General features: G+C 58.8%; 52 protein-coding genes, 1 tRNA gene and 1 other RNA gene (1 of these 54 only partly in view). 36 read left to right on the top strand and 18 right to left on the bottom strand.

Going from position 1 to position 56841, the window contains the following annotated elements:
- From AC559A_RS06855 to AC559A_RS06845, 3 genes are all read right to left on the bottom strand, one after another.
- Positions 1-599: the 5' portion of a manganese-dependent inorganic pyrophosphatase gene (locus tag AC559A_RS06855; protein WP_498817017.1), read on the bottom strand. 325 nt of this gene lie to the left of the window's left edge; only the first 599 of its 924 coding nucleotides appear in the window; the start codon lies at positions 597-599; its stop codon lies off the left edge, out of view.
- A gap of 115 nt (positions 600-714) precedes the next feature.
- A complete protein-coding gene (locus AC559A_RS06850) occupies positions 715-1779 on the bottom strand; it encodes a protein-glutamate methylesterase/protein-glutamine glutaminase (protein WP_498817015.1) in 1065 nt (354 codons plus the stop codon).
- Positions 1780-1894: 115 nt separating this feature from the next.
- Positions 1895-3421, bottom strand: a complete 1527-nt coding sequence (locus tag AC559A_RS06845; protein WP_498817013.1) for an HD domain-containing phosphohydrolase — start codon at positions 3419-3421, stop codon at positions 1895-1897.
- Between the two features lie 237 nt (positions 3422-3658).
- Here AC559A_RS06845 and AC559A_RS06840 point away from each other — a divergent pair.
- The 4 genes from AC559A_RS06840 to AC559A_RS06825 all read left to right on the top strand — a co-directional run bounded on the left by AC559A_RS06840 (position 3659) and on the right by AC559A_RS06825 (position 5733).
- A tRNA-Pro gene (locus AC559A_RS06840) sits at positions 3659-3735 on the top strand.
- Positions 3736-3974: 239 nt separating this feature from the next.
- Positions 3975-4670, top strand: a complete 696-nt coding sequence (locus AC559A_RS06835) for a DUF1538 domain-containing protein (protein WP_028572242.1) — start codon at positions 3975-3977, stop codon at positions 4668-4670.
- Positions 4667-5395 (top strand): DUF1538 domain-containing protein, encoded by a 729-nt coding sequence (locus AC559A_RS06830; RefSeq protein ID WP_035261633.1) that lies wholly within the window; start codon positions 4667-4669, stop codon positions 5393-5395. Before AC559A_RS06835 ends, AC559A_RS06830 begins: the two co-directional genes overlap by 4 nt.
- Before the next feature lie 2 nt (positions 5396-5397).
- Positions 5398-5733, top strand: a complete 336-nt coding sequence (locus tag AC559A_RS06825; protein ID WP_498817010.1) for a P-II family nitrogen regulator — start codon at positions 5398-5400, stop codon at positions 5731-5733.
- 55 nt (positions 5734-5788) lie between these two features.
- Here AC559A_RS06825 and AC559A_RS06820 read toward each other — a convergent pair whose 3' ends face one another.
- Complete coding sequence (locus tag AC559A_RS06820; protein ID WP_498817008.1) at positions 5789-7219, bottom strand: sigma-54-dependent transcriptional regulator; 1431 nt, start codon at positions 7217-7219, stop codon at positions 5789-5791.
- 392 nt (positions 7220-7611) lie between these two features.
- On the opposite strand from AC559A_RS06820, the gene AC559A_RS06815 reads away from it, so the two are divergent.
- Together AC559A_RS06815 and AC559A_RS06810 are read left to right on the top strand one after the other, a co-directional pair.
- The gene (locus tag AC559A_RS06815) at positions 7612-9366 is read left to right on the top strand and encodes a YeiH family protein (protein ID WP_028572239.1); all 1755 of its coding nucleotides are present in this window, start codon (positions 7612-7614) and stop codon (positions 9364-9366) included.
- 36 nt (positions 9367-9402) lie between these two features.
- On the top strand, positions 9403-9663 hold the full coding sequence (locus tag AC559A_RS06810; protein WP_028572238.1) for a hypothetical protein: 261 nt from the start codon (positions 9403-9405) through the stop codon (positions 9661-9663).
- A gap of 122 nt (positions 9664-9785) precedes the next feature.
- On the opposite strand, the gene AC559A_RS06805 is transcribed toward AC559A_RS06810, so the two are convergent.
- Both AC559A_RS06805 and AC559A_RS06800 read right to left on the bottom strand, forming a co-directional pair.
- Positions 9786-11201 carry a sigma-54-dependent transcriptional regulator gene (locus AC559A_RS06805; protein ID WP_028572237.1) on the bottom strand — a complete coding sequence of 472 codons (1416 nt, stop codon included), beginning with the start codon at positions 11199-11201 and terminating at the stop codon, positions 9786-9788.
- A 31-nt stretch (positions 11202-11232) separates the two neighbouring features.
- Positions 11233-13815, bottom strand: a complete 2583-nt coding sequence (locus AC559A_RS06800) for a c-type heme family protein (protein WP_051434540.1) — start codon at positions 13813-13815, stop codon at positions 11233-11235.
- 387 nt (positions 13816-14202) lie between these two features.
- Between AC559A_RS06800 and AC559A_RS06795 the strand changes: the two genes are divergently transcribed.
- The 3 genes from AC559A_RS06795 (at position 14203) to AC559A_RS06785 (ending at position 17054) form a co-directional block, all read left to right on the top strand.
- Entirely contained in the window at positions 14203-15984 is a 1782-nt protein-coding gene (locus AC559A_RS06795) for a YeiH family protein (protein ID WP_028572236.1), read from the top strand.
- Between the two features lie 29 nt (positions 15985-16013).
- Positions 16014-16316 (top strand): hypothetical protein, encoded by a 303-nt coding sequence (locus AC559A_RS06790; RefSeq protein WP_028572235.1) that lies wholly within the window; start codon positions 16014-16016, stop codon positions 16314-16316.
- Between the two features lie 126 nt (positions 16317-16442).
- Positions 16443-17054 carry an NF038143 family protein gene (locus AC559A_RS06785; protein WP_028572234.1) on the top strand — a complete coding sequence of 204 codons (612 nt, stop codon included), beginning with the start codon at positions 16443-16445 and terminating at the stop codon, positions 17052-17054.
- A 119-nt stretch (positions 17055-17173) separates the two neighbouring features.
- Here the strand turns inward: AC559A_RS06785 and AC559A_RS06780 are convergent, their stop codons facing one another.
- A complete protein-coding gene (locus AC559A_RS06780) occupies positions 17174-17785 on the bottom strand; it encodes an NF038143 family protein (RefSeq protein ID WP_028572233.1) in 612 nt (203 codons plus the stop codon).
- A gap of 116 nt (positions 17786-17901) precedes the next feature.
- On the opposite strand from AC559A_RS06780, the gene AC559A_RS06775 reads away from it, so the two are divergent.
- Positions 17902-18951, top strand: coding sequence for a radical SAM protein (locus AC559A_RS06775; RefSeq protein WP_051434539.1), 1050 nt, complete (start codon positions 17902-17904; stop codon positions 18949-18951).
- 142 nt (positions 18952-19093) lie between these two features.
- Here the strand turns inward: AC559A_RS06775 and AC559A_RS06770 are convergent, their stop codons facing one another.
- From AC559A_RS06770 to AC559A_RS06745, 6 genes are all read right to left on the bottom strand, one after another.
- Positions 19094-19693, bottom strand: a complete 600-nt coding sequence (locus tag AC559A_RS06770) for an NF038143 family protein (RefSeq protein ID WP_028572232.1) — start codon at positions 19691-19693, stop codon at positions 19094-19096.
- A gap of 61 nt (positions 19694-19754) precedes the next feature.
- Positions 19755-20657 (bottom strand): translation initiation factor IF-2, encoded by a 903-nt coding sequence (locus AC559A_RS06765; RefSeq protein ID WP_498817004.1) that lies wholly within the window; start codon positions 20655-20657, stop codon positions 19755-19757.
- On the bottom strand, positions 20657-22375 hold the full coding sequence (locus AC559A_RS06760; RefSeq protein ID WP_498817002.1) for a TraB/GumN family protein: 1719 nt from the start codon (positions 22373-22375) through the stop codon (positions 20657-20659). The genes AC559A_RS06765 and AC559A_RS06760 overlap by 1 nt, the downstream gene beginning before the upstream one ends.
- On the bottom strand, positions 22362-23480 hold the full coding sequence (tgt, locus tag AC559A_RS06755; RefSeq protein WP_028572231.1) for a tRNA guanosine(34) transglycosylase Tgt: 1119 nt from the start codon (positions 23478-23480) through the stop codon (positions 22362-22364). Before tgt ends, AC559A_RS06760 begins: the two co-directional genes overlap by 14 nt.
- A gap of 48 nt (positions 23481-23528) precedes the next feature.
- Complete coding sequence (nth, locus tag AC559A_RS06750) at positions 23529-24170, bottom strand: endonuclease III (protein WP_498817000.1); 642 nt, start codon at positions 24168-24170, stop codon at positions 23529-23531.
- A 1-nt stretch (position 24171) separates the two neighbouring features.
- Entirely contained in the window at positions 24172-25053 is an 882-nt protein-coding gene (locus tag AC559A_RS06745; RefSeq protein WP_498816998.1) for a DMT family transporter, read from the bottom strand.
- A gap of 358 nt (positions 25054-25411) precedes the next feature.
- Between AC559A_RS06745 and AC559A_RS06740 the strand changes: the two genes are divergently transcribed.
- Genes AC559A_RS06740 through AC559A_RS06730 form a run of 3 tightly spaced genes read left to right on the top strand, consistent with a single transcriptional unit; the run spans position 25412 to position 28823 of the window.
- On the top strand, positions 25412-26791 hold the full coding sequence (locus AC559A_RS06740; protein WP_498816996.1) for a sensor histidine kinase: 1380 nt from the start codon (positions 25412-25414) through the stop codon (positions 26789-26791).
- Between the two features lie 11 nt (positions 26792-26802).
- Positions 26803-27252 (top strand): response regulator, encoded by a 450-nt coding sequence (locus tag AC559A_RS06735; protein ID WP_028572227.1) that lies wholly within the window; start codon positions 26803-26805, stop codon positions 27250-27252.
- A 2-nt stretch (positions 27253-27254) separates the two neighbouring features.
- Positions 27255-28823 (top strand): response regulator, encoded by a 1569-nt coding sequence (locus tag AC559A_RS06730; protein WP_051434538.1) that lies wholly within the window; start codon positions 27255-27257, stop codon positions 28821-28823.
- 124 nt (positions 28824-28947) lie between these two features.
- Here AC559A_RS06730 and AC559A_RS06725 read toward each other — a convergent pair whose 3' ends face one another.
- Genes AC559A_RS06725 through AC559A_RS06715 form a run of 3 tightly spaced genes read right to left on the bottom strand, consistent with a single transcriptional unit; the run spans position 28948 to position 31878 of the window.
- Positions 28948-29805 carry a glycine betaine ABC transporter substrate-binding protein gene (locus AC559A_RS06725; protein ID WP_498816993.1) on the bottom strand — a complete coding sequence of 286 codons (858 nt, stop codon included), beginning with the start codon at positions 29803-29805 and terminating at the stop codon, positions 28948-28950.
- 35 nt (positions 29806-29840) lie between these two features.
- A complete protein-coding gene (locus AC559A_RS06720; RefSeq protein WP_035261617.1) occupies positions 29841-30668 on the bottom strand; it encodes an ABC transporter permease in 828 nt (275 codons plus the stop codon).
- Positions 30661-31878: a quaternary amine ABC transporter ATP-binding protein gene (locus AC559A_RS06715; protein WP_028572224.1), complete on the bottom strand. Its 1218-nt coding sequence runs from the start codon at positions 31876-31878 to the stop codon at positions 30661-30663. Before AC559A_RS06715 ends, AC559A_RS06720 begins: the two co-directional genes overlap by 8 nt.
- Positions 31879-32768: 890 nt before the next feature.
- On the opposite strand from AC559A_RS06715, the gene AC559A_RS06710 reads away from it, so the two are divergent.
- The 22 genes from AC559A_RS06710 to cydB all read left to right on the top strand — a co-directional run bounded on the left by AC559A_RS06710 (position 32769) and on the right by cydB (position 53844).
- Complete coding sequence (locus tag AC559A_RS06710) at positions 32769-33434, top strand: GAK system XXXCH domain-containing protein (RefSeq protein WP_498816991.1); 666 nt, start codon at positions 32769-32771, stop codon at positions 33432-33434.
- A 29-nt stretch (positions 33435-33463) separates the two neighbouring features.
- Positions 33464-34648, top strand: coding sequence for a hypothetical protein (locus tag AC559A_RS06705; RefSeq protein WP_498816989.1), 1185 nt, complete (start codon positions 33464-33466; stop codon positions 34646-34648).
- Positions 34649-34756: 108 nt separating this feature from the next.
- Positions 34757-35038, top strand: a complete 282-nt coding sequence (locus AC559A_RS06700; protein ID WP_051434536.1) for an amphi-Trp domain-containing protein — start codon at positions 34757-34759, stop codon at positions 35036-35038.
- Positions 35039-35044: 6 nt separating this feature from the next.
- Positions 35045-36691, top strand: a complete 1647-nt coding sequence (locus AC559A_RS06695) for a PhoU domain-containing protein (protein ID WP_498816987.1) — start codon at positions 35045-35047, stop codon at positions 36689-36691.
- Positions 36692-36745: 54 nt separating this feature from the next.
- The gene (locus AC559A_RS06690) at positions 36746-37621 is read left to right on the top strand and encodes a GAK system ATP-grasp enzyme (protein WP_028572221.1); all 876 of its coding nucleotides are present in this window, start codon (positions 36746-36748) and stop codon (positions 37619-37621) included.
- Entirely contained in the window at positions 37618-38766 is a 1149-nt protein-coding gene (locus tag AC559A_RS06685; RefSeq protein WP_498816985.1) for an HprK-related kinase B, read from the top strand. The genes AC559A_RS06690 and AC559A_RS06685 overlap by 4 nt, the downstream gene beginning before the upstream one ends.
- Positions 38767-38784: 18 nt before the next feature.
- Complete coding sequence (locus tag AC559A_RS06680; RefSeq protein WP_498816983.1) at positions 38785-39990, top strand: GAK system CofD-like protein; 1206 nt, start codon at positions 38785-38787, stop codon at positions 39988-39990.
- A 158-nt stretch (positions 39991-40148) separates the two neighbouring features.
- Positions 40149-40520, top strand: coding sequence for an amphi-Trp domain-containing protein (locus AC559A_RS06675; RefSeq protein ID WP_028572219.1), 372 nt, complete (start codon positions 40149-40151; stop codon positions 40518-40520).
- A 320-nt stretch (positions 40521-40840) separates the two neighbouring features.
- On the top strand, positions 40841-42217 hold the full coding sequence (gene glmU, locus AC559A_RS06670) for a bifunctional UDP-N-acetylglucosamine diphosphorylase/glucosamine-1-phosphate N-acetyltransferase GlmU (RefSeq protein WP_498816981.1): 1377 nt from the start codon (positions 40841-40843) through the stop codon (positions 42215-42217).
- Between the two features lie 76 nt (positions 42218-42293).
- Complete coding sequence (locus AC559A_RS06665; RefSeq protein WP_498816979.1) at positions 42294-42470, top strand: hypothetical protein; 177 nt, start codon at positions 42294-42296, stop codon at positions 42468-42470.
- A gap of 7 nt (positions 42471-42477) precedes the next feature.
- Positions 42478-42774 carry a cell division protein ZapA gene (gene zapA / locus AC559A_RS06660; RefSeq protein WP_498816978.1) on the top strand — a complete coding sequence of 99 codons (297 nt, stop codon included), beginning with the start codon at positions 42478-42480 and terminating at the stop codon, positions 42772-42774.
- 3 nt (positions 42775-42777) lie between these two features.
- Positions 42778-42959, top strand: a non-coding RNA gene (ssrS, locus tag AC559A_RS06655) — 6S RNA.
- 253 nt (positions 42960-43212) lie between these two features.
- Entirely contained in the window at positions 43213-44772 is a 1560-nt protein-coding gene (rny, locus tag AC559A_RS06650; RefSeq protein WP_028572217.1) for a ribonuclease Y, read from the top strand.
- Between the two features lie 14 nt (positions 44773-44786).
- The gene (gene tyrS, locus AC559A_RS06645; protein WP_498816976.1) at positions 44787-46010 is read left to right on the top strand and encodes a tyrosine--tRNA ligase; all 1224 of its coding nucleotides are present in this window, start codon (positions 44787-44789) and stop codon (positions 46008-46010) included.
- 20 nt (positions 46011-46030) lie between these two features.
- On the top strand, positions 46031-46891 hold the full coding sequence (locus AC559A_RS06640) for a 4-hydroxybenzoate octaprenyltransferase (protein WP_498816974.1): 861 nt from the start codon (positions 46031-46033) through the stop codon (positions 46889-46891).
- Between the two features lie 60 nt (positions 46892-46951).
- On the top strand, positions 46952-47506 hold the full coding sequence (locus AC559A_RS06635; RefSeq protein WP_035261614.1) for a hypothetical protein: 555 nt from the start codon (positions 46952-46954) through the stop codon (positions 47504-47506).
- Positions 47507-47548: 42 nt separating this feature from the next.
- Positions 47549-47755 carry a type II toxin-antitoxin system HicB family antitoxin gene (locus AC559A_RS06630; protein ID WP_028572213.1) on the top strand — a complete coding sequence of 69 codons (207 nt, stop codon included), beginning with the start codon at positions 47549-47551 and terminating at the stop codon, positions 47753-47755.
- Positions 47748-47963, top strand: a complete 216-nt coding sequence (locus AC559A_RS06625) for a type II toxin-antitoxin system HicA family toxin (RefSeq protein ID WP_084031985.1) — start codon at positions 47748-47750, stop codon at positions 47961-47963. The genes AC559A_RS06630 and AC559A_RS06625 overlap by 8 nt, the downstream gene beginning before the upstream one ends.
- Before the next feature lie 69 nt (positions 47964-48032).
- Positions 48033-50792: an excinuclease ABC subunit UvrA gene (gene uvrA, locus AC559A_RS06620; RefSeq protein WP_028572212.1), complete on the top strand. Its 2760-nt coding sequence runs from the start codon at positions 48033-48035 to the stop codon at positions 50790-50792.
- A 116-nt stretch (positions 50793-50908) separates the two neighbouring features.
- Complete coding sequence (locus tag AC559A_RS06615) at positions 50909-51328, top strand: RrF2 family transcriptional regulator (RefSeq protein ID WP_028572211.1); 420 nt, start codon at positions 50909-50911, stop codon at positions 51326-51328.
- A gap of 52 nt (positions 51329-51380) precedes the next feature.
- Positions 51381-52757: a cytochrome ubiquinol oxidase subunit I gene (locus tag AC559A_RS06610; protein WP_498816971.1), complete on the top strand. Its 1377-nt coding sequence runs from the start codon at positions 51381-51383 to the stop codon at positions 52755-52757.
- 61 nt (positions 52758-52818) lie between these two features.
- Entirely contained in the window at positions 52819-53844 is a 1026-nt protein-coding gene (gene cydB, locus AC559A_RS06605) for a cytochrome d ubiquinol oxidase subunit II (protein WP_498816969.1), read from the top strand.
- 123 nt (positions 53845-53967) lie between these two features.
- Here the strand turns inward: cydB and AC559A_RS06600 are convergent, their stop codons facing one another.
- Together AC559A_RS06600 and AC559A_RS06595 are read right to left on the bottom strand one after the other, a co-directional pair.
- Positions 53968-54909, bottom strand: coding sequence for a helix-turn-helix domain-containing protein (locus tag AC559A_RS06600; protein ID WP_498816967.1), 942 nt, complete (start codon positions 54907-54909; stop codon positions 53968-53970).
- Positions 54910-55150: 241 nt separating this feature from the next.
- Complete coding sequence (locus AC559A_RS06595; RefSeq protein ID WP_028572208.1) at positions 55151-55777, bottom strand: flavodoxin family protein; 627 nt, start codon at positions 55775-55777, stop codon at positions 55151-55153.
- Between the two features lie 400 nt (positions 55778-56177).
- Between AC559A_RS06595 and AC559A_RS06590 the strand changes: the two genes are divergently transcribed.
- Positions 56178-56465: an acylphosphatase gene (locus AC559A_RS06590; protein WP_028572207.1), complete on the top strand. Its 288-nt coding sequence runs from the start codon at positions 56178-56180 to the stop codon at positions 56463-56465.
- The last annotated feature ends 376 nt before the right edge of the window (positions 56466-56841 follow it).

Here is a 56841-nt window from a genome sequence, read left to right as displayed (position 1 = left end):
CGGAAGACCAGTTCCCGGATTGGGGTGCCTTCAACGGCGGACTTGACCTTGAACATTTCCAGGCCCAGGGCCTTACTGTCGGCCACGCCGGCGATCTTGGCCAGAGCGTCCGCGGCTTCGACGTCCTTGGGTGTACAGGTGGCGGACTTGAAGATGACCGTGTCGCTGACAATGGCGCAGAGCATGATTCCGGCGATGTTTTTGGGAATTTCCACGCCGTGGAAATCGTACATGGCCTTGATCACGGTACAGGTGCAGCCCACCGGCCAGATCCAGGCTTCAATGGGATTGGGGGTGGTGACGTCGCCCAGCTTGTGGTGGTCCACGACGCCCAGAATTTCGGCCTTGCCCAGGTTGTCCAGGCTTTGGGCGAGATCGGAGTGGTCGACCAGAAAGATCTGCTTGCCTTCGGCGTCCGTGACGATTTCCGGAGCACCGACGCCGAACTTGTCCAGCACGAACTTGGTTTCCGGATTGAGTTCGCCCTGAGCTGCCGGCTTGGCTTCCACGCCGAGCTTGCTCTTCAGATCGGCCAAGGCGATCGCCGCGCAAACCGAGTCGCTATCGGGACTCTTGTGTCCTACAACATAAACAGCCATTCATGACCTCCTCTTGTTACATTTTCATGGTGATTCGGAACCGATATCATTATCCTCAAAAAAAGCTTGTGCATAATAGCACAAAGCATCGGCGCTGCCAAGAGCATTTGACGCCTTACCGATATAAGGCGTTCATGATGCCTTGGGCGATGTCGTCGATATCCAGGATTTCATCCGCCAATCCGGCATCCACGATGGCCTTGGGCATGCCGTATACCACGCAACTGGCGTCGTCCTGAGCCAGAATATAACCATTTTTTAGTTTGAGTTGTTTGATGCCTTCCAGGCCGTCGCTGCCCATGCCGGTGAGGATCACGCCGACGCCTCGTTTGCCCACGCCCTGGGCCACGGAGGCGATGAGCACGTTGGCCGAGGGTTTGTACAGGGCTTCCTTGGGCTCGGGGCTGACCAGCAGGTCGATCCGGCTGACTTTTTGATCGATGGACAGGTGCTGCCCCCCCGGCGCGACAAAGGCCACGCCGGCCTGGACCCGGTCTCCGGCTTCGGCTTCCTTGACTTTGATTTGGCAGACGGCGTCCAAGCGTTTGGCGAAAGGACCGGTGAAGGCCTGGGGCATGTGCTGGGCGATGAGAATGCAGGCCGGAAAGTTCGCCGGAAGCTTGGACAGGACTTTCTGAATGGCCGGCGGTCCGCCGGTGGACACGCCGATGGCCACGACGTCCCGGGACTGAGGTCCTTTTTTGGGTATGGCGTCCAGGGAAGGCTTGCCCATCGTCGGCACGGAGACCGTCTCGATCTTGCGTGGCGCGCGCGGGGCCCGGATTTTGCGTCTGGCTACGATTTTGACCTTGGAGCGCAGGTCGTTTTCGATTTTGACGATGTCCAGGGAGACCCGGGAGAGCTGCTTGGGAATGAAGTCCACGGCCCCGAGTTCCATGGCTTTCAGGGTTGCTTCGGCGCCTTCGGTGGTCAGGGAACTGACCATGATCACGGGCCGGGGCATTTCCATCATGATGTGCCGCAGGGCGGTCAACCCGTCCATGCGCGGCATTTCAATGTCCATGGTGATCACGTCCGGCTGGAGCTGGCGGGCCTTGTCCAGGCCTTCGGATCCGTCCCGGGCCGTGCCCACGACCTGGATTTCCGGGTCCCCGTCGAGCATGGTGCTCAGGGCCTTGCGCATGAAGGCGGAATCGTCAACAACAAGTACTTTGATCATTGGGCGTCTCTACGGAGTCAGGGGGGAAATTCACCTGACTCGTTGCAAGTTGATGGTTGCAAGTTGATGGCGGAACAATGCGTCGCGTCGAGGGCGAGGTGCAAAAGGGAATCGGTTACGCGTCGACGACGTCCTGGAACTCCACATGGCCGGTAACGTTGACCTGGCGCAGGTTCTTAAAGTCGGGTTTCTCGGCTTCTTCCAACCATATTTTGACCAGATCGTCCTGCCATTGTTGGCCGGCCCCTTCTTGCAGGATCTCCCGTACCACGTTCATGGGCAGGGCCTTGCGGTAGGCCCGGTCCGAGGTCATGGCCTCGAAGGAGTCCACGACGCTGAGGATGCGGGCCAGAAAGGGGATTTCTTCCTGTTGCAGGCCCATGGGGTATCCGGTGCCGTCCACGCGCTCATGGTGGTAGAAGATGATCGGCAGGATGTTGCCGAACGAGGTCACCTGATTCAAGATCGCCCGCCCCAGCTCGGGATGGCGCTGCATCACGGTGAATTCCTCGGTTGTGAGCTTGGAGGGTTTGTTCAGAATGACGTCCGGGATGCCGATTTTGCCGATATCGTGCAGGATGCCCCCGGTGTACAACAGGTGAAGGTCTTCCTTGGACAGCCCCAGCCGGTTGCCGAGGTGCGTCGCGTAGATGGCGACCCGCTCGGAATGGCCTCGCGTATAGACGTCCTTGGCTTCCACGGCCTGGGCAAAGGATCGGATGACCTCCAGGTTCATGTCCCAGAGTTGACCGTAGAGCCGGGCGTTTTCGAATGCCGACGCGGTATGGGCGGCAAAGACGTTCAGCAGCTGGGAATGCTCGCGGGTGAAGTCCGGCTTGTCGGTGTTGCGCAACAGCACGATGGAACCGACGCTCTTCATGCGCGTGGGCATGGCCGCGGCCATGATGGAGGTGATGGAGGCGTCCGGAGGAGGGCCTTCGGTGCTCAACTGAGGAGGTCCCTTTTTGCTCAAGAGGATCAGTTCCGGCAGTTGTTGGCGAAACACCCGCTCTCCGAGAAGCTTGACCCAGGTTCCGAGTTGCGGATTGTTGCGCAACAGGCTGCCACGCATGGCTTTGGACTGGAGCCCCTCGTTGTCCTGGAGGAAAAGCACCACTCCGTCCGGATTGAAGTTCTTTTGCACCTGGGACAGGAATTCGTTGGTCAACGACTTCATGTCCAGCTTGGTGTTCATGGCCTGGCTGAGGTTCAGGACCCGAACGAGGTTGGTCAGTTTCTTGCGGTCTTCGCGGTTGCGCCGGATTTGGAGGATACGTTCAACCTTGAGCAGGAGGTGGCTGATGTTGAACGGCTTGGGCAGATAGTCGGCCGCTCCGAGACGGATGCTCTCCACCGCCGTTTCAATGCTCCCGAAGCCGGTCATGATCAAAAAATCAGCCTCGGAGTGGCCGTCCTTGAGCTTTTTTAAAAGTTCCAAGCCGCTCATTGTCGGCATTCGCAGGTCACTGATGACGAGATCCAGCCCAGGCAAATGGCTCAGCATACGCAGGGCGGATGGTCCGTCATGAGCGACATGGACGGTAAAGCCGGCTTCGGTCAACGCTTCCTTGCAGATGTCCAGCAGGCTTTGTTCGTCGTCGACAATCAGGATGCTCGCTTTGGGTTCCTCATTCACAACCATAAAGTATCCTCAATCATGCTTGGACTGACCGCCTTCGGCGGTGATTAACGGATATATTCACTTCATTCGCGGCACTTTGCCTGATTGAAGAAGACAAGGTCAAGGGGAAAAAAACGCGTCGTGGTTTGAATGATCGCTTTAAATTCGCTGACGAGATTGAAACGGAACCACTGAAAAGATCAGACGAAAAGAGAACTCTTGCATTTCGTCTAAAAATAGGTATGAATACCTTTTTTACGGGATGTGGCTCAGCTTGGTAGAGCGCAGCGTTCGGGACGCTGAGGCCGGAGGTTCGAATCCTCTCATCCCGACCAGAAAATTCAAGGGGTTGCAGGCGAGATGCTTGCAACCCCTTTTTTCGTTCCATGGATCAACAACAAGGCTGCCGCCCTCCGCGACAGGGAGGACGGCGTCGGCAAGGTAGACGGTATCCTGGACGAAATTTTCCGGTTTCACCGAGCGTACAGCCCAGCAAGTTTGATTTGCATTTCCCCTCGTGGTAAATGCGAAACACGTAACATCTCTTTCTTCCTTCAGCCTGGAGGAGCCCTCAGTGAAATCCGACTTCAAGGAAAACCTCAAGGAAGTCGTTCTGGCCGTGCTGCCCATCTCCGTGGTGGTCATTCTGCTTCAGGTCTTTCTCGTCCACCTGCCCTGGGAGGTGTTCGCGCGGTTTCTCATCGGCGCGGCCATGGTCCTGGCCGGTTTGTTGCTGTTTCTCCAGGGAGTCAAGGTTGGGCTGTTGCCCATGGGCGAGGCCGTGGGCAGCGAGCTGCCCAAGCATGGCTCAATGATCTTCATGCTTGTATTCGCCTTTATCCTCGGGTTCGCCGTGACCGTGGCCGAGCCGGATGTAAGGGTGCTTGCCCATCAGGTGGATATCGTTTCCGACGGGATGGTCAGCAGTAACGTGTTGATCTACACCGTGGCCGCCGGAGTGGCGTTTTTCGTGGCCCTGGCCATGCTGCGCATCGTGCTGCGCGTGCCCATCGCCTGGCTCTACGGCGTCAGCTACCTTTTGATCATCGTCCTTTCCTTCATCGCGCCAGCGTCCTTCGTGCCCATTGCCTTTGACGCCGGGGGCGTGACCACCGGTCCGGTGACCGTGCCGTTCATCCTGGCTCTGGGGTTGGGCGCCGTGGCGGTTATGGGCGGACGGTCCTCCTTTTCCGACGGTTTCGGGTTGGTGGGGCTCGCTTCCATCGGGCCGGTGATCGGCGTGATGATTTTGGGGATGATTTACGGATGAATACGATTCTGGCCTTTCTGGATTTCAGCCACGTCTCGCTGGAGGTCTTGCAGGCCCTGGCCCCTTTGGTGGTATTTTTCCTGTTTTTCCAGCTTGTCTACCTCAAGCTGCCCCGAACGTTCGTGCTGAACATGATCAAGGGGGTGGTGCTGTGCGTCGTGGGATTGATTCTGTTCCTGCAAGGCGTTCAGGTGGGGTTCATGCCCGTGGGCACGGCCATGGGAGGGATTCTGGGAGCCATGGAAACGACCTGGCCGCTGATCCTCATTGGCTTTTTACTGGGCCTGGTGGCCACCATCGCCGAACCGGCGGTGCACATCCTGAGTTACGAGGTGGAAAAGGCCTCGGCGGGCAGTATCCGCGAGAAGACCATTCTCGCGACCCTGTCCCTCGGGGTGGCCCTGTTCGTGGGCTTGGGCATGGCCAAAATCATCTACGGCGTGCCCATCCATTACATTCTCGTGCCGGGGTATCTCCTGGCCCTGGTGCTGATGCGCTTTTGCGACCCGACCTTCGTCGCCATCGCCTTTGACGCCGGAGGAGTCGCCACCGGTCCCATGACCGTGACCTTCGTGCTCGCCGTGGCCCTGGGCATCGCCACGGCGATGGAAGGCCGCGATCCCGTCCTGGACGGCTTCGGCCTGATTGCCCTGGTGGCCATGGCCCCGATTCTCTCGGTCATGGTCCTTGGACTGATCGTCACTTCCGTGAAGAAAAGGAGCTGAGCGTGGATCTGAATATTCCCTTTGACCTGATCGTCACCATCGTGAACAAGGGCGGCAGCGAGACCATTATTTCGGCCACCAAGTCCGCCGGGGCCGAGGGCGGGACGATCATACCCGGTCGGGGCACCGGAATCCGGGAGCAAAAGAAGCTGTGGGGCATCCCCATCGAGCCGGAAAAGGACATCATTTTGACCATCGTCCCCCAGGAAAAGACCCGAACCGTCCTTGACGCCATTCTGGTCCAGGGCAACCTGAACACACCCGGCGCGGGCATCGCCTTCGTGGTGGACCTGAAAAAGGTCGTCGGCATCTGCCACATGTGCCAGCCGGAGACCTGACCCGGCTCATCTTCCTTGTCGCCGGGCGAGTCTCCCCCCGCGGACCTTCCGCCGGCTACTGCGGAGAATGGACGGTGGTCCGGAAGTCCGGAGAGTGCAGCCCCATGCGGCGCATGATCTTCTGGACGGCCACCCGGCTGAGTCCGGCCATTTTGGCGGCCTTGGAGATGTTGCCGTTGGTGGTGAAGAGCAGGTTTTGCACGTAGGAGCGGGTGAACTGTTCCAGCATCCGGTTGCGGGCCTCGATGTAGGGCTCCAAGGTCATGTTGGCGTATTGGAGGACCAGTGACTGTACGGGGCTCGCGCCGGGGTGCTCCACGGCGTGGATGTGCAGGGTTTCGATTTCTTCATCCTTGCAGAAAATCAGCATCCGGCGGACGAAGTTTTGCAGCTCCCGGATGTTGCCCGGCCAGCTGCGGCGCATTAATTCGTCCGTGGCCGCCGGAGAAAAGCGTTTGGCCGGGATTTCCAATTCCGCGCAGAATTTTTTGCTGAAGTGGTCCACAAGCAGGGGAATGTCCTCACGGATATCCCGCAAGGTCGGCGTACGGACCGTGACCACGTTCAGCCGGTAAAACAGATCCTCCCTGAAGGTCCGCTCGTTGATCTTCTTTTCCAGGTCCTGGTTGGTACTGGCCAGGATGCGCACGTTGATCCTCTTGCTCTTAACCCCGCCCAAAGGCCGCAGTTCCTGCTCCTGGAGCACGCGCAGCAACTTGGTTTGCAGGGTGACGGGAATATCGCCGATTTCATCCAGAAGGAGGGTCGATCCGTCGGCTTCCTCGAAAAGCCCGACATAGTCCGTATCCGCTCCGGTAAACGCCCCTTTCTTGTGTCCGAACAGTTCACTCTCCAAGAGCTGTTCCGGGATGGCCGGGCAGTTCACCGCAAGAAAGGGGCGGGATTTGCGCTTGCTCAGGTCGTGGATGGCCCGGGCGACCAACTCCTTGCCCGTGCCGCTCTGGCCGCGGATGAGCACCGTATAATTGGTGTGGGCCAAGGCCTGGATGGTGTCGTAGAGTCGGCGCATGGGCGCGGTCTGGCCGACGAAGTTCGCGAACGAGTTTTGTTCCGAAATCTTGGCCCGCAGGTTCAGGTTTTCGCGGATCAGTCGACCGCGTTCCAGACCCTTGCGCAGAACCCGCAGCAGGTCGGGGATTTCAAAAGGCTTGGTCACGAAGTCGTAGGCCCCTTGCCGGATGGCTTCCACCGCGGTCTCAATGCTGCCGTAGGCGGTCATCATGATCACGGTGACGTTGGGGTCCGTCTCTCGGATGCGGGCGAGCAGAGCCATCCCGTCCATCTCCGGCATTCGGATGTCCAGCAGAATCAGCTCAAAGGTGCGCGTGCCGATCAGTTCCAGCCCTTCCACCGGATTGGATGCGGTGACCACGGAAACACCTTCCAATTCAAGGGAGAGCACGCGGCTCAGCCCCTGGAGCATATCCACTTCGTCGTCAATGATCAGGAGTTGCTGCTGGGTCATATGGAGCTGGAACCTCGAAAAGGGTTGAAGACCTTGTGGCCGGATAGGGTGGGTGCGTTCTTCCCGTCGCGATTCCGGCCGCACAGGATTGCGCCAAGATCCTACTCGGCCTTCAACGCCTTGTAAATTTCCGCCTTTGAAATGCAAATCCAGGCTTGCAATGCCAAGCAGGGATAGCATCAACCCAGGATGGCATCTGCGCTTTTGTGTTCTTGCAATATACTGAAAAAATGGTGTTTTATTTTTGAAGCTGGTCAGGCTTGCTTTTTGCTTCCGCGAGAAGGCCGGGATGGTCCCGGAACGGGCAGGTCCTGGGAACGAGCCGCGTTTTGAGGCTCCCCGCGTCCAGGGTCTTGATCATTCACGAACACCTTTTCTCAGGAGGAAGCGAAATGGCCGAAGCTTCGAAGCAGCAATCCGATATCGTCATCGACCGTGGAAAATGGGAATGGTCCGAACTGTGGAAAAAGGAGGACTGGTGGGCGATTTGGCTGGGCTTTGCGATCCTGGTCATTGGCTTGGTCATTTTTTTACCCAGGCCGCCGGCGGACATGCACGAGAAACTGGCCAAGGCCGAGGCAACCATGGCCGTCGAGGATGCCCGCGCGCCGTTCCATACCATCGAATGGCACGGGGCCAACGACGCCATGTCCGGACTGCGGGCGCGCAATGAGCCCCACGGCAAAACTATCGCCAAGTGGCTGGAGATGCCGGGCCGGTGGACGAGCAGCCCCATGGAGTCCTTCTATCTGAGCGAGTCTGCGGCCGCGGAGCGGCGGGCCGCGGCCGAACCGGCCTACAAGGAAGCTCAAGAAGCGACCAAGGCCGCTCTGGAACGGGCCAAGGAGCTCCAGTCGCTGGCCGCTGAGGAAGGGTTCCGCAACGAAACCCTCAACGAAGAGGCCGAGGCGGGAATTCGGGAATGGCGTCAGGCCAGGGAAAAGGAGCGGGGCAGCCTGCGCTCCAGAGCCACGGTCCAGGCCTACAACAAGATCCCCTATATGGTCGGGATCATGATTCTCTTTACGCTTTTTTTCGGTGTCGGTGCCCGGTTCATGAGCATCGGTTCGACCAACCTGATGAAGGGCTTTTGGTTCGTTTTCCTGCTGGCTGTTGTCGCGGAGATGATCGGTCAACAGAATACCATGCGCGAATATGGTTTCGGCGGCCTGATCTGGGCCATTCTCGGGGGCATGCTGATCAGTAACACCGTGGGCGTGCCGAACTTCCTGAAACCGGCCCTGCAGACCGAGTATTACATCAAGACCGGCCTGGTACTTTTGGGCGCGGAAATCCTGTTCAGCAAAATCATGCTCATCGGTCAGGCCGGCGTGGTCGTGGCCTGGGTCGTCACCCCCACGGTGCTCATCCTGACCTACATCTTCGGGCAGCGGGTTCTGAAGATGGAGTCCAAGACCCTGAACATCACGATCTCCGCGGACATGTCCGTCTGCGGCGTGTCCGCGGCCATTGCCACGGCCGCGGCCTGCCGGGCCAAGAAGGAGGAGTTGACCATCGCCGTGGGCTTGTCCATGCTCTTCACCGCGATCATGATGATCGCCCTGCCAACCTTCATCGTCTCCGTGGGCATGCACCCGGTCCTAGGCGGCGCCTGGATTGGTGGGACCATCGACTCCACCGGCGCGGTGGTGGCGGCCGGAGCCTTTCTGGGCGAGGTCGGGATGTTCGTGGCCGCGACCGTGAAGATGATCCAGAACATCCTCATCGGCGTGATCGCTTTCGGCGTGGCCGTGTACTGGTGCGCCCGGGTGGATTGCGTGCCCGGTCAGCAGGTCAGCAAGATGGAAATCTGGTACCGCTTTCCCAAGTTCGTGCTGGGCTTCATCGCCGCCTCAATCATTTTTTCCTGGATGCTGATCACCATGGGCAGCGTCGGCGACGTGATGATCGACCAGGGGGTGCTGCGCGGCTTCTCCCGCCCGATCCGGGAATGGTTCTTCATTCTGGCCTTTGCCAGCATCGGCCTGTCCTCCGACTTCCGGTCAATGGCCCAACATTTCAAGGGCGGCAAGCCGGTCATCCTGTACGTCTGCGGGCAGACCCTGAACCTGATCCTGACGCTGCTCGTGGCCTACCTGATGTACTTCGTGGTATTCCCGCACGTCACCGAAAGTTTGATGGGCTAATCGTTGGTCGGGTGTAAAATCCAAGGGAGAGCGGTCATGCATGCGTCAAAAGACGATCAGGGCGGTCGGCGCGGCCACGGGAAGCTGAAAGGCTGGATCGGACTGGCCGTCGGCGTGATCCTGGTCTGGGTGATGGCCTATGTCGTGCTGCCCTGGGGCCAGACCCTGCCGCACATTCGCCCGGTGATGGAGGCCATCGCCGACTCCAACGTGGATACCGGTACCTACTGGTACTCCCAGTGCGAGAACACAGCGCTCGCCCAAATGCATATCCGCAACACCCTGCGCAACCAGTAGCCCGGTCCGCCCGGCGGACGGCCAAGGCTCCGGATAAACAAAAAAGCGGCCCTGGAAAACCGATCTCGGTTTTCCAGGGCCGCTTCATTATTGCTGTCCAGGAACCGCGGTCGATTCTCAGTTCACGACTCCGCCCGATACTCCACCGGACTAATATTCATCTTGCGGATGATCTTCTGGAGGGCCACCCGGCTCATGTCGGCCATTTTGGCGGCTTGGGAGACGTTGCCTCCGGCCTTGGAGAGGAGGTCGCCCACGTACTCCGCGGTAAAGGCGTTGACCGCCCTGGCCTTGGCTTCGGCGTAGGATTCGACCTCGCCGGTTCCCGCCGCGTTTTCCGTTGTGGGACGCGTGGAGTGCCGGCCGTCGACCATTTTCAGGACGGACAGGTTCAACTCCTCGCCGGGGCAGAAAATGATCAGTCTGCGCACGAAGTTCTTCAATTCCCGGACATTTCCCGGCCATTCCCTGTGCATCAGGACCTCCAGGAGGTCCGAGGAGACGATCTTGGGAGCGGTGTTCAGTTCGACGGCGGACAAGCGGTTGAAGTGGTGGACGAGCAGGGGGATGTCGTCGACGATCTCCCTGAGGGGCGGGGTGCGGACGCTGACCACGTTCAGGCGGTAAAACAGGTCTTCCCGAAAGCTTTTGTCCTGGATCTTATGCTCCAGATCCTGGTTGGTGGTGGACACGATCCGGACATCCACCTTTTTGTTCCCGCTGCTGCCCAGGGGGCGGATTTCCTGTTCCTGGAGGGCGCGCAGGAGTTTGGTCTGCACAGAAACCGGGATGTCCGCGATTTCGTCCAGGTGCAGGCTGGAGCCGTTGGCTTCGACGAAAAGACCCTTGTGGTCTTTCAGGGCACCGGTGAAGGCGCCTTTTTTGTGTCCGAACAGCTCGCTTTCCAGAAGGTGTTCCGGAATGGCCGGGCAGTTCACGGAGACCAGGACCTTTTCGCCCCGTCGGCTCAAGGCGTGGATGGCCTTGGCCGCCAGCTCCTTGCCCGTGCCGGACTCGCCCCGGATCAACACGGGATAGTCGGTCCCGGCCACGGAACGGATGGTCTCGTAGAGCTGGCGCATGGGTGGGCTCTGCCCCACGAACTCCTCCAGCATGGTCTTTTCGGAGATCTTTTGGCGCAGGCTCTGGTTTTCCCGAATCAAGCCGCTGCGTTCCAGGGCTTTTCTGATCAGCCTTACCAGGTCCGGGATGTCGAAGGGCTTGGTGATGAAGTCGTAGGCCCCCATTTTGATGGACTGCACCGCGATTTCGATGTTTCCGTACGCCGTCATCATGATCACGGTCACCTTGGGGTCCGCGGCTTTGACATGCTCCAGAAGCTCCATGCCGTTCATTTCCGGCATCCGGACATCCATCAGGACGAGGTCGAAGGAGGTCTCGGAGACCATCTCCAGAGCCTTCAAAGGACTGGGCGTGACCGTGATGTTCGTGTTGTCCAGTTCGTAAGGCAGTATCCGCCGCAACCCGTCAAGCATGTCCCGCTCATCGTCCACGATGAGTACGCTGAATTGATGCATGGTCGTTCCTCTTATTCGTTCGCGTGCACGCTCAATTGTTCTCTCCGTCCAACGGAAGATCGATCCGGAACTCCGTCCATTCTCCTGGTTTGCTCAGGACGCTGATTTCTCCGCCGTGTTCCCGGACAATGCCGTAGCTCACTGAAAGTCCCAGGCCGGTCCCCTCCCCGGTGTTCTTAGTACTGAAAAACGGATCGAAAATTTTATCCTGGATGTATTCCGGTATGCCGTGCCCGTTGTCCCGGATCACGAGACGAACGGTTTTGGCGGCGGGGAAGGAGTCGGTTTCCAAGGTGATGCGGCCATCTCGGCCTTCGATGGCCTGATGGGCGTTCATCAGCAGGTTCAGGACCACCTGCTTCATTTTGTTCACGTCCATGCTCTGCGAAGGCAGGTCCGGATCCAGTCTTTGCTCCACGATGACGCCTTGCTTCTTGAACTGCTCGGCGACCATGGTCAGGACGTCGTCCACGATCTGGTTGAAGGACGCCGTCTGTTTCTTGGTCTCCGGACTGCGGGCAAAGTGCAGCAGGTCGCTGACGATGCGCTTGCAGTTCAGGGTCTGCTTTTCAATGGTGCTCAGGTCCTTGAGTCCCTGGGGGTAGTCGGCGAGTTGACGCTTGAGCAGCTCCACGTAGCAGAGGATCACCCCCAAAGGATTGTTGATCTCATGGGCCACGCCGGCGGCCAACTGGCCCATGGCCACCATTTTCTCGGTCTGTTGGATCTTCTGCTCCACATGCTTTTGGTCGGTGATTTCCTTGACGTAGCGGATGACGCTTTCCACTTCCCCCTGCTCGTCCGTGACCGGATAGCAATGGACCTGAAAGATGCCTTGTTGGGCCGGACAACTGCTTTCGTAGACCACCGCCGACCTAGTGTGCATCGCCGTCTTCAGGCCGCACTCCTTGCACGGGTTTTCTCCGCTGCCGTGGATCTCGAAACACTTTCGCCCGATGACCTCTTCCGTGTCCACGTTGTAGCGTTCGGTGTAGGCCTTGTTGACCATTCGGATGCCGAAATCCCGGCCCATCAACACCACCTGGTCGGTGATTCCGTCAAACACGGATTGGAGCAGTTCCTTGCTCTGAATCAGTTTCTCCATGTTCTGCAAGCTTTCCACGGCAATGCCGATCTGGCGGCCGATGGACAGCAGCAGTTCCATCTGTTCCTGGGTGACGAACTTGCAGTCCACGCCGATAAAGGAGAGCACTCCGAGGATTTCGCCGCGACAGAGCAGGGGAATGTTCAGATTGCCGGCTGCCTCCCGGCGGTCGAAGCAGCTGGCCTGACCATTGGCTGCCTGGGCAATGGCGTCCACCAGCCGATTGGGCCGGGCTTCCAGTACTGTAGGGACGACGTGTTGCAAGGGAACGGCGGGCGGCAGGTCGGCGGCGTTTTCCTGGTATTGCAGCGTCAGTTGCTGGTGGGCCTTGTCGTAGAGGTAGATGCCGGAGCCCTGGGCCGGGAAGACCTGGAGCGTGCGTTGCTGGACCTGGGGCAGGATTTCGGACAGCGAGACCGCCGCCGTGGTCAGTTCGGCCAGGGCGTTAAGGGTCTGCAACTCCTGTTTTCTGGCCCGAACCTTCTCTTGCAGCAGCTGTTCGGACTGTTGCAAGGCCTCGGTCCTACGGGCCACTTTTCCTTCCAGGTCCTGGGCGTAGTTCTTCAACTCCTGTTTGGTACGGCGCAGATGATCGGACATGCTTACCGCGGCTTCGGTCAGCTCCTGGATTTCGTCCCGTGGATCCATGGGGTTTGGGCTGGGCAGATATTCGCGCAGGCTTTTTTCTTCGGCTTCCTCCCGGAAAATATTCAGCACTCCGTGCAGGTTGTTGACCACGGCCCGGTTGAAGATGAAGGCCATGAGCAGAAAGAAGAGGGTTGCCCCCAGAAACAGGGAGAAAAAGACCGAGGCCGCCTGATCCCGGATCTCGGCTAGGGCCTTGTGCACCGGAATGCCCACGGCCATCACTCCGGCCAGATCGCCGGGCTGGTTCCAGAATCCGCGTTCCGTGCCGTACATGTCCAGCATGTCCCGCGGGGCGTGGACCGGATCGCCATGACAGCTCATGCAGGATTCCTCGAAGTAGACGGGCTTGAAGCGCATGAACTGTTTTTCGTCCTCGACGTTCAGCGTGCCCTGCCAGTTTTGGAGTTCCGGATTGAGCTGAAACAGATTGATCATGGAGAGTTCCAGACTGTTGGCCTCGGACCTGGGATTGCGGGCGTTGCGGGCCACTCGCCGGTATTCGTAGTGGGGCAGAACCTGATTGAAATTGTCCATCACGGCCCGTCCGACGTAGGAGGTGGACATGGCCTGGACCATGAAGAACTCCTCACCGAATTCCTCGGACATTCGCGGCCGCAGTTCGTCACGAACGTACTTGCGGCTGGCCTCCACCGCGGCCATGACCATCATGGTCTTTTCGTAGGCGTGTTTTTCCATCTGCGCCGTTTCGCGCAGATAGATCAGGTAGGCTCCGGCGAAGCAGACCAGGAGCAGACTCAAACCCGTGGCCACCAGGAACCTGGATCTGAATCCCAAGGATTTGTGGAAGAGATGGCTTTTGCCTGACTGGCTGGTTTCATCGGCGGGGCTTTTGGGAGGCATGGCGGACCTCGAACAGGATTCAGGATTCAGGATTCAGAAGTCAGGAGTTGAAAGGAGCAGTGGTGCGGAGCATATGTCACACATGGTCGTATTGCAAACTTTAGTTGTCAATGTGGTGCTAATAGATGTTTCTGGTGAAAGGGCGATGATCAAAAGGCACTTATGGAAATGGTTTGAGTGCAGTTCTTAATGCTTTGATATGAAATATTAATTTTTTATTTTCTGGCAATGTGGATCGCTTGGCTCGGAGTTTGCTTTGCTTGAGAAAAGATTCACTCGTCACGGTTACGCGGTTCATGTCAAGGCGGTTTGCAGAGGGCTTTCCGGTATGGCGTGAGAGGACCGCGTTGATGGTACCAACCCGCAACATTTAAGGAGGTTTTTCACATGGCGGAAAATCAAACGGACAATGTGGTTACTGAAACCAAAATCCCCATGATCACCCAGATGCACACCACCGAGGACTGGTGGGCCATCTGGCTGGGTGGGTTGATTCTCATCCTGGCGGTACTTGCGGCCATGGCGGCCAAGCCGGACGTTGCCAGCATGGCTGAATTTCGGGCAACCATGGAACGTGAGTCGGAAATGGCCGGATTCCGGACAATTGCCTATACAGAGGCCGAGGCCAAATTGAACTCCGTTAGAGCCCGCGATCACGGTTTTCTGAAGACCATCAACAGTTATCTTGCCAAGCCAGGTCGGTGGAGTAGCAATCCTCTGGACTCCCTGTACCGCAGCGAGGCCGCGGCGGCTGAAATCCGCGCAGCCAACGCCGAGCGCCTGCAGCGGGCCACCGATCGTCTAAACGAAGCCCGGGCCAATGCCCAGGCTGCTGAGGATCTGGCCAGGGAAGCGAATTTTCAGAACACCCAGCTGAACCAGGAAGCCCGCGCCCTACTGGGTGAGTGGCGCGCAGCCCGGAGCAGCCACTCCAGCGCTCGTAGCGCGGCCAATACCCAGCCCTTCAACCGGATTCCCACATTGTTGGGGCTGATGGTCATAACGGCCTTGATTTTTGCCATTGGCGGCAAGTTCATGGGCTATAATCTAGGGCAGTATTTTGCCGGCTTCCCCATTGTTTTCGGGCTGGCGGTTCTTTCCTACGTCATTGCCGGGCAGGAAACCATCAGAGCCTACGGATTCTCCTACGTCTTGTGGGGTATCGCGCTGGGCATGCTCATCTCCAACACCATTGGAACGCCCAAGTTTCTCAAGACAGCGGCCCAAACCGAATACTTCATCAAGACCGGTCTGGTCCTTCTGGGCGCCAGCATCCTGATCAACCTGATCCTGATGGTCGGTCTGCCCGGTATCTTCGTCACCTGGGTGGTCACGCCCATCGTGCTCATCGGTACCTACTGGTTCGGTCAGAATGTGATCAAGGTGGAATCCAAGCAGTTGAACATCACGGTTTCCTCGGACATGAGCGTTTCCGGCGTGTCCGCGGCCATCGCCGCCGCCGCCGCCTCCCGGGCCAAGAAGGAAGAATTGACCCTGGCCATCGGCATGTCCATGATCTTCGTGGTGGTCATGATCTTCGCCCTGCCGACCTTTGCCAACTGGGTGGGCATGCATCCGGTCTGGGCCGGCGCCTGGTTGGGCGGCACGGTTGACAACACCGGTTCCGTGGTTGCCGCTGGTGAATTGATCGGTCCGGAAGCCATGTACGTGGCCGCGACCATCAAGATGATCCAGAACGTGATGATCGGCGTGATGGCCTTTGGCGTGGCCGCCTACTGGTGCCTGAAGGTTGAGCCTGAACGCGCCTGCGCCGCCGGATCCACCCCCATGAAGTTCACCGCCGCCGGGGCCCTGTCCGAAATCTGGTACCGGTTCCCCAAGTTCATTCTGGGTTTCATCGGCGCGTCCATCATTTTCTCCGCCTTGGGCGCGAGCATGGGGGAAGACTGGCAGCAGGCCATGATTCGTAGTGGAGCCCTGGCCTGGGCCAATGGCTTCCGTGACTGGTTCTTCGCCATCGCCTTCGTGAGCATCGGCTTGAGCATCAGCTACAAGGAACTCAAGGAGCCCCTGAAGGGCGGCAAGGCACTGATCCTGTACGTTTGCGGTCAGAGCTTCAACCTCCTGCTTACCGCCTTCGTGGCCTACATCATGTTCATGGTCCTGTTCCGCGACGTCACCGACCGGCTGATGTCCATGGGCCTGTAATCGCCTGATTCTGCATGGAGCAGGGAAAATTGTCCTCCAACAACCAACAGGCCGGGGACGGGAAACCGTCCCCGGCTTCCCCTTTGCGACGCGAAGACCACAGTCGATGGCGCGGTCTGGCGCGCTTGGCCTTGGGTATCGCCTTGATCGTCGGCTTTGTCGTCATCCTGGCCAACCTGGAGCGAGTCACGGGGAAAAGTCGGACCATCGAGGCGTTGCGCGAGCGGGATATCTACGTCGGAGCTTGGTACTGGGACAGTATCCAAGAGGTCTCCGAGGCCATGAGTTTCATGCGTGGGGCCTTGGGCAGAGGCGAGAAAAAGGACGATTGACGCCGGGTCAGCTTCTGTTTCGCAATCCACCTCGCCACGTCTTCCCGAGCGAACAAAATCCGCTTACAGAACTGCTTACAGACCACGGCAATCTTTTCGATCCCCTCCAAATGGAGCGTTTATTCCGTGCCCATTGATCCCGAATCCAAACTTCTCAAGGTCCAACTCAAGGCTATCCTGGCCGAGGAACGGGAGTTCGCCTCCAGGGTGGTCTATTTCCGCCGCGCCGATACCCAGCCGCCGTGGTGGTACAACTTCATCCCATTTAAATTTCTGGTCGAATATTTCGTTCGTAAAAAAGAAACAACGCAGTTCAGCCAAAAGCATTTGCGCTTCAAGGAAACGGCCTTGCGGGCGGCGGAGGAAGTCGTCCGGTCCGGGAACACGGAGCGCCCTCGGCAGGAAATGAAGGGGGAACTGCGGGAGTTCTGGATGCGCGAGCAGAAGCTGGAGTCCCGGGAGGTCTATGAAAACCTGTCCGCCATGATGGACCTGCTCATGGATCACTATCTGCGACTGCTGCAAACCAGGGAGCGGGAATACCTGCTGATGGTTCGCGGGGCCTATCGGGACCGACCGGCATACCAGGAATTCCTGACCCGCATGGAGCAGGTGGAACACGCCATTGACCAGGGAGTCGTGGAGGCCCTGGGAAAAACCTGGCCGGAGCCGTACATCCAGAGCAAGCAAAAGGCCATCCGAGACGTCCGCAAGCGGGCACTGGACGACGCATTTTAGCAGAGCTTTCTTCCGAAAAAACATTAAACCGCGCTCCAAACGGAAACGCGGTTCCATCACAGGCAGTTACCTTTTCTCGCCTCCTGAATTCTGAATTCTGACTCCTGAATCCTCCTCTTTCAAACCGCCTCTCCCTGAAAGAAAAACCGCAGCTCCTCCTCCCGCATCTCCGCCATCCGTTCCTCAATCCGGCTCATGACCGCCCCGGCCTCCTCGGAGGTATGGAAATTCTCCCGCAAGTGGCGGTTGATCACGTCTTCGGCCTCGGCCAGTTTGTTCAGGTAGAATCGATACGCGCCGGAAGACCCGTATGCGCCCCGGACCAAATCTTCCAGAGCGTTTCCGGATTGTTCGAGCAGGGTTCGATAGTGTTGTTTCATGAGGCTCAAAACCTTGATCTGCTTGTCGGCCAGTTCGATCTCCTGTTTGGACTCCAGCGGCACATCGGGGAAATAATCTGCTGGACCGTATTCCTGGATTGCTCCGGTTTCTACGTCCTGAAGAGCCTTGTCCAAGGCCTTTGTTTTCGTGCCCAGAATATTGCTCGCAAAGGTATGGATACCCGTCTTGTACTGGGTCATTTTCATCATGTGGTGCACGAAGAGTACCGGCAACAAGATCATCCAGACCGACACCTCGGGCTTTTTGACCACGTCCTTGGCCAGCCGGTAGGCGAACTGCCGTTCGTGGGCGAGGATGATATCGTACTTTTCCCGTAAATTCAGTGACAAGTGGGACTCCTTGGGGGAAGTTGTGGTGGGTTGGCGAGCCTGTTACATGAAAACAAAAGTTGAAAAGATAGTCTTTTTCCACTGGAAAGGCAAAACGCGAGAAGGGAGGAAACGGCATGGGCGCGACGGATTCCTTGGCCGGAAGAGTGCGGCAATGGTGGGAGCACAAGGTGTTGCTGAATCCCAAGGACTGGATGCAGATCGAGGTCACGTCCAAATGCAACGCGGCCTGTGCCTATTGCCCGCGAACCGTGTACCGCGAGCACTGGCATGACCGCTTCATGTCCCTGGACACGTTTCGGCGTTTGCTGCCGACCCTGCGCAAGACCAAGCTGGCCTACCTGCAAGGCTGGGGAGAACCGTTTCTGCATCCGGAATTTCCGACCATGGTCCGTCTGGCCAAGGAGGCCGGATGCACCGTGGGCGTGACCACCAACGGCATGCTGTTGACCGAGGAGCGACTGGTTCAGGTCCTGGAGGCCGGACTGGACATCCTGGCCTTTTCCCTGACCGGCACGACGCCGGAACGCAACGATCCGGCCCGGGCCGGAGCGCCGTTGGTCAAGGTGCTGGAAAAAATGAAGATGGTCCAGCGGGTCAAACAGGAACGGGGCACCGTCAAGCCCGTGGTACACATCGCCTACATGCTGCTGCGCTCCGGTCTGGACGACCTGGAAGGGTTGCCCCGGCTGATGGCCGACCACGGGGTGGAACAGGCCGTGGTCAGCGTCCTGGACTTCGAGCCGGGAATTGAACTCTCCGAGGAAGTGCTCGCGCCCAAGGACGACCAGGAACGCCACGCCCTGGAAGAACGCTTCGCCCGGCTACGCGAGGCGGCCGTGAAGCTGGGCGTGACCATCCACACGCCCAGCTTCGCCTCCAGGGGCAAGGACGAGCCGGTCTGCGCCGAAAACGTCCAGCGGACCCTATTCGTCTCCGCGGACGGCGAAATCTCTCCCTGTGTCTACGCCAACGTCCCCGTGGACCAAGCCGAATACGCCCGCCAAGGCCAACCCGCGCCATACAGCCGGGTCACCTTCGGCAACGTCAACGACGAACTGCTGCCCGTACTCTGGCGCGGAAAACCCTACGAACAGTTCCGTGAAGGCCTGGAAAAAAACAGACCGGCCACGATTTGCCGGAACTGTCCGAAGCGGAAGAGGTGATCCATCAATACACAAAGCCGAAGAGCCAGAGCGGATGCGCGAGCCGAAGCCGTGCGCCGTGCGATAGGAATGCATTCCCATGCCGTGGACAGTCACGGGACGGAGCGTTTCGCTCCTCGAACCCCGCTGGCATGCCCCAAGACTATCCAAAGAAGGCTTTCACCTCTTCGTCCCGCAAACTCTTGGCCGTCTCCCGCATCTTTCGGCTGACGGCCTGGGCCGTGGCGCTGGTTTGGTGGAGGTGCAGCACCTCTTTCTGGACGGCGTCCTCGGTCTGGGCCAGTTTTGTCAGGAAGCGGCGGTATTCGCCGGTGCTTTTGTAGGTCTTCTTGATCAGGGCTTGGTAGCTGGAACCCTGGCTCCGCAGAAGCTTCAGGTAGTGCGCCTTGAGCAGCTCCACCTCGGCGACCTGTGCGTTGCGCAACCGTATCTCGCCGGGGGCGCTTTCCGGGTCCTGGGCTCCGAAGACGCTTTTGTACGCCGCATCCTTCTTGCCGGTGGTCGTCTCCTCCAAGGCCGATTCCATGGCCAGGATTTTCGAGCGGACCACTCCTTTGGCGAAGCTCTCCAGGTCGGTCTGGTATTCCCGCAGCTTGAGGTAGTGATATATCAAGAAGGGAGGGAACAGGACCCGCCAGACGGTCAGCCTGGGCTTTTCCACGACCCGGCGGGCCAGTTCCTTGGCGAACCGTTGTTCGTGGTCCCAGATTATCTGATAGCTTTGTTGAGTAGCCGTAGCCATGGGCGTTCGCGCTCCGTTTTTTTACATTTTCCAAGTGTGACCGACTCTAAATCGATCCACATCATTTCTTCGTACTCCAGCGTCTCAGCCGCTCTAACCATCCCCTCGGACGCCGCTCCCAGCTCGTCTCCACACAGGGCAGAAAGGTCTCCGCTCCCCACTTTTGCTTGAAGTACCGAATGGCCGGGTTGATACCCAGGCCCAGGTTCATGCGGACCTGGCCGCGCTTTTCGCCTTCCTGGAGCAGGGCGTGCAGGAGCAGGTCCGCGGTTCCCGGCGGGGCGATGTCCGGGTCGCGGAAGGCGAACATGTAGCAGACCGTGCTCAGGGAGGTGAAGTCTCCCACGGTGAAACCGGCCAGGCGCGGAGTATCGACATTGCGATCCAACCAGGCGGAAACCACCAACACGCCCGGACAGGCTTGCACATAGGCCGGGATGTTGCGGAAGATGAGCCGCGTTCCCGGTTCCAGATCCCGGTACTCCAAATAGCGGTCGATCAGCGCCAGGTGATCCTTGTTCAAGGTTCGGCCCTGATCCAGGACCACTTCACGCTCAGCCCGGCGCAGCAGGTTGCGCAGTTTTTGTTTTGGTGCGGGCGGGGGAATGGGCAGGGCCAGGTAGGCGTCCTGGATACTGTCCGAGGAGTCTTCCGAAGAAGCCTCTCCCGTCGTGACGGCGGGAGCCTGTTTGGGGCGGGTGGCCGCGAGGACGGTGATTTTTGGGGCCGAGCTGGATTCCAGGGCCAGATCCACGGACCGGGAAAGGGCCTGCTCGTCCAATAGGCTCCGCGGGGGATCGTGCAGAGGGTAGCCGATGAGCACCAGATCGTCCGGGGTTTCGTAGCCCAGGCAGGTGTCGAACAGGCGCGGCGTGCTCCCGGCCACGGCCTGGACGTAGCAGACGAGCTGCTCCGGAATCACGGCGTTCGCGGCGACATGATCCAGACGATCCGGGCCGAGCATCAGATCTTCCGCAGTTTGCGGACCGCGAATCCGGCATCGGCCAGCATCTTTTGCAGATTGAACATATGCGCCGAGCCCACGAACACGGCGCAGCGTCCGGTGGTGATTCTTGGCAACATCCGTTCCAGAAACAGGGCGTCGCGGCGGTCGATGACCAGGTCCGTGCGGGAGGGAAACTCGGCGCTGGTGCCCATCATGGCGTCCAGATCGCCCTTGAGGTAGGCACGCATGTTCCGGCGGATGAACCCTTTCCAGAGACCGCATTGACGAAAGAATCGTACAATGCGTTCCACGGGCACGCTTTCCAGGGTGGCGATCTGCTCGTCAATGGTTTCCATGCCCCGGACCTCCTTGCCCATCTCCTGGGCCAGATGCCAGGCCTCCAGGTCCACGGAGTGGTTCCAGTCGTGGCGGCGTAAAAAGTGCGTCCAGAGGGAGAAAAAGGCATACCAGTGCCGGTTCTCTGCCAGGTATTGCCGAACATCGATGGGGTTGGGGTCCTCCGTGCCCAGGAACCTGGCCCAGAAACCGCGCGGTCCGTTGACCACGCGTTCCAGCTTGTGGAATTCCTCCTCGGTCATGGCATCCATCAATCTGGGTGAAGACGTCTCCGGAGTCTGGCCGATCCGGGCCACGTGATCCAGGCTGGCCTGATCCAGCGGTCCCTCGAAGATCACGGTGTCCACCTTTTCGAACAACCGGCGCATGGAACTTTCGAAGCTGCAGCAGAAAAAATGCGCGGTCCCGCCGATCCAGGACGTCCGGCCGTTCTTCTCCAGTTCCCAGATCAACCGGTAGGGGCGCTGTGAAGGCAGGCTGTTCCAGTACTGCTCCCTGGTCATCTGGACGTGGGGCATGTGGACCATTGTGCGCATCAAATCGCCCAGGTCGTCGCGAAAATCCGGGGTTTCGGTCCATTCGGCCATTTCGTAGGCCGTTGTCGGCGATGCACCCCATTTTTCCTTGAACCGACGGATGCCGGGATTCACGCCCAGCCCCAGATGCAGGTAAGCCTTGCCCGCTTCCCGGGCGATGCGGATCATTTCCCGAAACAGCAGGTCCGAGGCGTAGGGCGTCTGGTTTTGGCGCGAATGCGCGCCCAGCAGGTAGCTCAGGAACGGGCGCGGCGCAGTGTCCAGGAGCAGGCAGGCGGCGAGATTGCCTGCATCGTCCCAGGCATTGAGCAGGAACAGGTCCGGGCACAGGGGCAGGACGCTCTCGGTGCGGGCGTACAGTTCGCGCACAGTGGGCGGCAGGGCGACCCGGCTGGTGAATTCGGCCCAGAGACGGCGATGGGCCGCGGTGAAGGTGGTGCCCCGGTCCACGGTCAGCCGGGCTGCGGCTTTGTCCGCCAGGCGGGAAAGGCGGGATGGAATCGGGCTCTCAGCGGGCAGGACGTAGTATTGGTCCTGGTTGGTGCGATACAGGCGAAGACGTTCAGGCAGTTCCGGGCAGATCGCCCAACAGTTCACGACCCCAGTGGAGCGGCGGGCCTCCTGCAAGGCCCGGTCAAAAGCTTCGGGGGGATCATCGCCGCCATGAATCGAATAGCCCACGGCCAGGAGCCAGTCCTCGGCGTGCAGAAACAGGTAGTCGTTCAGCAGAAAGGGACGGCCTCCGGACACGGCCTTCATGTAATGGATGGAATGTTCCGGAACGCGGGCCTGGTTCAAGAGCTGGTCGTGCTGCTCCGGGGACAGTTCTTCAGGCATGGGCATGAACGGCCTCCACATGGGCTTTGAAGGTCGTGAAATTGCCGTCAAGTATGGCCTGGGCCGCGCCGTGGGTCAATGACAGGAAGTAGTGCAGGTTGTGGATGGTGTTCAGGCGGTAGGCCAGCAGTTCCCGGGCCATGTACAGGTGGCGCAGGTAGGCCCTGGAGAACCGGGTGCAGGCGTAGCAACCGCAGTTGGGGTCCAGCGGGCCGTCGTCCTCCTTGTACTCGGCGCGCTTGATGTTCACCTTGCCCAGGGAGGTGTACAGGGTGCCGTTGCGGGCGTTGCGCGAGGGCAGAACGCAGTCGAACATGTCGATACCCGCCTCAATCCCATCCAGGATGTCCATGGGCGTGCCCACGCCCATCAGATACCTGGGCTTGTCCGGGGGCAGCAGGGGCGCGGTGTGGCGCATGATCTCCAGCATCAGCGGCTTGGATTCGCCTACGCTTAAGCCCCCGATGGCGAAGCCGTCAAAAGGCAGATCGCAAATCTGGCGGGCGCTTTCCGTGCGCAGATCCGGGAAAAAGCCGCCCTGGACGATCCCGAATTGGAGCTGGTTGCCCGAACCTTGGGGATAGGCCTGGCGGCACCGTGCGGCCCAGCGGGTGGTCAGACCCAGGGATTTGGCCGTGTAGGCCTTGTCCGCGCCGTAGGGCACGCATTCGTCCAGGACCATCATGATGTCCGAGCCCAGGTTGCGTTGAATGGACACCACCTTTTCCGGAGAAAAAAAGTGCTTGGAGCCGTCCCGGTGGGAGCGGAACTCCACACCGTCCTCGCTGATTTTGCGCAGGCCCTGCAGGCTGAAGACCTGAAACCCCCCGCTGTCCGTGAGGATCGGGCCGTTCCACCCGGAAAAGGTGTGCAGCCCGCCGCGCCGGGCCACCAGTTCATCGCCGGGCAAGATATAGAGATGGTAGGTGTTGCCCAGAATGATCTGGGCCTTGAGGTCCAGGAGGTCGTCCGGGCTCAGAGCCTTGACGCAGCCCACCGTGCCTACGGGCATGAATACCGGGGTGCGGATGGTCCCGTGGGCCGTGGCCAGGGTCGCGGTTCTGGCCTGGCCGTCCGTGGCCAGAATGTGGAAGGTGCCGGGTGTGGTCATGGTGGAGGATAGTTCAGGATTTAGGAGTCAGGAGTCAGGATTCGGAATTCAGGATAGTCCGTGTTTGGGGCAGAGGTCCGTGAGGATGCAGCCGGGGCATTGAGGCTTGCGGGCCGGACAGGTGTCCCGGCCGTGGAGGACCAGGAGATGGTTGATGTCGCCCCATTGGTCGCGAGGGAAAAGCTGCATCATGTCCCGTTCAATGATCGTTGGATTGGTGGAGGTTGTCAGGCCAAGGCGGAACGAGAGGCGGCGGACGTGGGTGTCCACGGCGATGCCTTCGTGCTTGCCCAAGGCATTGGACAGCACGATGTTCGCGGTCTTGCGGGCCACGCCGGGCAGGGTGAGCAGATCGGTCATGGTCTCCGGCACCTTTCCGCCGTACACCTCAATGATGCGCTTGGCCGAGGAGATGAGATTCTTGGCTTTTTGCCGGAAAAAGCCCGTTGAATGGACCACCTTTTCGACTTCGTCAAGCGGCGCGACGCTCAATTCCCCCGGACCCGGCCAACGGCGAAAGAATTCCGGCGTGACCATGTTCACCCGGGCGTCCGTACACTGGGCCGCCAAGACCGTGGCCACCAGCAACTCCCAGGGATTCTTCCAGTCCAGCATGGTCACGGGGAGCGGGTAGCGGGAGTGGAGGCGGGCGGAGATTTGGGTGGCGCGAGCGTTGATATTTTCGCTCATTTTATCCTTCCGAGCGCTTTTGCACGACGTTCCCTAAAATGATCAACCCCAAGCCGACAATGGTCGAGGGCAGGATTTCCTCACCGACAAATATGCGGATGAATATCAGTGAGAGGAACGGCGAGAAGTAGATCAGATTGCCCACCTGGGCCGTGGTCCGGGAAAGCTTCAGGGCCTTGAGCCAGAAGATGAAGGTGATCCCCATTTCGAAGACGCCCACGTAGGCCGCGCCGAGCAGGCCGGGGAGGTTTACGGCAAGGGGATCGGAGAACAGGAACGTCACGGGCAGGATGTACGCGAACCCGAAGGCGAAGTTCAGGAACAGCCGCAATACCGGGTCCATGGCATCCCGGGTGTTGAAGATCCAGTACAGGGCCCAGATCACGGTGCTGCCCAGGGCCAGCCCCGCGCCCAGAGGGTCGGCAAAGGACAGTCCGAGGAGGTCGCCCCGGGTGCAGATGGTCAGCACGCCCAGGTAGCTCACGCCCATGGCCAAAAAGTCGCGGCCTGTGATCCGCTGGCCCAGCAAAGGGATGGAGAGCAGGGCCAGGGTGATGGCCCAGGTGTAGTTCAGGGGCTGGGCCTCCTGGGCCGGGAGGAGGTCGTAGGCCTTGAACAGGATCAGGTAGTAGAGGAAGGGGTTGAGCAGTCCCAGCAGAGCGGAGCGGCCCAGGTCCGCGCCGGAAAGGCCGCGCAGGGAGCGCAGTTTGCCTTGGGCGACAAGGACGGCCAGCAGGGTCAGGGCGGAGACCAGGGTGGAGACGCACAATAACTGGATGTGGTCCACGTGGCGCAGGGAAATCTTGAAGGCCGAGGCCACGGTGGACCAGAGCAGGACCGTGGCCAGACCGTAGGCGTATGCCGTGCGTTGTCGGGTATCCATGTAAGGTAGGAAGGTTGGGATCGGTCTTGCTCGCGCCTTGATCCGGCGGTTTTGCGGCTTGAGCATCCGGTTCAGGCTGTGGCGTTTCCAGGCTCGGACACGAAGAGGTGCCGGTTTGTTTAGCGGGATTTGGTCGGATGTACAATGCCGGAGGAAGGGGCGGCGAGAAATGCCGGCGGCGAATCGTGTCGGGCATGCTTGCGATTGACGCTGGCTTGCAATAAGAAAGCAGAGTAGGTTCGTCGAATATGCGCCGACCTACGCGAGCCGTGCGTTTTCTATCTTTGAAATCAAGTCAATTCCTTCGCTTTTTGGCCCCCTCTTCCTTCACCTCATTGCTCAACCGCGGCGACGCTCCATGCCGGAAATCAACAGCCAGCTCAAATCGTATATTCCTTCACGTACCGCCATTGCCTATGCCTTGGTGGCCGGGATTTGGATCGCCTTTTCCGATCATCTGCTGGCTTTGTTGGTCGACGACCCAGGCACTTTGATCAGGTTACAGACCTACAAAGGGTGGTTTTTCGTCCTGGTCACGGCCATTCTGCTCTATTTCGCGCTCAGAAAACAGGTTCTGCTTCTGGAGCAAAAGGGCCGGCAGTTGATTCTCCACGAGCGTCAATTTCGTCGCTTGGTGGACAACGCCTCTCTGCCCATTTTTATTCAGACACGAGGATCGTTCGCCTATCTGAACGACGAGGCCCTGAAACTTTACGGAGCAGATGACCGTCGTGACCTCCTCGGGCGTCCGGTCCTGGAACGCTTTCACCCGGCTTATCATTCCGTGGTCAGAGAAAGGATACGTCTGCTCAACGAGGGAAAAAAATCCGTACCGTCTCTTGAACAAATCCATCTCAGGCTTGATGGAAGTGAGATTTTCGTGGACGTCAGCGCCGCCCCTATCCAGTTTCAGGGACGTGACGGGGCCGTTGTTTTTGTTCGTGACATTACGGAAAAGAAAAGATTCGAGGAGGAACTGCGGGAGCTGAACCAGCAACTGGAGCTGAGGGTCAAGGAGCGGACCGCCCGGCTGGAGGAAGTCAATCAGGAACTGGAGGCCTTCAGCTACTCCGTGTCCCACGACCTGCGCGCCCCGTTGCGCGGCATCGACGGATTCAGTCAAGCTCTGCTGGAGGATTATCACGGCCAATTGGACGACCAGGGGCGGGACTACCTGGATCGGGTGCGCAAGGCCAGCCAGCGCATGGGGCTGCTTATTGACGATCTGCTCAAGCTGTCCCGAGTGTCACGGGCTGAACTCAGCGTAACGAACGTCAACCTCAGTCAATTGACCGAGGACGTTCTGGTCGGCTTGTCGGAGTCCGAGCCGGAGCGGGACGTGGAAACCGTCGTGGAACAGGGGTTGATCGCCACCGCCGACCCGACCTTGATTCTGATCGTTCTGGAGAACCTTCTGGACAATGCCTGGAAATTCACCCGATACGCCCATCGCCCCAGGATCGAGTTCGGACGGCGCATGATGAGCAACGAGGAGGTCTTTTTTCTCAAGGACAACGGCGCTGGATTCGACATGACCTATGCCGGAAAATTGTTTACGGCGTTTCAACGCCTGCACTCCTTGGAACGGTTTCCCGGGACGGGAATCGGGTTGGCGACCACGACCCGGATCATCAGGCGACACGGCGGAAGAATCTGGGCCCAAGCCGAACCGGACAAGGGGGCGACCTTCTTCTTCACCCTTCCGGATGTTTCGGCCGTCGGGGATCAACTTGTTTAACGGAGGTATGGATGTCTCGCAAAATCATTCTCCTGGTGGAGGACAATCCCGATGATGTCCTACTCACTCGGAGAGCACTACAAAAAAATAACATTTTGAACGAGTTGGTGGTGGCTGAAGACGGGGTGGAGGCCTTGGACTACCTTTTCGGGCAGGGGGCGTATGCCGGGAGGGACGTGGGCGTTCAGCCGCAGGTGGTCCTTCTGGACATCAAGCTCCCGCGACTGGACGGCATCGAGGTGCTGCGCCGGATTCGCGCCAACGAGTCGACCAAGCTGCTGCCCGTGGTCATGCTGACCTCTTCCAGCGAGGAGCGGGACCGGTTGGAGACCTACAGCCTTGGCGCTAACAGCTATATCCGTAAGCCGGTGGATTTTCAGCAATTCATAGACGCCGTCCGTCAGCTCGGTCTGTACTGGCTGGTGTTGAATGAATCACCCCCGCTTCCCAAGGGAGGATGAAAATGTCCGTGTTGCGCGTACTGATCGTTGAAGACTCCGAAGACGACGTGTTGCTGGTTGTCCGGGCCTTGAAAAAGGCCGGGCTGGAGCTGGTCCATAAGCGGGTGGAAACGAGGCAGGCCATGCAAGACGCCTTGGGATCGGAGCCCTGGGACCTGATCGTTTCCGACCACGTCATGCCCGAGTTCGATTCGTTCCAGGCCCTCGACGTTCTGAAGCGCAGCGGCCTGGACATCCCGTTCATCCTGGTTTCCGGGAGCATCGGCGAGGAGATGGCCGTGGAGACCATGAAGGCCGGGGTGCATGATTTCGTCATGAAGGACAAGCTGGCCAGGCTCGCGCCGGCGGTCATGCGGGAACTTAAGGAGGCGGAGAACCGTCGGGACAAGAAAGCCGCTCACGAGGCTCTGGTGGTGGCCAAAAAGGCGGCCGAGGCCGCCAACGAGGTCAAGAGCGCGTTTCTTGCGAACATGAGCCATGAGATCCGCACGCCGCTCAACGGAATCATGGGCCTGTTGCAGTTGATGCAAACCACGCCGTTGGACCCTGATCAAAAGCGCTTCATGGGGTTGGCCTTGACCTCGGCGGAGCGCCTGGCCGCGCTGCTTTCGGACATTCTGGACATTTGCAGCATCGACTCGGGCCAGGTGGAAGTTCATAAGGACCGGATCAATCTTCGGGACGTGGCGGATTCGGCCATGGATTTGTTCTCACTGCCGGCCGAAGAGAAGAACATCCGTCTGGAAGGACGGTATGATCCGGCCATTCCGGCCACTCTGCTGGGCGACGCGGTCCGGGTGCGCCAGATTCTTTTCAACCTGATCGGCAATGCCGTGAAGTTTACTGAAAAGGGACTGGTCCGCGTGGACGTCGCGCCGGTGGGGATGAATCGGGGAAATCGGCTGCGCGTGCTGATTTCGGTGTCCGACACCGGGATCGGCATGCAGGAGGACCGACTCGATGATCTGTTCAAGCCGTTCGTACAGCAGGACTCCTCCATCACCCGCAAATATCAGGGCGCGGGGCTGGGATTGACCATCGTCAAGCGGCTGGTGGATTTGATGGAGGGAAACCTTTCCGTGGAGAGCGTTCCGGGAGAAGGCTCTACGTTCCATGTGCTTTTGCCGCTCATGATGCCCGAAGGCGGTACCGGGGATCTGGATCGTCCAGGAACATGGCCCGGAGAAAAGAAAGGAGGGCTGAGCATCCTTTATGCCGAGGACGATCCGGCCAATCAGATCACCGTGCGGTTGTTGCTGGAGCGTGTCGGACATCACGTCGCTGTGGCCGAGGATGGCCGAAAGGCCTTGGACCTGCTGGCAACGGACAATTTCGATTGCGTCCTGATGGACGTGCAAATGCCGCAAATGGACGGCATTGAGACCACGAAAGCCATCCGAACCTGGGAAAGCCTGCGACGCATCAAGGACATTCCGATTATCGCGCTTTCCGCCAAAGCCATGCCCGGGGACAGGGAGAGCTTCCTGAACGTGGGGATGAACGACTATCTGGCCAAGCCGGTCCGGATCGAGGACTTGGAGGAAATGGTCAGGCGGCATTGCGGGAGATGAGAACCGTTCTTTTCGGGTGAAGTTTTGGCGATGGCTTTAGGGGCCGGCACGGAGACGCGCCGCGCAAACAAAAAGGCCGCCCAATGGGCGGCCTTTTTGTTTGTTCGTATAAGAGGCAAGGAGTCTATTTCTTCCAGCTCTCGAACTGCTCCGGGTTTTCGCGCAGAAAACGCTTGGCGTTTTCCAGGCGGTCCGCGCCGGATTCCTGGTTCCAGGCCATGATCATCTGCAACTGGTTGGGGCTTTCATAGGCGAAGTTCTTCAGGAAGTTGTAGACTTCCGGCTTGTCTTCCTCAAGGCCCTGGCGGACGATGGTGTGGATGCTTTCTTCGCCGCCCAGGATGCCCTTGGGGTCGTCCAGGTACTTCAGATCCCAGACGCCGAACATCCAGTGCGGGGACCAAGCTGTGACGACCACCCATTCATCGCGGTCCACGGCGTTGCTCAGGGCCCCGGTCATGGTGGCGTCGCTGCCTTCGATCAATTCAAACTTGGTAAGACCGTATTCACGCACCGCGTCTTCGGACAGGCGCATCAGGCCGGCGCCCGGATCGATGCCGATGATCCGACCGTTGAACTTGTCCGCATGGTCGTTCATTTCAGCGATGGAGTCGATGGTCACGTAGGAGGGTACGGCCCAACCCAGCTTGGCGCCGCCGACAATGGGGCCCATGTCTACCACGGAGTCCTTGACTCGCTCGTAGTAGTCGGCGTGGGTCACGGGCAGCCAGGCGGTGACCATCCCGTCCACGTTGCCGGTGCCCACGGCCTGCCACATGGCCGCGGCGGCCACGGGTAGAATTTCCACGTCATAGCCCATTTCTTCCAGAGCCGCCTGGACCACGTGGGTGCTGGCCGCGGCGCAGTCCCATTCCACGTAGGCGATACGCACGGACTTGTCCTGAGCGGACGCCGTACCGGCGGTCACCAACAGAATGACCGACAGGGCCAGCAGGATGCGAAACAGTTTTTTACTCATCATGATAAAACCTCCTTGGTTTCAGATTAGGTTGAGGGTTAGTTTTTCTTGGTGCCGAAGTGCTGCAGGACGCGGTCCAGGATGATGGCCACGATCACGATGCCCAGACCGGCTTCGAAGCCGCTGCCCATCTGCAGACGCTGGATGGCCCGCCAGACCTCGCCGCCCAGGCCCCGTGCGCCGATCATGGCCGCGATGACCACCATGGACAGGCCGAGCATCACGGTCTGGTTGACGCCGGCCATGATGGTCGGCGTGGCCAGGGGCAGTTGCAGCTTGAACAGCTTTTGCCACTTGTTGGAACCGAAGGCGTCGGCGCATTCCACCAATTCGCGCGGCACCTGCTTGATGCCCAGGCAGGTTAGACGAATGGCCGGGGGCATGGAGAAGATCACCGTGGCAAAGATGGCGGCCACCTTGCCCAGACCGAAAAAGGGGATCGCCGGGATCAGGTAGACGAAGGCCGGCATGGTCTGCATGACGTCCAGAACCGGCTGCACGACCCGGTTCACGCCGCTGTGCAGGGCCGCCAATATCCCGATGGGAATGCCGATGCTCAGGGCGGTCAGGGTGGCGATGAGCACCAGGGTGATGGTGCTCACCGTGGGCACCCACAACCCCATGTTCCAGATCAGGGCCAGGCCCAGCAGCGTAAAGATACCGATGCCTCGTTTCTTGGTCAGCCAGAAAGTCAATCCGGCGGCAAGCAGAATGAACAGCCAAGGCGGCAGGAACAGCAGGCCGTTTTCAATGGCCCGGATCACGATCTCCATGACCCTGGTGAAGGCGATGGTCAGAAAGGAGAAGTTGGTGACCAAAAAGTCGATGATCGCCTCAATGGTCGCTCCAATAGGTATTTTAGGCATCGTTGTTCCTCCCACGTTCGGCCAAGGCCGCCAGCAATGACCCGCGAATGATCACTCCCATCAGTCTGCCGTCAGTGCCGACGACCGGCAACGGATGGGGCAGGTTGGCCATGATCGGAATCAGGTCCGCGGCCGGGGTGTCCGGAGGCACGCTGACGAAGTCGGTCTGCATGATGTGGTGCAGCTCGGTCTCGCCGCGCTTGGTGGCCTCGGAAGCCTCGTCGGCCGTGACGTAGCCGATGACCTTGTGTTTTTCATCGTGGACGAAAATCTGGGACAGCCCCTGCTTCTGCATGAAGCGGAGCGCGGACTTGGGACCATGGGCCGCGAGAAAGACCACGGCCTTGGGCTTGATCATCACGGACTCCGCGGTGAGTACCTTGGTGATGTCCACGTTTTCCACGAAGCGGGAAACGTACTCGTTGGCCGGGTTGGTCAGGATCTGTTCCGCGGTGCCGATTTGGACGATGGCTCCGTCTTTCATCAGTACGATCCGGTCCCCGAGCTTCAGGGCTTCGTCCAGGTCGTGGCTGATGAACAGGATGGTCTTCTGCATCTTGCTTTGCAGATTGATCAATTCGTCCTGCATGTCCCCGCGGATCAGGGGATCCAAGGCGCTGAAGGCTTCGTCCATGAGCAGGATGTCCGGATCCAGGGCCAGGGCCCGGGCCAGTCCGACGCGCTGCTGCATGCCGCCGGAAAGATTGACCGGGTAGTAGTCTTCCCAGCCTTTCAGGCCAACCTGCTCCAGGGCGATCATGGCCTTCTCGCGCCGTTTGGCCGGGTCCATGCCCTGGATTTCCAGGCCGTACTCGGCGTTTTGACAAACCGTGCGATGGGGAAACAGGGCGAAATTCTGAAAGACCATGCCCAGCTTGGTCAGCCGGACCTGGCGCAACTCGTCCATGGACAGGGTGGTGATGTCCTGATCGTCGATCAGGATCTTGCCGGCGGTGGGCTCGATCAGGCGATTGATGCACCGGACCAGGGTCGACTTGCCGCTGCCGGAAAGCCCCATAACCACGACGATCTCTCCGGGGGCCACGGTAAAGCTGGCATCCGCCACGCCCACCCCGCACCCGGTCTTTTCCAGAATCTTGTCTTTCCCGACCCCGGACTGAAGCAGCTTCAAGGCTTCCTTGGAGTTGGAGCCGAAAATCTTCGTCAGGTGCTCGACGCGAATTTTCGGTTCCCGGGTGGTTTCTGACATGAAAGCGTCCTCTGTTGTTGGATGATGAAGAACAGCCGTCTGGCTACGTTATCTCAGTAAATTACATCAAACATGGTGGTTCGTCAACATGAATTTCGCTATTTTGAAAAACTGAAAATCCGCGATTCGCAAAAGAGATAAGAAAGGGGAAGGAAAACCAGCATACGCAAAAAAAAATTGCGATTTTTTTTGAGGATAGTGAAAGAAGTATTTTGGCTATTCTTGAAATGTGAAGCGAACGGTATTGTATTTATGTCTATTTCATTGCGTGTCAAATTTATATATGTATTTACCAGAGTATTTTTTACTATTTGTGGGTTAATAATGCGTCATTACCGGTAATTTTGTTTGCTCTTGTGGTGAGCAACTTTGCTTTTAGGAAGTTTTTGTTTTGATTTGTGGAGAATTGCCGTGTAATTGGTCGCTCCCGTCAAGAAGGGTTCGGTAGGGGCCTCGCTGAGCCGATGACGCGAAATTGTCGTATTCGTTGGGTATGTTTTTGTTTTCTGATTTTTGCGGATGGCTACATGGTGGGGCCAGTGGGGGCGTTGGGAATTGCTCTTCCCGCAGCGCGCGCGACAGAAATATTCGACCGGCGAGCCTTGGATTGACGACGGACGGCATCAGGGGAATACTCGTCACGGATTTTAATCCGCATTCGACGACAAAACGGAGCATGCCATTCAGGTCATTAAATGGGACACGCCATCAAATCGTCTGGAAATTGTAACATGATCGTCATGCAAACCAACCCTTCCAAGGGCACTCTCCATCTGCCTCGCACCTCCATTCGAAAAGGTCCGTCGCGTTCAGCGTCCTGAGCGCGACGGACTTTTTCTTTTTGAGTTCTTGGCGCGTACGGAGTTTTAAAGGGATAAACAGGAGGTTCCATGGAACGTGAAGACAAAATGAAGATGACCTGCTCCCCGGAGCAGTTAGCGGAAATTCTGCGCAGCATGGCCGATGCCATGGAGCGGGGACGGTTGAGTCTGGACACCATGGAACTCGCCTGGAACTCAGTGGAGAAGATATCGCTGACTATTCGCAACGCCGCGGGCATGGCGGATGTGAAGATCCGGATTTCATCCGGTGATCGCACGTTCGATCTCCCCGATGACCTGGAAGAAGTCGAAAGTGTTGCTGGTGACGGATTGGATGCCCAGCCCCGTGATTTGGAGCAGGACCAGGGCCAGACTCAGGACCAGGACCGGACCGGGGAGGCATTTGAGGTGCAAGTATCGGGCATGCCCCAAAAGCTCGGCAAACCCGGCGGGAGCTATGGTTCCTTGAAAAAACGGATGAAGAAGTCGTTCAAGAACATCATGTACTCCCTGCATGAAAACAGTTGGCCGTCCCAGATGGATATCGACGAATTCCTGCGCGACTCCGCGGACATGGTCCGGTATCCGGGCAAGGGTGATGAATTCTATTCCGCCTACACCGAGGCCGTGGCCGCATTCGCCGACGCGGTTCAGCGCAAGGATCTGGAGGCCGCGTACCAGGCGACGCACGTGCTGAACACGCTCAAGACCCAATGTCACAAGAAGTACGATTGACCGGAAAGCACGAGCAAAGGGAGGGCGCGATGTTGGCCGCGAAAAGCAGGAAAATGGAAATCGTCAAACGGGACGACTCCAAAATGGTGGTGAAGAGTTTGGAGTATCCGCCGCGATTGACCGAGGCGGACGTTGCGTGCTTCCGTGCGATCACGTCCCAGGAACTGACCCCGGAGCAGGTGCGGCGGATCGTTACCCCGCTGGAGGTGCTGCCCCGGCAGGACGAGGTGTTGGCCATCCATTGGCACCCGGAGTTCGTTCCCATGGATCTGATCCGTAAACGGATCGAGGGCACCTTTCCCAGCAAGGCATGCGAATTGATCATTCCCACCCAGCACAACGTGCTCATGGAGTACGGTGACTACTCCGGGGTGGAGGTGGACTGCTATTCTCACGGCTTCCAGCGCAAGGTCCAGCTGTTGCTGCACTTCCGGACCAGCAGGCTGGAATCCGCGGACGTGTTCAAGTCCATGCTGGACCACACCTTCCGGTACCGTTCCAGCCAGTTGTACGCCTTTCTGGACATGGTCACCAACACCAAGTTCGAGGACTATTTGCAGTTGGCCGCCGAGGAAACCGGAGTGGACGAGGACGTGGTCCGATTTTCCCGGATACAGGCCATGAAGCTGCGAATGCTCCTGGACGAACATGAGCAGAGCCTTCCCCGGGACATGATCAAGAACAAGCTGATCCGGGAGTTCATCACCGCCCAGGCGGACCTTTATCCCGAATCCCTTGTCCACCGGGCCCAGGTGTTCCTGAAGACCGTCAAGCGTATGGTCAAGGAAAATTTCAGCCCGACCTATTTTTACCGGACCTCTGAGTTTATCGAGGAAGCCAGGGCCTTGGGTGGTGGCGTGGTGGTTCCGCACCCGGAGCAGTTCTGGCCGATTCTGTTGGCGGATTACGACGTGGACGGCTACGAGGTCTGGAATCCTCAGTCCCAGGAGTACACCGAGTTCCTGGTCAACGTGATCAACCGTCAGAACAAGAGCCGGGGCGTGGACGACCGCTCCTTGCTGGTGTTCATGGGCGACGACACGCACATGACCGAAAAGCTCAAGGACCCCGCCCAGGCCGAAGCTGAAAAGTACTATCGGGACATCGGCGTTCAGCCGGCCTGGGACGACCTGTCCATCCGCAAAAGCCTGATCGTGGGCAATGCCAGCCGGGCGCGGAGCATTGAGGAGTATCAAGCGCGGCTGGATGGGTGAGAAAGAGAGACAGAAGTCGGAATTCAGGAGTCAGGAGTCGGGGGGCAGGAGGCAGATTTCCCAAGGTTGGAGTTTGGGCATTGCAACTACAATAAAGCGAGAACGAACATGGCGGATGAAAAGTTTCGGCACGAATCCTTGCAGGACAAGGAATCCATCGGCAAGTATCTCAATGCGCTCAGCGACGGCTTCCTGAACGGCAAGCTGCAATTTTCCTGGAAGGACAAGCGCTTGGTTCTGGAACCACAGAGTCTGATCAAGTTCGACGTGGAGACCAAGAAAAAGGACGGCGAGGTGAAGATGGTTTTGCGTTTTCGCTGGGAGCAGGCCTCGGAGAGCAGCATGTTCGTGGATGGTCCGCTGGTTATTGAAGCCAAGGAAAAAGGCTAGGCATTCATGCACGCTTTCGAGGGACTGGAGCAGAAAATCCAATTCATGGTCTTGGAAGTGGCCAAACAGGTGGACGAGACCCTGAAGGTGCTGGTCGCGCCGGAAGCCGCGAACATCGAGAAGGTCGCCTCCCGGGACGACTATATCGACAACTTCAAGAGCGTCATAGAAAATACCTGTTTTTCACGGCTGCACAGCCAGGCCCATCTGGACAAGTCCGGGATCGACTTTATCCGCGCCGTGAACATCATCAGCAGCAATCTGGAGCGGATCAGCGATTTTTCCGTGAATATCGTCCGCCAGGTGCAGTATCTTTCCGATCCTCGCTTCCTGGATCAGTACGAATACCGGCCGTTTTTTCGTCAGATTCTCGGGGCTCTGGACATCGTGGTCCGCGCCCTGTTCCACCGGGACCTCTCCCTGGCCTTGCGCATCTGCCGGTCCGAATTCATCCTGGACAAGCTCTACAAGCACAATTTCGACACGATCATCTCCCAGCTTCAAGCCCGCCGCGCGACCCACAACCTGATCACCACCTTGTTCATCTTTCGGTATCTGGAGCGGATGGGGGACTCTTTGCTGAACATCGGGGAGGCGGTGATCTTTTCCGTGGTCGGCGAGAAGCTGAAGATCAACCAGTTTCAGGCTCTGCGCGAATCCCTGGACAACCTGGGGTTCGACCTGCCGATGCGGGAGGTGGAGTTCGAATCCATTTGGGGAACCCGGTCAGGCTGCCGGATCGGGAAGGTTTCCAGCGACGGCCAGGGCGATTCCACCGGGGTCATCTTCAAGGAAGGCAAGTTCAAGAAGATCGCCCAGGAAAGGGAAAACATCCAGATATGGGAAGCGATTCTGCCCGGCCTGACGCCCAAGGTGTTCGGGTTTCAGGAAAGCCGGGACAACGCTTCGATCCTGTTGGAGTTTTTGACGGGATGCACGTTTCAGGAAATCGTCTTCAACGACGACAAGGAGACGTTCGAGGACGCGTTTTTTCTGGTTCAGGAAACCGCGACCATGATCTGGCAGAAAACGCTCCAAACCAGAGAGCTTCCCTGCACGTTCATCGAACAGTTGTTTTCCCGCGTCGAGGACGTTTTCGTGGCCCATCCGGAATTCAACGCGCCCCAGGTACAGTTCTGCGGCCTGAAGGTTCCTTCGACCATGGAACTGCTGGAACAACTGCGCGAAGTGGAAAGGAAGGCAACCTCTCCGTTTACGGTGTTCATTCACGGGGACTACAACAGCAACAACATTATCTATACTCAGAAAGAGCAGCGCATTCACTACATCGACGTCCATCGCTCCAAGGACGGGGATTATCTGCAGGACGTGTCCGTATTTCTGGTGTCCAACTTCCGGATTCCGATTTTCGACAAGGTCGTTCGATGCAAGCTGAATCAGGTCGGCCTGCACTTTCTGCATTTTGCCCGACAATTCGCTCGGGAGCACCAGGATGCGACCTTTGAAATCCGCCTCGCTCTGGGCTTGATCCGTTCCTTCATCACCTCGACCCGGTTCGAATTGAACGAGGAATTCGCTGCGAGCATGTTCGTCAGGGGAATTTATCTCGCCGAACTGGTCTTGGCCCATCGCGGCAAGCCCTGGGAGACATTCAAGGTGCCGGATCACATCCTGCGGTATCGGTATTATTGACCTGGGCCGGTGGTTCCGAACCCGAAACTCAATCAGAAGCAAAAGGAAAGACGCATGCAACGGATAGCGGTCATCGGCAATCCCGGGAGTTGGTCTACGGAGAAGCTGGCCGACGCTTTTGAGGCCAGGACCGGTTTTCGCCGCGTCGTGGACATGGCCGGGGTGCATATGGACCTGGACAGCGGACGGATGTGGTTCAACGGTGAAGATCTGTCGACCTTCGACGCCTTGACCGTGAAGAAGATCGGCCCGGTCTATTCGCCGGACATGCAGGACCGTTTGAGCCTTTTGGAACTGCTGGCCCGGAACGGGACGCCCATCTTCTCCAACCCGACCGCGATCCTCTCGGCCCTCAATCGCCTGAGCTGCACCGTGATCCTGCGGGCCGGAAACATGCCCATGCCGCCGACCACCATCACCGAGGACGTGGAAGCCGCGGTGGAGGCCGTGGAAACATACGGGAGGGCCGTTTTCAAACCGCTCTACACCTCCAAGGCCCGGGGCATGGAGGTGATCCAGGCCGACCCCTCATGCCGGGAGCGGATCATTCGCTTTCAACAACAGGGCAATCCCGTGATGTACATCCAGAAAATGTTGGAAACGCCGGGCAAGGATCTAGGCATCGTCTTCCTGGGGGGAGAGTATTTCGGGACGTATGCCCGGCAGAGTTCCGGGGCCTGGAACACGTCCACGTCCAGCGGAGGCAAGTACGCGGGCTATGAGCCGGGCAAGGAGGTCATCGATCTGGCCTGGACGGCCCAGAACCTGTTCAAGCTGGACTTCACCTGCGTGGACGTGATGGAATCCAAGGACGGACCGATGATCTTCGAAGTTTCGGCCTTCGGCGGTTTTCGCGGCCTGCTTGAGGCCCGGGGCCTGGATGCCTCGGTGCATTTTGCGGAGCACGTCCTGAATCGGGTGCAATCATGAGCACTGCTCCGGCTGAAAGCCTCCGCGTCGAACTCCTGGAACGAATCGCCGAAGTCGATGCCGGAAAAGACGCCTGGGCGTCGCTGCGGCTGCGCTTCGGAGACTGCCGGATCGCCGTGAGGGCGAACAATCCCGCGTTGGTCACGAACCTTACGCGCTACTACAGGGATTTTCTGGACCGGGGCGAGGACTTCGGAAGCGGCGATGCTCCGGACATGGCCGTGACCGCCCTGGAGACGGATGTTTGGAACCCGGCTTTGCCGTGGATGGTCAAGCAGCCTGATCCGGGCAAGACCAAGATCAAGGAAGAGTATCTGGATCTGCCCCTTGAAGATGGAGAGGGGCGGTTCGTGCGCAAGCGCCTCACCGGGATGCTCTTTTATTTCGACCGGGAAACGCATCTGGCGGTCGGCCCCTGCCTGGCCAACGACAACCAGGTGATCAACTTCATCAACAGCCGCTTCATCCAGTGGATGCTGGATCGAAACAGCCTGCTCTGCCATGCGGCCGGGGTTTCCCTGAACGGCAACGGTCTGGCCCTGGCCGGTTTTTCCGGGATGGGCAAGTCCACTCTGGCCCTGCATATGATGCGCCGCGGCCTGGACTTCGTCAGCAATGATAGACTGTTGATCCAGGACGCAGGATTGGATCCGCTTCAGGGCGGCCCGACCATGCACGGCGTGGCCAAGCTTCCCCGTGTCAATCCGGGAACGATTCTGGGCAACCCCTCTCTGTCCGGACTTTTGGACGCTTCCCAGAAGGAGGCGTACGCCCGGATGGAGCCGGACGAGCTGTGGAACCTGGAGCACAAGCACGATGTCTACCTGGATGAATGCTTCGGCCAGGGCAAATTTCTTGATTCCGCCCGGATGGTCGGTCTGGTGATCCTGAACTGGAAACCCAAATATCCCCGCACCTCCCTGGAACTGGTGGACCTTGCCCAACGCCCGGAACTGCTGGACACGGTGATCAAATCCCCAGGCCTTTTCTTCCTCCCCCGGCCCGACGTCGCATACCGTTTCCAGCCCGGGAGCTATCTGGATATTTTCAAAAAATGCGCGGTGTTCGAGGCCCGGGGCGGAGTGGACTTCGACCATGTGGCCGATGCCTGCGTCCACTATCTGGGGCAGCAGGGAGAGGGATGAGGAAGGAGGGAGTTCCCCGTGCAACACATCCGTATCTCCCGTACCGCGCTGATCCCTGATGAGCTGCGCCTGGCCCGGTACCTGAAGGCGCCGGAGCTGGGTCCGCGGGTGTTGTTTTTCAGCGGCGGCACGGCATTGAACCCCTTGAGCCGGGAGCTAGTTCGCTACACGCACAATTCCATTCATCTTGTCACGCCGCTGGATTCCGGGGGCAGTTCGGCCAAGTTGCGGGAAGCCTTCCGGATGCCCGCGGTGGGGGATCTGCGCAGCAGGTTGATGGCCCTGGCGGACCAGAGCGTGAAGGGCAACCCGGAAGTCCGGGAACTGTTCGCCCACCGGCTGGCCAAAAGCGCCGCCCCGGAGGAACTGCGTCACAGCCTGGAACGGCTGGTTGCGGGCCGGGACGCTCTGGTACGGCGCATCCCGGACCCGATGCGCAAGATCGTCCGCAATTATCTGCGTATTTTCCAGGAAAAGATGCCGGAGGATTTCGATCTGCGCGGGGCCAGCATCGGAAACCTGATCCTGACCGCCGGCTACCTGACCAGCCAACGGCGCATCGACTCGGTGGTCTTTCTGTTTTCCAAGTTGGCCGAGGTTCGCGGCGTGGTCCGGCCGACCATGAACCGTTATCTGCACCTGGCCGCGGAACTGGAAAACGGTGAGATCATCGTCGGACAGCATTTGCTCACGGGCAAGGAAGCACCGCCCATCACCTCCAGGGTCAAGCGGGTTTGCATTCGTTCCGGAGATACGCGGGGCGAGCCGGTTCGGGTGGCCATCCGCGAGAAGGTGCGCAACCTGATCCGTCAGGCCGATCTGATCTGCTTTCCCATGGGCAGCTTCTATTCCAGCCTGATCGCCAACCTGCTCCCGGAGGGGGTGGGACAGGCCATCGCCGAGAACGACTGCCCCAAGGTCTACGTGCCCAATGCCGGGATGGACCCGGAACAGTTCGGGATGACCCTGGCGGACAACACCGCCGCCCTGTTGCATTACCTGCGCCGAAGCTGCGTGGCCGACCTGCCCGTGGAGCGGCTGCTGAACCTCGTACTCCTGGACTCCCGCGACGAGAGCTACGCTCAGCCCGTGGACGTGGCCGCCGTGCGGGATCTGGGGGTCGATGTTTTACGCATCCCGCTGGCCGGAAGCGACCCCGGCGCGTCCTCGGCAGCCCTCCTGGACGGAGACAGGGTGATTCGGAGCTTGTTGTCCCTGATCTGATTACTTGAAAGACTGCAGCGACACTTATTTTCGGCATGCGATGTCTTTTTTTCAGGACTCAAGCCAATGATATGCCTCAATCCGGTGGTTGAAACCACCGGCTATACTTCTCCCTTGCAGGGAAATGGAACAACAACCAACAATCAGAGGAGCCGACCATGTCGAAAAAAGAAGTGAAGTTGAAAGGCGTGATGGACGTCAACCAAGTGGTGACCTATCTGGAGGATCTGGCGAATTCCTTGAAGGAGGGCAAAATCTGCGTCCAACAGGGCGAGCAGTTCGTGACCCTTTGCCCGGACAAGATGGTGGACGTGGAGGTCAAGGCTACCGCGAAAAAAGGGAAGGAAAAATTCGAGATGGAGCTGGCCTGGTACCGGGAGGTTCCCCAGGAGATGAGTATTTCCTCGGATGAACCGGAACAGGACGCCGAAAATGAAGGATCGTCGCTCGCGGTCAGCGGTCCGGTGATCGAAATGCCGGAAGTCCAGGACATGGATTCCGACGACGAAGGCAAGACAGCCCGCAGCTAGCCGAGCCTCGCTGGAAGAACGATGCGTGAGCCGGAGGCTTTGCCGGGCCGGTTTCGTCATCCTTTCCGAACGCCGAAGCGGCCTCTTATACGGGGGGCCGCTTTTTTTGGGAGGTGCGCCCCGGTAGGGCGCATCCACTTGATCCGCCACACCTGTTTGCTCGGTTGCCTGATGCCAACCTCACGTGTAAGAAGAGGTGAGGAAAACGGCTGGGTTCAGCCGCTATTTTGCTTTTGGAGAAATCGTGGGAGACGGCGCCATTTAGAGGGCGCGTGGTTTGACCTGCAGCGACCACGCTCTGTGAGCCAACGAGGATGATTATGCAAGCGGTTCAATCACTTTCAGCCTTGGTTTTAGCGGCGGGCAAAGGGACGCGGATGCATTCCGACAAGCCCAAAGTGTTGCACACGCTGCTGGGTGAACCCATGCTGTGGTATGTCTTGGAGGCCGTCAGGCCTTTAGCGGGCGAGGGTGCGTACACGATCATCGGTCACGGCGCGGACTTGGTCCGGAAGCAGTTTCCGGGTGAGCGGTTCATCCTGCAGAAAGAGCAACTGGGCACAGGACATGCCGTGCTCTCGGCTTGGTCCGAAATTTTGGCCGGGAATGTCCGCTGGTGTCTCGTGATCAACGGAGATACGCCGTTGATCGATGGTGTGATGCTTGAACGGTTCTGCGCGGCCATGATGCATGACGGGGTTGATCTGGCCTTCGTGACGACAACCCTGGACGACCCGTTGTCCTACGGGCGGGTTGTGCGCGATGCCGCCGGGTCGGTTCGCGGCATCATCGAAGCCAAGGATTTTGACCCGAAGCGCCACGGAGAGCCCACCGGCGAAATCAACGCCGGGATTTACTTGTTGCGGGTTGCAACCATGGGACCGCTGCTTTCCAAAATTTCAGCCGACAACAAACAGGGCGAATACTATCTGACCGATCTCGTGGACCTTGCGGTGCGCGGTGGTTTGCGGGTGGGGACTCTGGCCGCCGGAGACCCCTTGGCCTGCATGGGCGTGAACAGTCCCTTGGAATTGGTCGCATCCGAGGATGCGTTACGTCGGCGAATTGCTCAGGCCTTGCTGCAAGGCGGCGTGACGATCCATTTGCCTGATTCCGTGAGCATCGGGCCGAGGGTCGTCGTGGAGCCCGGGGTGGAGATTTTCGGCCCTTGCGAGATGTATGGAGCCGCGCATGTCCGCCGAGGGGCGGTCCTGGAATCCCATACCTGGCTCAAGAATTCGCGTATCGGCTCCGGAAGCGTCGTCCGTTCGTTTTCGCATCTTGAGGGAGCCTCCGTGGGAGAGGGCTGCATCGTAGGGCCGTATGCCCGTTTGCGACCGGACGCGGTTCTGGAAGCGGGTGCGCGAATCGGAAATTTCGTGGAGATGAAAAAGGCCAGGCTGGGAAAGAATGCCAAAGCCAGTCATTTGACGTATCTCGGAGATGCCGAGATCGGAGAAGACGTCAACATCGGTGCCGGGACCATCACCTGCAATTACGACGGGAAACGCAAGCACCGCACCGAAATCGGCCCCAGGGCGTTTATCGGCAGCAACTCCGCGCTGGTGGCCCCGGTCAGGATCGGAGCTGACGCCCTGGTGGGAGCGGGCTCGGTGATCACCAAGGATGTACCTGACGCCTCCTTGGCCGTGGCCCGCGGGAAGCAGCAGTGCTTCGCCAGACGGAAGCCGGAATAGCCGGCGCTCAAATCAAAGAACATCCGGGTTAAATTATTTCTTGATCATTTCTGTCTTTCCAGGATATGTGAAACGCATGGACATACTCACTCAGTTCGAAGAGAAAATTGACCGACTGTTGCAACGGATTCAAACCGTTGAAGATGAAAATCTTCGCCTCCGGGAAGAGCTGGAGGCGGAAAAAAAACAGAAACAGGAAGTTTTGAGTCGGATTGACAACCTCTTGAAGAAAATTCAAGAAGCGGCTATTTAATCTGCTCATGCCCAGTCATACCATATCAGTCTTGGGGTTTGAATTGGCCTTCAAGGCTGATGCGGATCAAGCCCAGGTCGTTGCCGCCAGAAAGGAGATCGAAGAGCGGTTCGCCGTGCTGAAAACACAGGGCAAACATATGAGCAGGGAAAAACTCCTGGCGTTTTTAGCGCTGGGTCTAGCGGATGATTATCTCCTGACATGCAAAAAAATGGGGCAGTTGGAGACAAAGCTGGAAAAATTGCTTCACCGGATGGAACAAGACGATACTGCCGGGAATAATATTGATACACAGTCGGAATAATTCAATCCCCTGGAAGGTTCGTGATCATCGAGTACTTTTTTGAGCCAATATAGTCCCAACGGGAGCCGCTTCCAACCGGGCGGTGCGCAGACCCAGTCATCTGGGGAGCCTAAAGTCCGGACAGTGGCGCCCACCTTGCAAAGCAAGGTTCAAAGAAGCTCATGACACGGCTTTCCGGGGTTTTATCGATACACAAGCCTGTTGTTTTTTTCGATATTTCTCCGTTCAACACAGTCCTCGGTCCGTCGCCGTTCACGTCCTTCCAGCCTCCCCCGAAACACCCGGTTTCGGCTTTTTTATATCCCCCGACCCATATGACGCCACGCCCGTGGCGACCTCTGCATGCAGGCGATTTCGTTCCTTTGATGGCGGGTGCGACAGCGTTTGTGCGGCCCATTGCTGGAATGGGCGAGATGATTTGGAAAAGGGGAGAATCCCATGTCGATAGAGAGTGTTTTTATACTGCTTTTCGGCCTGCTGGCCGGAGGTGCCGTGGTCCATCTGGCCCTGCGGCACATCTCCGGGACCAAGGTCAAGGAAGCCGAGGAACTGGCCGGGAAGATTCTGGAGGAGGCCCGCAAAGAGGCGCAAGTCCAAAAGAAGGAGCTCCTTCTGCAAGCCCAGGACGAGATATTTCGGCGCAAGAAGGAGCAGGAACAGGAACACCGGGACCGGGAAAGCGAACTGAAAAAACAGGAAACCCGGTTGCAGGAAAAGGAAGAACGGCTGGAGCAAAAGCTGGAAAAGGCCTCTCAGAAGGAGAGCGAGGTTGTTCTCCTGGAAAAAAATCTCATTCAGCGGGAACGGGATTTCGCGGTCCAGGAAGAACGGCTGGCGGAGATGACCTTGTCGCAGCAAAAACGGTTGGAGGAAATTTCCGGATTGACCGTCGAGGAGGCCAAGAAGCGGCTGATGGAAGAGATCGAGAGCCAGGCCCGACACGAATCGGCCAAGACATTGCGCCAGCTTGAAAGCGAAACCAGGGAAAATGCCGACCGCAAGGCCAAGGAAATTCTGGCCACGGCCATTCAACGCTATGCCGGGGAGTTCGTCACCGAACAAACCGTTTCTTCCGTGGCGTTGCCCAGCGAGGACATGAAGGGCCGAATCATCGGGCGGGAAGGACGCAATATCCGCGCCCTGGAGGCGGCCACGGGTGTGGACTTGATCATTGACGATACACCGGAAACCGTGATTCTTTCGGCCTACAGCCCCTTGCGCCGCGAGGTGGCCAAGCAGTCCCTGGAACGGCTGATCAGCGACGGACGAATTCATCCGGCGCGCATTGAGGATATCGTTCGCAAGGTCGAGCAGGAAATAGACGTCAAGCTTCGGGAATGGGGCGAGCAAGCCACCTTTGACGTGGGCGTTCACGGCATTCATCCGGAAATCATCCGTTTGCTGGGGCAGTTGCGCTATCGGACCAGTTTTTCCCAAAACGTTCTGCAACATTCCTTGGAAGTCGCCTTTGTCTGCGGAATCATGGCCGCGGAACTCGGCCTGGACGTAAAGAAGGCCAAGCGGGCCGGCCTGCTGCACGATATCGGCAAGGCCGTGGACCATGAAGTGGAAGGCCCTCATGCCACCATCGGCGCGGATCTGGCCAAGAAGTACGGAGAAGGCAAGGACATCGTTCACGCCATTGCCGCCCACCACGAGGAAGTCCCGCCCAAGAGCGTGATGGCCGTATTGGTACAGGCGGCAGACGGCCTTTCCGGAGCCCGGCCCGGGGCGCGCAAGGAGCTGTTGGAAAATTACGTCAAGCGCTTGGAGGATCTGGAAGGCATGGCCACGGGCATGGAAGGCGTGTCCAAAGCGTTCGCCATTCAGGCCGGGCGCGAGCTGCGGGTCGTCGTGGAGTCGGATCTGGTGGACGACGACAAGACGTTTTTGTTGTGCAATGATCTGACCAAGAAGATTGAGCAGAATCTGACCTACCCCGGACAAATTCGGGTTACCGTGATCCGTGAGCGGCGGGCGGTGGGGTATGCCAAATAATGAAAGGCCATGACATGAGTTGCAAGGAAGAGTGCTCCAAGAGGGTGGTGACCAAGGCCGAGCTGGAGCAAATTCAACGCGGCACGGTGGAGATCATCGACCTGGAAGAACTGAAGACCAAGATCGGCCGGGGCAAGCCCCTGCGGGTCAAGGCCGGATTCGACCCCACGGCCCCGGACATCCACTTGGGCCACACGGTACTGATTCAAAAGCTGAAGCATTTCCAGGATCAGGGCCATGACGTCATCTTCCTGATCGGGGACTTCACCGGCATGATCGGCGACCCTTCGGGCAAGTCCGAAACCCGCAAGACCCTGACCCGGGAAGCTGTCCTGGCCAACGCCGAGACTTACAAACGCCAGGTGTTCAAGATTCTCGATCCGGACAGGACCACGGTGGCCTTCAATTCGCACTGGATGGACGCCTTCAACGCGGCGGATTTCGTCCGGCTCTGCTCACACTACACCGTGGCCCGGATGCTGGAGCGGGAGGACTTTTCCAATCGTTACGCATCGGGCAAGCCCATCGCCATCCACGAGTTTCTCTATCCCCTGGTCCAGGGCTACGATTCCGTGGCCCTGCGGGCGGACGTGGAACTGGGCGGAACGGATCAGAAGTTCAACCTGCTCATGGGGCGGACGTTGCAGCGTGACTACGGCCAGGAGCCCCAGGTGATTCTGACCGTGCCGATCCTGGAAGGTTTGGACGGCGTGCAGAAAATGAGCAAGTCGCTGGGTAATTACATCGGTATCGAGGAGCCGGCCGGGGACATGTTCGGCAAGGTGATGTCCGTCTCGGATCAGCTGATGTGGCGCTACTACGAGCTGCTGTCCGACCGCTCTCTGGCCGAGGTGGCCACGTTGCGCGACGACGTGGACCAGGGTCGGCTGCATCCCAAGCAGGCCAAGGTCGAGCTGGCCCTGGAGCTGACGACCCGGTTTCATGGCGCGGAACAGGCACGGGCCGCCCAGGACGCCTTTGAGCGGGTCTTCGCCAGAAAGGAAAACCCCGAGGACATGGATGTTTTCCAGGCGACTCACGGCCCTGAAAGCCGGCTCCTGGCCATTTTGGACGCGGCGGACCTGTGCCCGTCCCGAGCCGAGGCCAAGCGCCTCTGCCGCCAGGGAGCCTGCACCGTGGACGGCGAGAAGCTCCATGATCCCGAGCAGGTTCTGGAGCCGGGAGAGTACGTGCTGAAGGTCGGGAAGAAGCGGTTTATGCGGGTTGTCGTCAGGTAAATGTCATTCAACGTATCATTATGAACATCTTCTGGCATCGATTGCGGATGGTCTTGGCCATGGTCAAGATCGAACACTCGGTTTTCGCCCTGCCGTTCGCCTACTCCGGCGCGTTCCTGGCGGCCGGCGGCTGGCCGGGGTGGCGGGTGTTTCTGTTGCTGACTTTAGCCATGGTCATGGTCCGTTCCTTTGCCATGGCCATGAACCGCATTCTGGATCTGCGCTACGACCGCCTCAATCCCCGGACCCAGTCTCGTCAACTGGTGACCGGAGAGCTGAGCGTCCGGTTCACGTCCTTTTTCGCCCTGGGCACGGCCCTGGTTTTCGTGTTGGCCTGTGCGGGCTTGAACACCCTGTGCCTGCTCCTGGCCGTCCCGGCCCTGCTCTGGTCCGCGGCCTACAGCCTGACCAAGCGCTTCACCTGGTTGTGCCATTTCTTTCTGGGCTCGGTCCTGGGGCTGGCCCCCGTGGCCGGATGGATCGCCGTTGATCCCCAGTTCGCGCTTCCGGCTGTGCTTTTGTTTTTCGGCGTGCTGTTCTGGGTGGCCGGATTTGATATTTTTTACGCGGCTCAGGACGTGGAGTTCGACCGATCCCACGGCCTGCATTCCGTTCCCGCCGCCTTCGGCCTGGAGACGGCCTTTGCCCTGGCCGGGTTCAGCCACGTCCAGGCGGCCCTGTTTTTTCTGCTGGCCGGCCTTGCCGCATCCCTGGGCTGGGTGTACCTGTTGGCCTGGGCTATTGTCGCCGCGGTTCTGTTCTGGGAACATCGCCTCATCTCCTCCAGGGACCTCAGCCGGCTGAATATGTCGTTTTTTACCTTGAACGGCGTGGTGGCGGCGTTATTGTTTTTCGGAGTATTGCTGGATCTTGCGTTTTGAGATGATCTGCTGGTGCGGATTTATGAATATGCTTCAATTACCGGATGAAAAGGAGATATTATGAAATTGAATGCAGGGGATTGCACGCTGTACAGTGGCGGCGCTACGGGCGCGGAGGCGGAATTCGGGGCCATGGCTGAGCGGTTTGGGGTCGCGGAAGTGAATTTCACCTTTGAAGGCCACCAGATCTCCCGGACCCGGGGCATGCGGGTCCTGACCCAGGAGGAATTGCGCCGGGGGGACGTCAGCATGACCTATGTCTCCCGCCTGCTGAACCGAACCTACTCCAACGCGCCGATCATGCGCAAAGTCCTGCAGACCATCTGGTATCAGGTCAATAACGGCATGGAAATCTACGTCATCGGCAGCATCCAGGAAGACGGCACGGTCAAGGGCGGTACCGGCTGGGGCGCTGAGTTCGCCAAAATCTGCAACAAGCCGCTCTTTGTCTTCGACCAGGCCAAAAACGGCTGGTTCCGCTGGGAGCAAGCCGCCTGGCATTCCCAGGACACCCCGACCATCGCAAACATCCATTTTACCGGGACGGGGACACGGTTTTTGGAAGAGAACGGAAAGAAAGCCGTGGCGGAGTTGTTCGAGCGCTCGTTTGGGTGATCTTTTCAAAGGCTTGAAACTTGATTCCTCCAGGAGGACGAAGTGGAACTGACCGCGGTGCTTACACCGGCCGAAGAGGGTGGGTATGTTGCGCTCAACCCGGAAACAGGGACGACGACTCAGGGAGAAACCGTGGAAGAGGCGATTGAGAACCTGAAAGAAGCCACGGCGTTGTATCTGGATGAGTTTTCTTCTCCGCTTCATGGCCATCCACTTGTCACGACGTTCAACGTACCCGTGAATGCCTAAATTGCCTCGCGTTTCCGGCGCGGATGTCGTCCGGGCCCTTGGACGCCTTGGGTTTGAAGTCATGCGTCAGTCTGGAAGCCATGTGGTCATAAGGCGTGATGCCCGAGGTTGTGTGGTGCCGTTGCACAAGGAAATCAAGACCGGAACCCTTGCCGGGGTTTTACGTCAGGCCGGAGTTTCTTCAGATGAGTTTATGGCGACGTTGTAAACGGCATTTGACGGTGGATCTCGATAAATTTTACCAACAAGGCCCCTCGCGGGCCTTTTTTATTCTCTTATGGCTGAATCCGTTATTCATATCCAAGGTGCCCGCCAGCATAACCTGAAGAATCTGTCTTTGGACATTCCGCGGGACAAGCTGGTGGTGGTGTGCGGGCCGTCCGGTTCGGGCAAGTCCACCCTGGCTTTCGACATTATCTATGCCGAAGGGCAGCGCCGCTACGTGGAGTCGCTATCGGCCTACGCCCGGCAGTTCCTGCCGCAACTGGACAAGCCCCAGGTGGACAAGATCGAGGGGCTGTCGCCGGCCATCTCCCTGGAGCAGCAGACCCTGACCCGCAATCCCAGGTCCACCGTGGGCACGGTGACCGAGGTCCATGACTACTTGCGGGTGTTCTACGCCCGGTTGGGCCGGATGAGCTGTCCGAAGTGCGGGCAAGCCATTGAGGCGCGCAGCCAGGATGAAATCATCCAGGCTGTTCTGGGGTTGCCGACAAAGACAAAGTTTTTGCTTCTGGCCCCCCTGGTGGAAAACCAGAAAGGCACGCAGCAGGATCTGATGCGCAAGCTGAAGGCCCAGGGGTTCGTGCGGGTGCGGGTGGACGGGGCGGTGCTGCCGTTGGAGCCGCTTCCGGAGATCACCAAGAATCAACGCCACACCCTGGAACTAGTGGTGGACCGCCTGGTGGCCGGTCCGGAGATCCGCCACCGCCTCGCGGATTCTTTGGAGCTGGCCCTGAAGTACGGCAAGGGCCGGATTTCCATTCAGATCGTGGACGGAGAGGAGATGGTCTTCAGCACCACTTCGGTGTGCACCCGGTGCGATATCAGTCTGCCGCCTCTTTCGCCGCAACTGTTTTCCTTCAACAGTCCCCAGGGAGCCTGTCCGACGTGTTCGGGCATCGGCAGCGTGGAGTACTTTGAACCGGACCTGCTGGCCCCGAACAAGGGTTTGAGCCTGCGCCAAGGCGGGATCATTCCGTGGCGCAAGGCGACGGCCTTGGCCAGGTATGCCGACGGATTGCAACAGCTGGGGCGGGTGCATGGGTTCACCTTGGATACGGCACTGGCCGAGTATTCGCCGCAAGCCTGGGAAGCCCTGTTCCAGGGTGATGCGAGCGTATCCTGGGAAGGGGTGGTTCCGCTTCTGGACCGGGGGCATCAGGTGCTGGGACCGGTCTGGCGGGACGAACTGTCCCGGTTCCGACAGAATCGGCCCTGCCCTGCTTGCGGGGGCGCTCGCTTGAAGCCCGAGGCCCTGGCCGTCCGGGTCGAGGGGCTGAACATTCATGAGTTTTGCGGCCTGCCCGTGGTTCGAGCCTTGGAATGGCTGCGTGATCGGCGGTTTACCGGACAGCAGGAACTGATCGCCGGCCCGCTGCTCAAGGAACTGGTCCACCGGCTGGATTTTTTGGTCCGGGTGGGGCTGGATTACCTGAGCCTGGCTCGGACCATGTCCACGCTCTCCGGGGGAGAGGCGCAGCGCATCCGGCTGGCCGGACAACTGGGCTCCGGCCTGGTGGGCGTGACCTATGTCCTGGACGAGCCGAGCATCGGGCTGCATCCTCGGGACAATGCCCGGTTGCTGGCATCGTTGCGGGACTTGCAGGAGCGGGGCAACACGGTGCTGGTGGTGGAGCACGACGAGGCCACGATCCGGGCCGCGGATCATGTCCTGGAACTGGGGCCCGGATCCGGAGCCCTGGGGGGCGAGTTGGTCTTCCACGGCACGGTGGACGGGCTGCTGCGCCACGAGGATTCCCTGACCGGGAAGTATTTGCGGGGGGATCTCGTTATCGCCGGACCTGAAAAACGTCGAAAAGGCAAAGACGCTTTGGCGCTGCACGAGGTGCGCACGAACAATCTGCGCGACCTGGACTGCACCATCCCCTTGGCCGCTCTGGTCTGCGTGACCGGCGTTTCCGGGTCGGGCAAAAGTTCCCTGGTTGTGGATTCTCTGTACAAGCACATCGCCTTGGCCAGAGGGATCAAAGTGGACACGCCGGGCAAGATCGGGGGGATCGAAGGCCTGGAGCGGGTGGAAAAAGTCATCGCCATTGATCAGACTCCCATTGGCCGGACGCCCCGCTCCAATCCGGCCACTTACACCAAGGTGTTCGACGAGATCCGCAAGATTTTTTCCACCACGGTGGAAGCCCGCAAACGTGGCTACGCTCCGGGGCGGTTCAGCTTCAACGTACCCGGAGGCCGCTGCGAGGCCTGCCAGGGGGACGGGCAGATCCGGGTGGAAATGCATTTCCTGCCGGACGTGTTCGTGACCTGCGAGGTCTGCGGCGGCCAGCGCTACAACCGCGAGACCCTGGCCATCGAATACAAGGGCCTGAACATTGCCCAGGTTCTGGACCTGACCGTGGCCGAGGCCCGCCGCTTCTTCACCAATTACACGGCTCTGGAGCGCCGCCTGGAGGTGCTCCAGGAAGTCGGGCTGGAGTATTTACGCCTGGGCCAGCCGGCCACGACTCTGTCCGGCGGGGAAGCCCAGCGGATCAAGATCTCCCGTGAACTGGGCAAGCGCAGCCTCCCCGGAACGCTGTACATCCTGGACGAACCCACCACCGGCCTGCACATGCACGAAACCGGAAAGCTGATTCACGTGCTGCAACGCCTGGTGGACAAGGGCGCATCCGTGGTGGTCATTGAGCACAATCTGGACGTGATCTGGGCCGCGGACCACGTCATCGACCTGGGCCCCGGCGGCGGCGATGCCGGTGGCCGTATCGTGGCCAGCGGTACACCCGAACAGATCCGGGACGACCCGGATTCGGCGACCGGACAGTTTTTACGAGAGATGCGGTGAAGGGATCGCGCTGATGGTTCTCAACGCGATCCTTGTTGACAAGGCTTCGTGCGCCCTATATAGGACAAAAAAAATCTCATTTATCCTTTATTTTGCAGGATGGAGACGCACAAATCATGATGTTGACCAAGGCTGGAGAGTACGCTGTACGCTGCATGCTCTACCTGACCACGGCGGGCACGGGGGGGGTTGTTGCCCGGCGAGATATTTCCGAGGCCATGGATATTCCCGGCCCGTTTCTGGCCAAGATCGCCCAGGAATTGGCTCGGGCCGGTTTGATTCAGATCGTGCAGGGTGCGCGAGGCGGTTACAGGCTGCTCAAGGCGCCGGAGGAAGTGACGCTGTTGGACGTGGTCGAGGCGGTTGAAGGGGAGATTTTTTTGAACGAGTGCATTATTCGTTCGGACGGTTGCGGGCGAAGTGATTTTTGCGGGGTGCATCAGGTCTGGCAAAAGGCCAGGGCGGGGTTGCGGGAGACCTTGAGCGTTCCGCTGTCCGAATTGAAGGACGTTGCTGACCGCTCTTGCCGACCATGACGGCGGAGACGATATGACGGTCTGGAATTTTCAACAATAAGGAGGCTCAGTAATGGACGTATTGTTGTTGTCGCGATTGCAGTTCGCCTTCACAACCTTTGTGCACTTCATCTTCGTGCCGCTGACCCTGGGGCTGTCGCTCCTGGTGGCGTATATGGAGTTCAAGTGGGTGCGCACCGGGGACGAGGTGTACAAGCGGATGGCCAAGTTCTGGGGGAAACTCTTCTTGATCAACTTTGCCCTGGGCGTGGTCACGGGTATTGCTCTGGAGTTTCAGTTCGGGACCAACTGGGCTCGGTATTCGGCTTATGTGGGAGACATCTTCGGCTCGCTGCTGGCCATTGAGGCGACCCTGGCCTTCTTCCTGGAGTCCACGTTTTTGGCGGTCTGGATTTTCGGTTGGAATCGGCTGTCCCCCAAGCTGCACAACGCCAGCATCTGGCTGGTGGCCCTGGCGGCCAATGTGTCGGCGTTCTGGATTCTGATGGCCAACGGCTGGATGCAGAATCCCACGGGATTCGTGCTGCGCGGGGATCGCGCCGAGCTGGAGAGTTTCGCGGCCTTGGTCACCAACCCCTTTGCTTGGCAACAGTTTTTGCACGTCCTTTTTTCGGCGTATGTACTCAGCGGTTTTTTTGTTTTGGGCATTTCGGGCTGGCATCTGGCTCGGGGCAGTAACGTGGATTTTTTCAAGCGTTCCTTTCAAATCGCCGCTCCCTTTACCCTGGTCTTCGCCCTGGCTCTGGTGGTGCAGGGGCATCATCACGGCTCCACTGTGGCCAGATATCAACCGGCCAAGCTGGCGGCCATGGAATCCCACTGGGACACCATGAACCGCGCCCCCCAATATTTGTTCGTGATTCCGGATCCGGCCAATGAACGTAATTTGGTTGAAGTTCTGCCCGTTCCCGGCGGCTTGTCCATGCTTGCCTATCATTCCTTCGACGCGGAGGTGACAGGGTTGAAGGATTTCCCCGCGGAGGACCGCCCGCCGGTGTTGCTGACCTTCGTTTCCTTCCGGACCATGGTCGGACTGGGGTTCCTCTTCCCGGCACTGGCCGCATGGGTCTGGATCCGGCGCAAGAATCCGGAATCGTCTCCCGCGTTGCTCCGCGTCCTGCCCTGGGTGATCCCCTTGCCTTACATCGCCATCCAACTGGGCTGGCTCGTGGCCGAGGTGGGCCGCCAGCCATGGATCGTGAACGGGATCATGCGCACGGAGGACGCCTTTTCCGCGGGGATCAGTGTTGGCCAGGTGTGGTTCTCGTTGCTGCTTTTCGGTCTGATTTACGGGCTGCTGGTGGCGGTGGACATCTACCTTTTGATGTATCATGGGCGAAAGGGGCCCAAATCCTCCGAGGACAAGAAAACCGCGGCGTCGGAATCCGGCTCCGGTTTTTCCGCGCGGCCCGAGGGAGCGTCGGCCTGATCTTGTCGGCTGATCCGGTCGGCATGATTCGAACCCAATCGACCATCAAGGAGATAACGATATGTTGGAAACCACATGGTTCATATTGTGGGGCGTGCTCTGGGCGGTCTATTTCGCCCTGGACGGATACGACCTGGGGATGGGCACGCTGATGCCCTTTCTGGCCAAGGATGAGCGGGATCGACGGATCATGTACAATGCCGCCGGTCCTTTTTGGGATGGCAACCAAGTCTGGTTGATCACCGCCGGCGGGGTCACCTTCGCGGCCTTTCCGGCCACGTACGCCGCCTTGTTCAGCGGTCTGTACACGGCGTTGATGCTCTTGTTGTTCGCCCTGATCCTGCGCGGCGTGTCTTTCGAGTTCCGGCGCAAGGTGGACAGCGAGCGCTGGCGCAAGGTCTGGGATTTTTGCCACGTCTCGGGCAGCTTTTTGCCGGCCCTGCTGCTGGGCGTGGCGTTCGCGAACATTTTTCAAGGCATTCCGCTCAACGCCCAGGGGATCAATGAAGGTGGGCTGCTGGATTTGCTCAACCCCTATGGTTTGCTGGGCGGGGTCTTGTTCGTGCTGATGTTTTCCCTGCACGGGAGTTTGTGGCTGGGCGTCAAGTCCGAAGGGCCCATCGCGGACCGGGCCGCGGCCATGGCCGAGAAGCTGTGGCTTGCCCTGATGGCCGTGGTGGTCCTTTTCCTTGTGATGACCGCCTTCGCCACCAGTCTTTTCGATAACTACCTGAACAATCCGCTCTTGTTCGTCGTGCTGCTCCTGGCCGTGATCGGGCTGATCCAAGCCCGCGTCTTTCTGGGCAAGCGGTCCATGCTTCTGGCCTGGGGGGCTTCGGCGGTGAGCATCATCAGCGTGACCCTCTTCGGAGTGATCGGCCTGTTCCCGGCGCTTTTGCCCTCCAGCCTGGATCCGGCCTACAGCATGACCATCGCAAATTCCGCTTCGAGCCAACTGACTCTGAAGATCATGTTGGGCGTGGTCCTGGTGTTCGTGCCTCTGGTCATCGCCTACCAGGCGTGGTTGCATATCACCTTTGCTCATAAGATCACGGATGCGGATCTGGAGTACGAGGAAGCCTACTGATAGCCGACCTCCAACGCTTCATCCTGAAGTGGACGGTGGAAACCGTTCAAGGGATCGAAAAGACCCGCCCTGGCTGAGTTTTCAGCCAGGGCGGGTCTTTTTTGAGCGATGCCGATTGCGGGGTTAATTCCGGTCGATTGGATATGTCTTGACCAGAACGTCCGTGCCATCGGAGTCCGTGACCACGAATTGAACCCGGGTCACGTCGTCCAGGTTTAAATCCGGAGGTAAGTGCAGACGCGTGGAAACGGGACGGAAGTTGCGGATGCTGAACCGGGGGATTTCCTCGTTGCCCAGGGCCGGAGCGGTGTGGTCGCCCTTGCTGAGGAAGGATACGGAGATAGACCCGGAAATGAGTTCGTTGGAAAGATTGCGGATCTCGAAGTCCGCACGAAGGTTCCCTGGTCTGCGAGTCAGTTGCATATTGTCCAGTTCGACCATTTGCAGACTCATGTCCGGGCGTACCGTTGGGGCTTCCTCAGAGTCTTGAGCTTGTTCTTGAACTGCGGTCTGGTCCGGTGCAACTGCCGGCGAGGCTGGTGCCTCGGGAAAGGCTTCATGTGGAGCCGCCACGTTCTCGGCCTGCTCTTGAAGCGGCTGCGAGGCTGGGAACTCAGGAGGCTGGGAGGGCAAAGGTTCCGATGAGATGGGGGGCGAGTCCGAGATCTGGGGGGTGGCTCCGTTGTCCGAGCGGAGCTGGAACAGTGCCGTTCCTCCTCCCGCCAGTACGACCAGCACGAGGGAGGCGACCCCGATTTTCCACCCCGAAGACGACCTTCTGGCGACGGGCAGGCTCTGTGAAGGGGACCACATGGCATTGCCGCTCGTGAACCGTACCTCACCCAGGGCGTTGCCGATCACTGATGGATCAAGCTTCAGGAAGCGAGCATAATTCCGAATAAACCCCTTGATGTAGACCGGATTCGGCAAAGGGGTTTCATCACCTTCCTCAATGGCCTCCAAAGCGGAGACGCCGATTTTGGTGACCTTGGCCGCGGCCGGGAGTTCCACGCCCTGCCGCAAGCGTTCCTCCTTGAGAAGCTTTCCAATTTCCCGCAAGTCCATGCACATCCTCCAGACGGATTGTTTTCACGCTGTTGCCAAGCTTGGTTTCGTAGAGCCTTTCAGGCCGGGTATCTACTCAGCACATTTTGCGTCCGTTCATGCTCCGGCAATCGGGGTCGGTATCGGTATCGGAACAGAAAGAAATCAGAACACATCCCAGCGTTTTCGATCCCGATCCCGATTCCGACTCCGACCCCGGAAACGGTATTACTCTATCTTTAATCGATACTCACATCTACAATTATTCCGTCGTCTCTTCGCCTGAGCCAACCGTCGACGGGAAGTCGGCTTGGTGCGGCTTGATGGCCTGACCCAGCCAATCGATGGTCCGGCCGAGGTGCCGCATGTTTTGCAGGCCCTCCGCGTCCTGAAGAACGTCTCCTTTGTTCAGGCCGAAGCCCAGATTCCAGTAGGACGAGCCTGGAACGATCATGGACGACATCAAAAACATGTGATTGATGGTGTCGAAGACGTGCGTCCCGCCGCCTCGACGGACAGCGACCACGGCGGCCCCGATCTTGCCTCGCAACGCGCCGCCGTTGGCCACGCTGACCAGGCCGAGGCGATCCAGCAGAGCCTTCATTTCGGCGCTGACGTCGGTGAAGTAGGTCGGAGATCCGAAAATCAACGCATCCGCGGTCCACGCCTCGGTCAGAACGTCGTTGCAGCCATCCTTGGTCACCGCGCAGCGCATATCCTTGTTCTCGAAACACTTGTAACAGGCGATGCAGCCGCCGACCTTTCCTCCTCCGACCTGAAGCAGTCGCGTCTCCCAGCCGGCTTGCTCAAGTGGGGCCAGAACGTTGCGCAAGAGGATTTCCGTGTTTCCACCTTTTCTGGGGCTTCCATTTACGGCCAAGGCTTTCATCTGTTCATTCTCCTTTGTGTCTGTTTTGCCGCGCCCAGACAGGTAAAGTGAGGGACGCGCGAATTGAAAACGTAGCCTTTTTCCAGTTGCGTGACCAGCAGTCCGGTTTCGGTTGATCTCGCGATGTGTTTCTTGTGTGTATCTTCAATTGTTTTAGGGTGTTGCTTGGTTTTGGCTTGTTGGGAAGCAATGGACCCGATGATTGCCTGGTGATTGTCAATGTAAGGGCAAGTGGCGCGGGATGTTCAGCAGGTGCGTAAGGAAAGGATTTACATTGCTTTGGACGTTGGCTAAGGGCATGTCATGTGCTGAAAGGCAAAGGGCTCGAACCGAGAAATGAGTTCCTTGGCCACCAGTGTTCACTCGTATGGTAAACCGTTAAGCTTTCAGGAGGACGACAATGACTCGAAGTCTCAATTGTGTTTTTGCCGGCAAGTCCGCAAGTGCGATTCCTGGCGGTGATTTCAAAGAGTGGATTGTGAACGAAGCTAATAATCTTGCCGTCACCGGCTGGGTCCGCAGCTTGCATGATGATCGCCTTGAAGTCCTGGCCCAGGGTACCGAAGAGAACCTTGAGAAATTCCGTGTCCATCTTCTTCAGGGCCCGCCCTTCAGCAAGGTGGAAAACCTGGAATGCAAGTGGATCGAATATGAAAAGGCATTTTCTTCCTTTGAGCTTCGACAGTAGGTTCCCAAGGGTGAAGGCCTCGTTGCCTTGAGGTTGCCGAGGATAATACGGAACACCGGCTCCATGGAGCCGGTGTTTTCTTTTTTAAGAGCCTATTTTACCATCTGAATTCATTGGCGAAAAAATATTTTTTAAAAATTCAGAAAGTTTTTGTTGACAGTGCGGGGGAGTTCTTTTAGATACTGTCGTTTCGCGGCGAGCACTTCCGGCTGGTGAGTTTGGGTCGGTTTCGTGGTCGTCGGGCATGAGTTCTTTGACAATGAAATAGCGAGGGGGAGACGAATTATGGTTTATAGCCATGATTCATTTTGAGCGATTTATTAAGTGGAGAGTTTGATCCTGGCTCAGAATGAACGCTGGCGGCGTGCCTAACACA

The organism is Desulfonatronum zhilinae (assembly GCF_900182865.1).
In the GTDB taxonomy this organism is placed as follows: Bacteria; Desulfobacterota; Desulfovibrionia; order Desulfovibrionales; family Desulfonatronaceae; genus Desulfonatronum; species Desulfonatronum lacustre.
Note: the sequence above shows the minus strand (reverse complement) of the source record. Positions and strands in the feature narration are given on the sequence as shown.

Excerpts from the sequence above, each read along its gene's own strand:
- tgt (WP_028572231.1), bottom strand. The coding sequence starts at position 23,480 with ATGACCACACCCGGCACCTTCCACATTCTGGCCACGGACGGCCAGGCC.
- AC559A_RS06700 (WP_051434536.1), top strand. The coding sequence starts at position 34,757 with ATGGCGGATGAAAAGTTTCGGCACGAATCCTTGCAGGACAAGGAATCC.
- AC559A_RS06845 (WP_498817013.1), bottom strand. The coding sequence starts at position 3,421 with ATGGTTGTGAATGAGGAACCCAAAGCGAGCATCCTGATTGTCGACGAC.
- AC559A_RS06820 (WP_498817008.1), bottom strand. The coding sequence starts at position 7,219 with ATGACCCAGCAGCAACTCCTGATCATTGACGACGAAGTGGATATGCTC.
- AC559A_RS06690 (WP_028572221.1), top strand. The coding sequence starts at position 36,746 with ATGCAACGGATAGCGGTCATCGGCAATCCCGGGAGTTGGTCTACGGAG.
- AC559A_RS06635 (WP_035261614.1), top strand. The coding sequence starts at position 46,952 with ATGAAATTGAATGCAGGGGATTGCACGCTGTACAGTGGCGGCGCTACG.
- cydB (WP_498816969.1), top strand. The coding sequence starts at position 52,819 with ATGTTGGAAACCACATGGTTCATATTGTGGGGCGTGCTCTGGGCGGTC.
- AC559A_RS06725 (WP_498816993.1), bottom strand. The coding sequence starts at position 29,805 with ATGATGAGTAAAAAACTGTTTCGCATCCTGCTGGCCCTGTCGGTCATT.
- AC559A_RS06715 (WP_028572224.1), bottom strand. The coding sequence starts at position 31,878 with ATGTCAGAAACCACCCGGGAACCGAAAATTCGCGTCGAGCACCTGACG.
- AC559A_RS06765 (WP_498817004.1), bottom strand. The coding sequence starts at position 20,657 with ATGCTCGGCCCGGATCGTCTGGATCATGTCGCCGCGAACGCCGTGATT.
- AC559A_RS06710 (WP_498816991.1), top strand. The coding sequence starts at position 32,769 with ATGGAACGTGAAGACAAAATGAAGATGACCTGCTCCCCGGAGCAGTTA.
- AC559A_RS06685 (WP_498816985.1), top strand. The coding sequence starts at position 37,618 with ATGAGCACTGCTCCGGCTGAAAGCCTCCGCGTCGAACTCCTGGAACGA.
- AC559A_RS06850 (WP_498817015.1), bottom strand. The coding sequence starts at position 1,779 with ATGATCAAAGTACTTGTTGTTGACGATTCCGCCTTCATGCGCAAGGCC.
- AC559A_RS06705 (WP_498816989.1), top strand. The coding sequence starts at position 33,464 with ATGTTGGCCGCGAAAAGCAGGAAAATGGAAATCGTCAAACGGGACGAC.
- AC559A_RS06830 (WP_035261633.1), top strand. The coding sequence starts at position 4,667 with ATGAATACGATTCTGGCCTTTCTGGATTTCAGCCACGTCTCGCTGGAG.
- AC559A_RS06625 (WP_084031985.1), top strand. The coding sequence starts at position 47,748 with ATGCCTAAATTGCCTCGCGTTTCCGGCGCGGATGTCGTCCGGGCCCTT.
- uvrA (WP_028572212.1), top strand. The coding sequence starts at position 48,033 with ATGGCTGAATCCGTTATTCATATCCAAGGTGCCCGCCAGCATAACCTG.
- AC559A_RS06810 (WP_028572238.1), top strand. The coding sequence starts at position 9,403 with ATGCATGCGTCAAAAGACGATCAGGGCGGTCGGCGCGGCCACGGGAAG.
- AC559A_RS06770 (WP_028572232.1), bottom strand. The coding sequence starts at position 19,693 with ATGGCTACGGCTACTCAACAAAGCTATCAGATAATCTGGGACCACGAA.
- zapA (WP_498816978.1), top strand. The coding sequence starts at position 42,478 with ATGCCCAGTCATACCATATCAGTCTTGGGGTTTGAATTGGCCTTCAAG.
- AC559A_RS06745 (WP_498816998.1), bottom strand. The coding sequence starts at position 25,053 with ATGGATACCCGACAACGCACGGCATACGCCTACGGTCTGGCCACGGTC.
- AC559A_RS06800 (WP_051434540.1), bottom strand. The coding sequence starts at position 13,815 with ATGCCTCCCAAAAGCCCCGCCGATGAAACCAGCCAGTCAGGCAAAAGC.
- nth (WP_498817000.1), bottom strand. The coding sequence starts at position 24,170 with ATGAGCGAAAATATCAACGCTCGCGCCACCCAAATCTCCGCCCGCCTC.
- AC559A_RS06740 (WP_498816996.1), top strand. The coding sequence starts at position 25,412 with ATGCCGGAAATCAACAGCCAGCTCAAATCGTATATTCCTTCACGTACC.
- AC559A_RS06775 (WP_051434539.1), top strand. The coding sequence starts at position 17,902 with ATGGGCGCGACGGATTCCTTGGCCGGAAGAGTGCGGCAATGGTGGGAG.
- AC559A_RS06815 (WP_028572239.1), top strand. The coding sequence starts at position 7,612 with ATGGCCGAAGCTTCGAAGCAGCAATCCGATATCGTCATCGACCGTGGA.
- AC559A_RS06730 (WP_051434538.1), top strand. The coding sequence starts at position 27,255 with ATGTCCGTGTTGCGCGTACTGATCGTTGAAGACTCCGAAGACGACGTG.
- AC559A_RS06590 (WP_028572207.1), top strand. The coding sequence starts at position 56,178 with ATGACTCGAAGTCTCAATTGTGTTTTTGCCGGCAAGTCCGCAAGTGCG.
- rny (WP_028572217.1), top strand. The coding sequence starts at position 43,213 with ATGTCGATAGAGAGTGTTTTTATACTGCTTTTCGGCCTGCTGGCCGGA.
- AC559A_RS06695 (WP_498816987.1), top strand. The coding sequence starts at position 35,045 with ATGCACGCTTTCGAGGGACTGGAGCAGAAAATCCAATTCATGGTCTTG.
- AC559A_RS06675 (WP_028572219.1), top strand. The coding sequence starts at position 40,149 with ATGTCGAAAAAAGAAGTGAAGTTGAAAGGCGTGATGGACGTCAACCAA.
- AC559A_RS06600 (WP_498816967.1), bottom strand. The coding sequence starts at position 54,909 with ATGGACTTGCGGGAAATTGGAAAGCTTCTCAAGGAGGAACGCTTGCGG.
- tyrS (WP_498816976.1), top strand. The coding sequence starts at position 44,787 with ATGAGTTGCAAGGAAGAGTGCTCCAAGAGGGTGGTGACCAAGGCCGAG.
- AC559A_RS06610 (WP_498816971.1), top strand. The coding sequence starts at position 51,381 with ATGGACGTATTGTTGTTGTCGCGATTGCAGTTCGCCTTCACAACCTTT.
- glmU (WP_498816981.1), top strand. The coding sequence starts at position 40,841 with ATGCAAGCGGTTCAATCACTTTCAGCCTTGGTTTTAGCGGCGGGCAAA.
- AC559A_RS06720 (WP_035261617.1), bottom strand. The coding sequence starts at position 30,668 with ATGCCTAAAATACCTATTGGAGCGACCATTGAGGCGATCATCGACTTT.
- AC559A_RS06735 (WP_028572227.1), top strand. The coding sequence starts at position 26,803 with ATGTCTCGCAAAATCATTCTCCTGGTGGAGGACAATCCCGATGATGTC.
- AC559A_RS06665 (WP_498816979.1), top strand. The coding sequence starts at position 42,294 with ATGGACATACTCACTCAGTTCGAAGAGAAAATTGACCGACTGTTGCAA.
- AC559A_RS06760 (WP_498817002.1), bottom strand. The coding sequence starts at position 22,375 with ATGCCCATGCCTGAAGAACTGTCCCCGGAGCAGCACGACCAGCTCTTG.
- AC559A_RS06595 (WP_028572208.1), bottom strand. The coding sequence starts at position 55,777 with ATGAAAGCCTTGGCCGTAAATGGAAGCCCCAGAAAAGGTGGAAACACG.
- AC559A_RS06615 (WP_028572211.1), top strand. The coding sequence starts at position 50,909 with ATGATGTTGACCAAGGCTGGAGAGTACGCTGTACGCTGCATGCTCTAC.
- AC559A_RS06795 (WP_028572236.1), top strand. The coding sequence starts at position 14,203 with ATGGCGGAAAATCAAACGGACAATGTGGTTACTGAAACCAAAATCCCC.
- AC559A_RS06805 (WP_028572237.1), bottom strand. The coding sequence starts at position 11,201 with ATGCATCAATTCAGCGTACTCATCGTGGACGATGAGCGGGACATGCTT.
- AC559A_RS06640 (WP_498816974.1), top strand. The coding sequence starts at position 46,031 with ATGAACATCTTCTGGCATCGATTGCGGATGGTCTTGGCCATGGTCAAG.